Below are 57671 nucleotides of genomic sequence, written 5' to 3'. Positions count from 1 at the left end.
GCTGCCAGGCGTGGCGTCAGGCCGATGCCGGTGTTGGTTGGCGACGTTGGAACAAGACCGTGATGCGGCAGCAGGCCGGCGCTGCCCTGTCCTGGCGTCATTGGCGGGCGATGCCGATTCCGCATCAGGCCGCCGTCAGCTTGCGGGCGAAGCGTGTGTCGACCAGCTCCGCGATCGCCCGGTTCACGTCCGTCCCTGGCCTGACGAGGTTCTCGGCCACCAGGATCGGCGCGGCCTGGCGCAGCGCGTTGATATGTTCCGCGTCCGGCTGCGGATGCGAGAAGTCGCTGCGCAGCTTGACCTGCAGGATCGCGACCTGCAGCGACACCTTCGCTTCTTCCGCCAGGATCTTCGCGGCTTCCGTCGGATTCGCCTGGATCCAGCGGCGCGCCCGTTCATACGCCGCCAGCACGCGCGCCGTCTCTTCCGGCCGCTGCGCGAGGAATTCCTCGCGCACGTTCAGGAAGCCGTAGGTGTTGAACGCCACGTTCCGGTACAGCAGCCGCGATCCTCCCTCCAGTTCGCTCGCCGCCATGTGCGGATCGAGGCCGGCCCACGCATCCACGCGGCCCTGTTCCAGCGCCACGCGGCCATCGGCATGCTGCAGCGCCACGTGTTCGATGTCGCCCCGCTTCAGTCCCGCCTGTTGCAGCGCGCGTAGCAGGAACAGGTACGGGTCGGTGCCCTTGGTCGCGGCGACTTTTTTGCCCTTCAGATCTTTCACCGAGCGGATCGGCGAATCCTTGCGCACCACCAGCGCCGTCCATTCCGGCCGCGAAAAGATGTAGGGCGCGCGGATCGGATTGCCGTTCGCCCGCGCCAGCAGCGCCGCCAGGCCGGCGGACGAGCCGATGTCGATGCTGTTCCCGTTCAGGTATTCCAGCGCGCGGTTGCTGCCGGCCGACAGCACCCATTTGACCTCCGTCCCCGACGGCCTGAACGCTTCCTCCAGCCAGCCGAAACGCCTCAGCACCAGGCTGCCCGGCGAGTAGTACGCGTAATCGAGCCGCAGCTCCTTCAGCGGCCCCGCCGTCCGCGCGATCGACGGCGCGGCAACGGCCGCGAAACTGGCGGCGGTGTACTTCAGGACGGTACGGCGTTTCATTTTTTCTTCTCCATTTTTATTGTTGAGCTCGTGTCACACCATGGGGTCAGGCGTAGTGACACGAACTGTGCAGTAGCGCGCAACGCACTGATTTCGCAAGCATTTGCACCGCACGGATGAGCTTGTGTCACTACGCCTGACCCCAGCATGTGACACGACCTCGACTGTAAGGAATCAGGAATACGGGGTCGGGTCGGGCAGCGTGCCGGACAGCGCGTAGCGGCCCAGGTCGCGGTATTTGTAGTCGACCGGGTCGTGCAGCGTGTGGACGCGGGCGTTGCGCCAGAAGCGGTCGAGGCCCAGCTTGCCGGAGGTGGCGCGCGCGCCCGTCAGTTCGAACAGCTGGCTGCCGATCTCCAGGCTGGCGCGGTGCGACAGCACCTTCGCTTCGGCCACGGCCACCGCCAGCTCGCCCCGTTCCTGCGCGGTGACGTCGTCGGCGCGGCGGAACAGCCGTTCCAGCTCGCGGCCCGCCACGTCGGCCAGCACGATGGCGGGGCGCAGCAATGTCCACAGTTCGCCGTAGCGGTGCTGCACGAACGGATCGTCGACGGCCCTGGCGACGCCGGAAGCGAACCACGGCCGTGCCTCGCTCGCCGTGTACTCGCGCGCCGCATCGAACGCGCCTTCGGCCAGGCCCAGGTACAGGTTCGCCATGATCAGCTGCGCCACCTGCGGGCGCAGCGTGGATTTCGGCGTCGCTGCCTGCCCGGGCTGCTGCAGTACCAGGCCTTCCGGCAGGGGCGTGCCCTGGAAGCGCACGTTGCCGCTGTCCGTCTGCTTCTGCCCGAACGCATCCCAGTCCGCCTCCACATGCACGCCGGCCGCGCCGGTGGGCAGCACGCCGATCAGCGCGGATGCCGTGGGTTCGTGCCAGGCCGAGACGGTCAGCCAGTCCGAGCCCACCGAGCCGGACGAAAAACTTTTGATCCCGTCGAGCACGAAGCCGCCCTTGGCATTCGTGGCGACGGTGCGCTTGTCGAGGGGATTGAGCGCATTCCCCCAGAACAGCCCATCGTCGACGGTGGCATGCAGCAGGTGGCGCTGCTGCTGCGCGCTGCCATACAGCTGCACGCCGGCCAGCTGCAGGTGGTGGAACGCGAACACGTGGGCCAGTGCACTGTCGGCGCGCGCCAGGATGCGCACGGCCTGCATCGTCGTGTCCCAGCCGGCGCCCTGGCCGCCGAAGTCCTGCGGGATCGACAGCGTGAGCAGGCCCGATGCGCGGATCAGCTGGCGTTCGTGCCGCGCATGGCCACCGGCCGCATCGCGCGCCACGGCGGTGCTGGCCAGTGCCGCGGCCAGCGCGGTGGCAACGGCAAGCGGGTCGGACTGCTGCTGGGGAAGCGGTGCATTCATGGGCGGGACGCGTCTCTATGAAAAGGGGCGGCGCCAGTATTGCGCCGCGGTCCGCGCACCGTCCACGAAGAAAAGCGCGCTTCCTTATGCGTGCAGCTCATGTAGAAAAAATCACATATCGAAGTGCGAAAGCATTCGTTCTGATTCACCGCCCCCTGCATTAGCCTTGCAGCATTGGTCATAACAACCCGCCAGACCCACTACCCACTGCAAAGCGATCTCCATGAGCATCCTCCTGATTTCCGGCAGCCCCGCGGTGCCATCCTCTTCAAGCCGCCTGCTGCACCATATCGGCGACAAGCTGGCCATCCACGGCCACCGCATCGTGCACCTGAACGTGCGCGACCTGCCGGCCCAGGCCCTGCTGGCAGCGGACGGCAGCCATCCCGCCATCCGCGCCGCGGCCGAAGCGGTTGCCGACGCGCAGGCCGTGATCGTCGCGACGCCCGTCTACAAGGCGTCCTTTGCCGGCGTGCTGAAAGCCTTCCTGGACCTGCTGCCGCAGAACGGCCTGGCCGGCAAGGTGGTGCTGCCGGTGGCGACGGGCGGCAGCCAGTCGCACCTGCTGGCGCTGGACTATGCGCTGCGCCCCGTGCTGCATGCGCTGGAAGCGGACCAGGTCCTCACCAGCATCTTCGCCACCTCGGCGCAGGTGCAGTGGCACGAGGGGGACGGCGTGCTGCTGGCACCGGAGATCGCCACGCGCGTGACGGCCGGCGTGGCCGCGCTGTCGCACGCGCTGCATGCACAGGCCGCGCGCCAGGGCGGGCCCGCCGTGCGTCCGCCGGTCCAGAAGCTGCAGGCCGCATAACTCCACATTGAGAGAACCCATGACGCATCCACTCGATAACATCACGCGCCGCCGCACGCTGGCCCTGCTGGTCGGCACAGCACTGGCCGGCGCCTTTCCGGCGGCCTTCGCCCAAAACGGCAGGGTGGTCCGCATCGGCTACCAGAAATACGGCACGCTGACCCTGCTGAAGGGCCGTGGCACGCTCGAGAAGCGCCTGGCAGCGCAGGGCGTGACGGTGCAGTGGACCGAGTTCCCGGCCGGTCCGCAACTGCTGGAAGGCCTGAACGTGGGCAGCATCGACTACGGCACCGTGGGCGAGGCGCCGCCGATCTTCGCGCAGGCCGCCGGCGCGCCGCTGGTCTACGTGGGCCACGAGCCGCCGTCGCCCGAGAGCGAGGCGATCGTCGTGCCGAAGGACTCGAAGCTGGCCAGCGTGGCCCAGCTGAAAGGCAAGCGCGTGGCGCTCAACAAGGGCTCGAACGTGCACTTCCTGCTGCTGCGCGCGCTGGAAAAAGCCGGCGTGGCGTGGCAGGATATCCAGCCCGTCTACCTGCCGCCGGCCGATGCGCGCGCCGCGTTCGAGCGCGGCGCCGTGGATGCGTGGGCGATCTGGGATCCGTTCCTCGCCGCCGCGCAGAAACAGCTGGGCGTGCGCATCCTGGCCGATGGCAAGGGCATCGTCGCCAACCACCAGTTCTACCTGGCCTCGCGGACCTGGGCCGAGAAGAATCCGGCACTGAACAACATCCTGCTGGAAGAAATCGCCAAGGTGGACGACTGGGGCCGCCAGCATCCGAAGGAGGTGGCGGCCATCCTGGCCGCGCAGACGGGTCTGGACGTGGCCATCGTCGACCTGGCCGCCTCGCGCTACAGCTACGGCGTGAAGCCCGTCTCCGCCGCAGTACTGAAAGAACAGCAGAAGATCGCCGACGCGTTCGCCGGCCTGAAGCTGATCCCGAAACCCATCGCCATCCAGGATGCCGTGCTGGCATCGGCACTCTGATCAGGAACGTCCATGTCGCTCAATCTGTTCTGGTTCATCCCCACCCACGGCGACAGCCGTTACCTGGGCACCTCGAAAGGCGCCCGCGCCGTCGATGCCGACTACCTGCGGCAGGTGGCCGTCGCGGCCGACACGCTGGGCTACGACGGTGTGCTGCTGCCCACCGGCCGCTCCTGCGAGGATGCCTGGGTGGTCGCCTCCTCGCTGATCCACGCCACGAAGAACCTGAAGTTCCTGGTGGCCGTGCGCCCCGGCCTGTCCACGCCCGGCCTGGCCGTGCGCATGGCGGCCACCTTCGACCGCCTGTCCGGCGGGCGCCTCCTGATCAACGTGGTGACCGGTGGCGACCCGACCGAACTGGCCGCCGACGGCCTGACCGCCGACCACGCGGAGCGCTACGAGATCTCCGATGAATTCATCCGCATCTGGCGCGGCGCGCTGGCCGGCGAGGGCGGCGATGCCGGCTTCGATTTCGACGGCAAGCACCTGAAGGTGAAGGGCGCCAAGACGCTGTACCCGCCGGTGCAGAAACCATATCCGCCGCTGTACTTCGGCGGCTCCTCGGAACCGGCGCACGCGCTGGCGGCCGAGCAGATGGACGTCTATCTCACCTGGGGCGAGCCGCCGGCGGCCGTCGCGGAAAAGATCGCCGACATCCGCGCCCGCGCCGCGCAGCATGGCCGCACCGTGAAGTTCGGCATCCGCCTGCACGTGATCGTGCGCGAAACGAACGAGGATGCATGGCGCGCCGCGAATGCGCTGATCTCCCACCTGGACGACGACGTGATCGCCAAGGCCCAGGCCTCGTTCGCGCGCATGGATTCGGAAGGCCAGCGCCGCATGGCCGCGCTGCATGGCGGCAACCGCGACAAGCTGGAAGTCTCGCCCAATCTGTGGGCCGGCGTGGGCCTGGTGCGGGGCGGTGCCGGCACGGCGCTGGTGGGCGACGCGGAAACGGTGGCCGAACGCATCCGCGAATACCAGGCGCTGGGCATCGAGACGTTCATCTTCTCGGGCTATCCGCACCTGGAGGAATCGTACCGCTTCGCCGAGCTGGTGTTCCCGCTGCTCGGCAAAGGAAAAGAACTGGGCGAGCAGTCGATCACCGGACCGTTCGGCGAAGTGATGGCGACCGATATCGTGCCGAAGAAGGCCGCGTGATGGGGGCCCGCGCATGAAGACCGCCGCCCTGAACGTGCCTGCTGCGGTGGACGCACCCCACGTACCCCACGCATCGCGCGTTCCCGTCTGGCCGCGCCTCGGCGCCGCGCTGGCACCGTGGCTGCTGCCGATCGCGCTGCTGCTGGCGTGGGAGCTGTCGGCACGCATGGGCTGGCTGTCGAGCCGCATCCTGCCCGAGCCGCTGTCCGTCGCGAAAGCTTTCTGGACACTGGCCGAATCGGGCGAGCTGTGGACGCACCTGAAGACGAGCCTGTGGCGCGCGCTGTCCGGCTTCGCCGTCGGCGCCGGCGCCGGCCTGGCCCTGGGCCTGCTGACGGGCAGCTTCCGCCGCGCCGAAACGCTGCTCGACACCACCCTGCAGATGGTGCGCAACATCCCGGCATTGGCCCTCATCCCGCTGGTGATCCTGTGGTTCGGCATCGACGAATCGGCCAAGCTGTTCCTGCTGGCGGTCGGCGTGTTCTTCCCGGTCTACCTGAACACCTTCCACGGCATCCGCTCTACCGATGCGGCGCTGATCGAGATGGCGCGCAGCTACGGCCTGCGCGGCTGGCCCCTGTACCGCGACGTGATCCTGCCCGGCGCGCTGCCGTCGATCCTGGTGGGCGTGCGGTTCTCGCTGGGCCTCGTGTGGGTGCTGCTGATCGTGGCCGAGACCATCTCCGCGCAGGCCGGCATCGGCTACATGACGATGAATGCCCGCGAGTTCCTGCAGACGGACGTGGTGCTGGTGGGGATCCTGCTGTACGCGATCCTCGGCAAGCTGGCCGACCTCGTCGCGCGCGGGCTGGAAAAGCGGCTGCTGCGCTGGAACCCCGCGTACCACTGAAACCCGATCAGCGCTCATCCAGAACAAGGAACCCCATGCTGCAAGCCACTTTCCCCCTCGCGGACGACGTGTTCGCGTTCGCCCGCGCCCCGGCCGATCCGCCGGCGCGCGCCCAGCCGCTGCCGAAGGCGCGGCACGGCGTCGATGTCACGCTGCAGGCGCTGACCAAATCGTTCAGCGGCCGCCGCGTGCTCGATGGCGTGGGCCTGGAGCTGAAGGCGGGCGAATTCGTCGCCATCGTCGGCCGCAGCGGTTGCGGCAAGAGCACGCTGCTGCGCGCCATCGCGGGCCTGGACGGCATCGATGGCGGCAAGGTCACCATCGGCACAGTCGATGCCGCTGCCAATACTCCCGTCCCGCTGCGGATGATGTTCCAGGATGCCCGCCTGCTGCCGTGGAAGACGGTACTGCAGAACGTTGCGCTCGGCCTGAAGGACGGGCGCCAGGCGGCCGCCAATGCGCTGGCGGCCGTGGGGCTGGCGGACCGCGCCGATGCCTGGCCCGCGCAGCTCTCCGGTGGCCAGCGGCAGCGCGTGGCCCTGGCGCGCGCACTGGTGCACGAGCCGTCGCTGCTGCTGCTGGACGAACCGCTGGGTGCGCTCGACGCCCTGACGCGCATCGAGATGCAGCAGCTCATTGAATCGCTGTGGCGCCAGCGCGGCTTCACGGCCGTGCTGGTGACGCACGACGTGCAGGAGGCGGTGGCGCTGGCCGACCGCGTGCTGCTCATCGAGGAAGGCCGCATCACGCTGGACCTGGCGATCGACCTGCCGCGCCCGAGGACGCGGGGCAATCCGATGTTCGCGGCGCTCGAGGAACAACTACTGAATCGCCTGCTCAATCCCGTCCCCGCGTCCCGCACGCGCTAGATATCTCGTCTGCCGGGCCGCCCCGCGTTCACGACGCCGGGCGGCTTTTTTGCGTCTTCCAGCGCCTACCCAGGACCGGTGCCCGCCAACCGCTTCCTTTGGCAGATGGCCTGGCACCGCTCGGCCGGCTAACATGCGTGCATCAGCCGTTTGCTCGACCTGGTGCTCTGTGATTTACTATCGACATTATCGATAGTAAGACGGTAAATTTTTCGTTTTACTTCTCCGCCCGGCCACGGACATAATGCGCCATTCACAAACTGATGGAGAGTACCCGATGAAAAAACTGATCACCCTGGCCCTGGCCGCCGGCCTGTCCCTGTCCGCTGCCGCCGCTTTCGCCGCACCGGAAACCTATGTGCTGGACGATTCGCACACGTTCTCCCGCTTTGCCTACAGCCACCTGGGCTTCTCGACGCAGGAAAGCCGCTTCGACAGCACCAAGGGCAAGATCACGATCGACCGCGCCGCCAAGACCGGCTCCACGGAAATCACCATCGACACCAAGTCCGTCAACACGGGCAGCACCATCTTCAACAGCCATATCCAGGGCGAGGACTTCCTCGACACGGCCAAGTACCCGACCATCACGTTCAAGTCGACCCGGTTCACGTTCAGCGGCGACACGCTGGCCTCCGTCGACGGCAACCTGACGATCAAGGGCGTGACGAAGCCGGTCACCCTGAAGGTCACGTCGTTCAAGTGCGCACCGCACCCGATGGCCAAGAAGGATGCCTGCGGCGCCAATGCCACCACCGTCATCAAGCGCACCGAATTCAACGCCGGCAAGTACGCCCCGAGCGTGAGCGATGAAGTGACGCTGACGTTCGCCGTCGAAGCCGTCAAGGAATAAGCGGCCGACGCGCGGGCGCCACGCGCCCGCCCGCATCGGCCGGCCAGTTTTTTAGTCACACAAGGAAGAAAAACATGAACCGACCGATGCGCGCCAGCCTTCTGGCGGCAGGCCTTCACACGGCCATTGCCATCACCGCCATCCCGCATGCGCGGGCCACCGACCTGATCGTCACCAACGCGAAAATCGCGACGATGGTGAAGGACGGCCAGTTCGTGCAGGCCGTCGCCGTCGATGGCGGCAGGATCACGGCCACCGGCAGCAATGCCGCGATCCTCAAGCGCAAGACCGCGCACACGCAGGTCATCAATGCTGGCGGCCGCACGGTCATCCCCGGCCTGAACGACTCCCACCTGCACATCATCCGCCAGGGCCTGAACTACAACGCCGAGCTGCGCTGGGATGGCGTCACGTCCCTCAAGCGCGCGCTGCAGATGCTCAAGGAGCAGGCCGCGCGCACGCCGGACGGGCAGTGGGTGAAGGTCGTGGGCGGCTGGAACGAATACCAGTTCGAGGAAAAGCGCCTGCCCACGCTGGCCGAGATCAACGAGGCCGTGCCGGACAAGCCCGTGTTCATCCTCTACCTGTACGGCCTGGGCTACCTGAATAAAAAGGCCATCGAGGTGCTGGGCTATGACGGCGCCACGCAGTACAAGGAAGGCCACGTGGAACTGGGCAGCGACGGCAAACCCACCGGGCTGCTGGTGGCGAAGCCGAATGCGCTGATCCTGTATTCCACGCTGGCGAAGACCGGCACGCTGCCGCGCGACCAGCAGCTGAACTCCACGCTGCAGTACTACCGCGAACTGAACCGCCTGGGCCTGACGAGCGCCATCGATGCGGGCGGCGGCGGGCAGGCCTATCCGGACGACTACGCCGTCAGCCTCGAACTGGCAAAAGACGGCAAGCTGTCCGTGCGCACCTCCTACTACCTGTTCGCGCAGAAGCCGGGCAAGGAGCTGGAGGATTACCAGCGCTGGCTGACGCTCACCAAGCCCGACAAGAACGACCACCTGTTCTACGCCAACGGCTACAACACGGAAGGGGGCGGCGAGAACCTGGTGTGGAGCGCGGCCGACTTCGAGAACTTCCTGGAGCCCCGGCCCGACATGCCGGCGCACATGGAAGGCGAACTGGCGGCCGTGCTGCGCCTGCTGGTGAAGAACCGCTGGCCGTTCCGCATCCATGCCACGTATGGCGAATCCATCGAGCGCGACCTCGCCGTCATCGAGCAGGTGGACAAGGAAATCGGCCTGAAGGGCCTGCGCTGGTTCTTCGACCATGCCGAGACGATCACGGATGCGCAGCTGCAGCGGGTGAAGAAGCTCGGTGGCGGCATCGCCGTGCAGGACCGCATGTACTTCCAGGGCGAGGCCTACTGGAAGCGCTACGGCGAACAGACGCGCCAGATGCCGCCGATCCGCACGATGCTCAAGCTGGGCATCCCGGTCGGCCTGGGGACCGATGGCACGCGCGTGTCGAGCTACGGACCGTGGCCGTCGATCTACTGGGCGGTCACGGGCAGGACGGCGGGCGGGCTGCAGCTCTGGCAGGAGAGCGACCGGCTGTCGCGCTTCGAGGCGCTGCGGCTGATGACGCGGGGCAGTGCCTGGATGAGCGGCGAGGAGAAGGTGAAGGGCACCATCGCGCCGGGCCAGTACGCGGACCTGGTGATCCTGCCGCAGGATTACTTCACGATGCCGGAAGCGGACATCCGCAACCTGGAAAGCGCGCTCACGATCGTCAACGGCAAGGTGGTGTATGCCGCCGACGCCTTCGGCCAGTACGCCGTGCCGGCACCCGCCGTGCTGCCCGACTGGAGTCCCGTCAAAGCCTACGGCGGCTACCAGAACCGGTGAGCGCCGCCATGACGACGCGCCTGCTCAAGACGCTGGTCGGCCCGGGTGCGCCCGACGCCGGCCTGCTGTACGCCCGGCTGGCCGGTGCCGCGCTGCTGCTGTGGGTGCACGGGCTGCCGAAGCTGCTGCACTGGCAGCACGAACTCGCCCATATCGACGACCCTCTGCACCTGGGCCGCGGCGTCACGCTGCTGTGCGCGCTGTTTGCCGAAGTAGTGTGCGCGGTCCTGATCGCGCTGGGGCTGTTCACGCGCCTGGCGACGCTGCCCGTACTGTTCCTGCTGCTGGTCTCGATGGTGGTGGTGCATGCCGACTGGACGATCGAGCAGGGCCAGTTCGGCTGGCTGCTGCTGATCGTGTTCGGCACGCTGGCGCTGGCCGGCGGCGGCCGCTACTCGCTGGACGCGCGGCTGGTCCGGCGGCCCTGACTGCCCGGCCCGTGTCCCGCCTGGTGCCTGACTCCGAACGTGCTGCTCAGCTCGTGTCCCGCCTGGTGCCTGACCCCAGATGAGACAAACGAGACACGAGCTCGACAATTACCAACGCCGGGCTCGTGTCACCGTGCCTGGCCCCCCGGTGACACCGATCCCATTTACACGAGCTCAGCCGCCGCCGATGGCTTCCTGGATCACGCCGCTACCGCCGCAGTTGGTGCAGGACTGACCGCCGGTCTTGCCGCTGCCGTGGCAGACGGGACAGACGTCCTCGCCGCTGCCGGGGGTGCCCGGTGCGACTTCATCACCGGGGTTCAAGGGTTCGTTCATCGTGGTCTCCTGAGGGTGGTGGGGCGCGCCGGCCCCAGATCGTGCCTCAGGGTAGCCCGTGGCGCCGGGGCGCACTGCGCGCCACCTAACACTCGCCTTGCGGAAGCGCCAATTGCAGGCTTGACTTTGAAAAAAGGTAGCCGATACTCTTTTGGGAGGCACACGTATTGCGTTACCTCATACATACCAAATGATCATAAGCCGCACCGCGTGGACCAGCGCGGGCCGGCACAACCGAAGGATCGCCATGTCCGCTTCCAGCCGCTTGCCGTTATCGCGCCAACCAGTGCCCGACCTGTTGCCGTCCGAAGGAGGGAGCAGCAGCGGGCGGGTCGACATCGAACAGGGTGCCATCGTCGAGGAAGGCATTGCGCTGCAGGGGGCGACCGGTTCGGTCTGCGCCCTCGAGTACCTGAAATCGCGCGGCGTGGGGCCGGCCGTCATCGAGCGGGTGCTGCTGCATCCGGGCTTGCGGCGGCGGCCCGCTACGGTAGCGGTTATGCACAAAAATTAGCAATAAGAAAAGATGGGCAGTATTTTTCGGGACTTTGATCCTGATCACGGCTGTGCTCGTAAGTACTTGATTTCATTATGTCCGTCACCTGCTTTTTTTGCAGGCAGTTTAATGAAAAGGCCGTCATTACGGGCTGTATACGTTGTCAAGCCCGGCTTATCAACAAAGTTATCCCCAAGCTGTGTGGATATTCCGGAAAACGCTTGGAAATCCGGTACTTAGCGCAATTTTCGGAGAGTGGGAGAGACTGGACAGGAAACGGCGCAGCAGCGCGGGCCCTGTGTGCCTATACAGCCTTTTCCGTCAGGCGCGCCGTCCCGGTCAGGGAGAACACATCCGGTTCCGCGCCGGGCCGCAGCTGCACCTGGATGGCCTGCGGCGGCTCGCCCAGTGCGACTTCGCCGGACCAGGACTGGCCGGCCAGCAGGGCCTCCAGAGCCCGCTGGGCGCCGCCGCGCACCTCCTGCAACGCCGATTCGGCCCGCTCGACCCGCTGGCGGGCTTCATGCAGGCTGTGGTAGCTGCGCAGCGAGGCGATGACGGTCGTGAACAGCTTGCGCGTGGTGAGATCGGTCTTGCACCAGAAATCGTTGATGTCGTAATCGAGGATGATGCTGTGCTCCAGCGCCTGGCCGGGCTGCCCGGTGCGCAGCACGACGCGCACCAGGTCGTTTGCCAGCTCCTCGCGGATGCGCGTGGCCACTTTCAGGCCCGCATCGGCGGTTTCCATGATCACATCGAGCAGCACAAGGGCGATGTCGTCCTGGCTGCGCAGGACCGCCACCGCCTCGTCGCCGCTGTAGGCGTGCAGGAAGCACAGCCGGCGGCCCATGAAGCAGGCATTGCTGAGGGAAAACTTGGTGACGACATGCACATCGACATCGTCATCGACGATCAGCACCTTCCAGGGAGCCGGCGCAGCCGCCGCCGCATCGTCCGGGACGGGCGCATCGTCGTCCAGCATCCAGCCTTCGTTGGCGTTTTCGGGCTCTTCCATGTCTCGCTCGCTGCCTGGGAGTGATGACACTATTCCTCAACGACACGGTTGTCAAAGCTTATGCACGACTGATGATGCAAAGCGGCACTAAAATATTTTGCAGCCCACCGCCGAGCCCGCCCATGAACGCCGTTTTCAGCCGTAAGTGCTTGATTCTACAGGTGGATGAAATTGCCTGCGGAACGGGCATTTTGTTGAAACCCGCGCCAGTGCTGGCTCTGCGGCTTGTCAAGCCCCGCTTGTCCACATCGTTATCCACAACGTAAGTGGATAAGTCAAAAATACGCTTTAAAAACGGTGTCTTAGCGCAACTCCATGCAAGCGGAAGGGGTCATCCTGCCGCAGCTGCCGCCTTCAGCCGCCCCAGTTCGGCCAGGAAGCGCTCGCACGCCAGCCGCGGTTCCCACGGCTCCCAGGCCAGTCCGCCATAGATGGCCAGCAGTGGATCCTCCGCCAGCGGCGCGATGCGGATCTTGAGCGTGCGGCGCACTTCCTCGCCGGACCAGCCGACGGCGTGCACGGCCTCGCTGGCGGCCGCCAGGCGGTCGGCACGCTTGTGCGCCAGGTACTCCCGCGGCGTCCACGCCGGCAGGCCATAGCGCAGGAAGACCGCGCGCTCGAGGCGCTGCGTGAGCTCCCGGAACGCTTCGCCCATGAACGGCTTGAGCACGGAGATGCAGTCGAAGCCCAGCAGGCCTTCCTCGGCGTCGTGCAGCAGTTCGCGCAGTGCCGTCACCGGATCGAGCGGGTGGGCGGCGCGCTGGCGGCGCAGCTGCAGCACCGTCAGCGAATGCTGCGCCACGGACAGGGGCAGGGGCCAGGCCGAGTGGCCGCCCCAGCGGTAGGTGCGCGCCAGGCCGAGGGCCAGGTCGCTATCGTCCCAGTCGAAGGGCGTGGGGTCGAGCAGATCCAGGCGCTTGCCCGACGGCATGCGCACCCAGGCGCGCGTGGCGCCGTGCTGTGCAGGTTTCATGCCGCTATCGTACCGCGGCGGGCGCACCGCTGCTGCCGGGGGCCGTCACGGGGATCACGAAGCGGATTTCCATGTCGTCCTGCACGGCCATCGCGCCGCCCAGCACCGAAAACGGCGTGATGCCGAAATCGGTCTGCTTCAGCACCAGGGTGCCGCGCGCCACCAGGCCGGCTGGCGCGGTGGCGAGCACGGAGGGGACCAGGTAGCGCCGCGTGACGCCGTGCAGCGTGATGTCCGTCTGCAGATGGGCAGTGTCACCGGCAAGCCGCTGCGCGCGGATCTCGACGAACGGGAAGCGCGCGGCATCGAGCACCTTCGTCAGCATGTTCTCGCGCGTGCCGGCGATGGCGTCGGCGGAAGGCTGCTTGGCCAGGCCCGCTTCCTGGCGCAATCCCGCTTCGTCGACCGTCATCTCGTCGAGCCGGAAGCGCAGCACGGCGCGGCCCTGGCGCGGATCGGCGTAGCCCGCGATGCGCCGCGCCGCCACCACGTGGTCATGGCCCAGCCGCGCCAGCGCGCCGCCGCGGCGCACCGTCACGGCCACCAGCGCATCGTCGCCAACGGGCAGTGCGCCCGCGAGGCGGCCGGCGAACAGTTCGGCGAATGGATCGGCCGGCAAGGGCGCAGGAGCAGGAGCAGGAGCAGGAGCAGGAGCAGAAGTAGAAGCCGGGACAGAGGAAGAAGGGGGCGACGGCGGTGCCGCGCAGCCGGCCAGCAGCACGGTCATGAGCACAGGGCACCGCAGCGCCCTGACGAAGACAGGGCACCACGGCGCCGGCAGGACGGCGGCAAGGCCGCGTCGACCTTGCCGCCGCAACGGGGCGCGTGCGGTGCCCGTCATGCTCAGTGGTGGCTCAGCAGCTGCCGGCCTTTGGCACCGGCGTGCTTGCCCTGCGCAGTGCCGGCGGCCTCCGTTTCGCCGAGGCGGAACTGGCGCACCACCTGGGCCAGGCCGGATGCCTCGTCCTGCATCGACGCGGCGGCGGCCGCCGCTTCCTCCACCAGTGCCGCGTTCTGCTGCGTCACCTGGTCCATGTGCGTGATGGCCGTGTTGACCTGCTCGATGCCGGCCGTCTGTTCGTCGCTGGCGACGCGGATCTCGGCCATGATGGCCGTCACGCGGCGCACGCTGTCGACCACTTCCTGCATCGTCGCGCCGGCCTGTTCGACGAGGCGGCTGCCCGCTTCGACCTGGCTGACGGAATTGCCGATCAGTTCCTTGATCTCGCGCGCGGCGGCCGCGCTGCGCTGGGCCAGCGTGCGTACTTCGCCCGCCACCACGGCAAAGCCGCGCCCCTGTTCGCCCGCCCGGGCCGCCTCCACGGCGGCATTGAGCGCCAGGATATTGGTCTGGAAGGCGATGCCGTCGATGACGGCGATGATGTCGACGATCTTCTGGGCCGACGTATTGATCGAGCCCATCGTGTCGACCACCTGCGCCACGACGGCGCCGCCCCGTTCAGCCACGCCGGACGCGCCCTGCGCCAGTTCGTTGGCCTGGCGGGCATTGTCCGCGTTGCGGCGCACGGTGGCCGTCAGTTCTTCCATCGAGCTGGCGGTTTCCTCCAGGTTGCCGGCCTGCGCCTCGGTGCGCGCGGACAGGTCCTGGTTGCCGGTGGCGATCTCGGTCGAGGCCGAAGCGATGTGCTCGGCGCCGCTGCGCACCTGGCCGACGACGGCCGACAGGTTGTCGCTGATGCCGTTCATGGCCAGCTTCAGGCGGGTGATCTCGTCATTGCCCGCCGCATCGAGGTGCACCGTCAGGTCGCCCGAGGCGATCTGCGCGGCGGCGCTTTCCACTTCGGCGAGCGGGCGCGTGACGTAGCGCCGCACGCCCCAGAACAGCAGCGCGGAGAACAGCGCCAGGGCCAGGAAGCCGGCCACGATGTAGCGGTTGCGCAGGCTGTTGGCTTCCTCCGTGATCTCTTCGCGGTTGGCACCGCCGGCGATCACCCAGTTCCAGTCCTTGAAATAGGAGTAGGCCACCACGCGGTGCACTTCCTTGTCGTCGCCCGGGTTCATCCAGGGATAGTGGATCACGCCTTCCTTCTTTTCCAGGATCTCGCGCACGTACTCGTGGCCGTCGCGGTCCTTCGCATCGGCGATCAGCTCGCCTTCCCGTTTCGGGTGCACGACGAGGCGGCCGTAGTTGGCGCCCGGCGCCGCGTTGAGCACATAGAAGTAGCCCGTCTTGCCCACCTTGATCGACTTGATGCGCTCCTTCAGCGTGCCGATCTCCTTCGTGACATCGACGCCCACGTAGAGGATGCCGATCACCTTGCCGGCCGCATCGCGGATCGGGTCGTAGCGGGTGATGAACTGCTTGCCGAACAGCGTGGCGAGGCCCGTGTAGCTCTGGCCGGCGCGCAGCAGCGGATAGCCGGGGTGCGTGCGGTCCAGCGTGGTGCCGATGGCGCGGCTGCCGTCTTCCTTCTTCACCGAGGTGGAGACGCGCACGAAGTCTTCGCCGCTGGCGGCGAAGATGGTGGCGGTGCCGCCGGTGCGGGCCGTGAAGTGGTCGGGGATCGCGAAGTCGTTGTTCAGCGTGCGGCCGCCGATGAGCAAGGCCGGCGTGCTCTTGCCGCCCACGTCGACCGGTGCGGCGGGGTCGAGCGTGAAGCCGCCTTCGAACTCGGCATTGAAAATCTTGGCAAAGCTGTTGGCCTCGCTCGTGACGGCGGTATTGAACAGTTCCACCATGTTCTTCACGCCGGTCAGTTCCTGCTGCACGCCTTCCATCGAGCGTTCTTCGAGCATGCGGCCGGTGCTCGTGCTGATCCACAGGATGAGGGCGGCGAGAATCGCCGAGAGCAGTGCGAACGACAGCACGGTGATGCGTGTGCCGACATTCCAGTTGCCAGGTTTGAGTGTGTTGGATGTCATTTTCAGGCCAGTCTAATTATTTAACCGCGAATCATAACAAACAATACCGAGCAGAAACTTAAGTGAAAATACGGACTCTCTGACGCGCTGTGACTGATGGTTGCATAAAATCGGGGAAAATATTTCTTTAATGAAGTTCTAAGCCTGTCAAAAGCTTATGCTGGCAAAGTGTACCTGTACCGCGCAATACCTGTTGCGCGGCAGGTTGCCGGATTCCTCAATCCGGCACGGTTCTACAGTTGCATTGCTTTCTCCTTGTGAAATCCCCGCGCTCTCGACAGACAGCGTTTCGACCGGCTCCCTCCTCAGATTGCGGCCGGTCTTTTTTTGTCCCGGATTTCACGAGTGCCGTTTTCTTTACCAGGAAGGCAATGCCTTGCATGCAAGTTCTCGGGAAAGCTGGTCAAACAGATTTTCCGGGGATGTTTCGTTTACCCAACGATTTTGCCGGATTTGCGGTTTGTGCGGGATCTGGCGGGCGGCTTGCGCCCATCATGCACCCCCCCCCGTAAACACGATCCCGGGCTTGAGCTGGTTGCTCAACTCACCCGCTTGTACCAGCTCAGCCCCGGCAGCAGCGTCACGTAGTGGCCCGCCATGCGGGCCTGCCTGTCCAGCGGCCGGTCGATGCCCAGTGCACCGAACACGGCCAGGCTGCCATCGAACAGGTCCAGCACGCGCTGGCGCAGCAGCGGACCGAAGTCGGGCAGGGCGCGCCGGCACACGATCAGCTGGAATTCGTTGAAGGAAGCATCCGTGACGAGGTTGTACTGCGCCCACGTGATGCGGTTGCGCAGCTGCGGCACCGGCACCAGCCGGCCGCCGTGTGCCTCGAAGTAGTCGGCCAGCCGGCCCGTGCCGCCCGCCTCCTCGTAGCGGCGCTGGTAAAGGGGCAGTGCGTCGGCGGGAATCGACGCGGCGACCGCTTCGTCGAGCTGCGCATCGGTGGTGACCGTGGCATGGATCTCGGTGCCCCACAACAGCTGCCGTTCGGCCAGCAGCACGGCCACCGTCCACGCCTGCTCGGCGCCGGCGCAGTCGGCCAGCCAGACTTTCGGCAGCGGCGCGCCCGGCAGGCACTGCTCCGCCACCGCCAGCAGCTGTACCGCCTCCTGCACGTCGTCGAACATCGTGGCCGGCGGTACGCCCAGCGCGCGCAGCAGGGCGCTCGACGCGTCGACGTCGTGCAGCACGCGGTCCTGCAGCTGCGACAGCGTGTGCAGGGCGCGCCGCTCCATCAGCGCCGCCAGCTTGCGGCGGATGGCGGCGCGGTCATGGCTGCGGAAATCGAAGCCGAAGCGGCGCGCTACCGCTTCGAGCAGCAGCTCCAGCTCCAGCGCCTCCAGCTCGGGATCGACGGCCCGGCGCCGACCCTCTGGCGCATCGTCCGCCGTCACCATCTGTGCATTCGGGGCCGCCACCTAGTGCAACCACACCCGCATCAGCGACAGCAGCTGCGCCACGTCCACCGGCTTGGTGATGTAGTCCGAAGCGCCGGCCGCGATGCACTTGTCGCGGTCGCCCTTCATGGCCTTGGCGGTCAGCGTGATGATCGGCAGCGACTTGAATTTCGGGATGCGACGGATCGCCCGCATCGTGTCGTAGCCGTCCATCTCCGGCATCATGATGTCCATCAGGACGATCTCGATGCCGGGATCCCGTTCCAGCACCTCGATGCCGTCGCGGCCGTTCTCGGCGAACGACACCTGCATCTGCTCCCGTTCCAGCAGGGAGGACAGGGCGAAGATGTTGCGCAGGTCATCGTCGACGATCAGCACCTTGCGGCCGGCCAGGCCGGCATCGGCCGCGTGCACCTGCTGCAGCATGCGGCGCTGCGGCTCCGGCAGGCTGGCCTGCGAGCGGTGCAGGAACAGCGCCGTTTCGTCCAGCAGGCGTTCCGGCGAACGGGCATCCTTGATGACGATTGTCTTGGCGTAGCGTTTCAGCTTGGCCACCTCGCGGCGATCGAGTTCCTTGGCCGTGTTGATCACCACCGGCAGGTCGCGCAGCTTGATGTCCTTGCCGATCGTGTCCAGCAGGTCGAAGCCGGAGATGTCGGGCAGGGTCAGGTCCAGCACCATGCAGTCGAAGTGGCTGGTGCGCAGCGCGGCGAGGGCTTCCTCGCCCGTGCCCACCGCCGTGATCTCCACGTCCGTCGCTTCGATCAGGGCCACGATGGATTCGCGCTGGCCTTCCTCGTCATCGACGACGAGCAGGCTGCGTTTGCCGCCCAGCAGGAACTTCTGGATGCGCGTGAACTGCTCCTGCAGCGCCTCCTTGCTGACGGGCTTGTTCATGAACGAGATCGCGCCGCTGCGCAGCGCCGGCTCCCGTTCGCGCGAGGCCGACATCACGTGTACCGGAATGTGGCGGGTGCTCGGGTCGCGCTTCAGGCGGTCCAGCACCGTGAAGCCGTCGATGTCCGGCAGGTCCAGGTCCAGCAGGATGGCCGACGGCAGGTAGTCGCGCGCCAGCGACAGCGCCGAATCGCCCTGGTAGGTGACGATGCCCTTGAAGTTCTTCTCGCGCGCGAAGTCCAGCACGATCTTGGCGAAGCGCTCGTCGTCCTCGATGATCAGCACGGACGGATCGCCCGGCACCGTCAGGTTGCGGTCGTCCGAGGTGGCGTACAGGTCGTCGCCATCCACGTCGGCCGGCAGCACCGCGCCGGCGTCGGCCATCGGTGCCGAGTAGACGATCGTCGGCATCACCGGCGCGGCGCGCTGCACGGCCGGGCGCGGCTGGTCGTAGTTGACGAAGCCAGAGCGGTTATACGGGAGATACAGCGTGAAGGTGGAGCCGCTGCCGACCGTCGATTCGACGCGGATCTCGCCCCCCAGCAGGCGCGCCAGTTCGCGCGAAATGGACAGGCCCAGGCCCGTGCCGCCGTACTTGCGGGCGGTCGAGCCGTCGGCCTGCTGGAACGCCTCGAAGATCAGCTGCAGCTTGTCGGCCGCGATGCCGACGCCCGTATCGCTGACGGAGAACGCCAGCACCGCATCGGCATTGCCCAGGTTCGGATTGTCCGTGCTCCAGCCGCCGTCGACGAGGCCGATCTCCAGCGCGACCTGGCCGTGCGAGGTGAACTTGAACGCGTTGGACAGCAGGTTCTTCAGCACCTGCTGCAGGCGCGTGGTGTCCGTCATCAGGGACGCGGGCAGGTTCGGCGCCAGGGCGACCGAGAAGCCCAGGTGCTTCGCCTCGGCCATGTGGCGGAACGTGCGGTCCACGTAGTTGCGCAGGTTCGGGAAGCGGTACTCCGACACATCCAGCGTGACGGTGCCGGACTCGATCTTCGACAGGTCGAGAATGTCGTTGATGAGCGTGAGCAGGTCGGAGCCGGAGCCGTGGATGGTCTTGGCGAATTCCACCTGGCGGCCCGACAGGTTGCCTTCCAGGTTGTCGGACAGCTGCTGCGCCAGGATCAGCAGGGAGTTCAGCGGCGTGCGCAGCTCGTGCGACATATTGGCCAGGAACTCGGACTTGTACTTCGACGACAGCGCCAGCTGCGTGGCCTTTTCCTCCAGTGCCAGCTTGGCCTGCTCCACCTCGCGGTTCTTGCGTTCCACCTCGATGTTCTGCTCCGACAGCAGCCGCGCCTTTTCGGCCAGCTCCTGGTTGGTCTGCTGCAGTTCCTGCGCCAGCGACTGCGACTGCGTCAGCAGCGATTCGGTGCGGCTGTTCGCCTCGATCGTGTTCAGCACCACGCCGATCGATTCCATCAGCTGGTCGAGGAAGGACAGGTGGGTCTCGGTGAAGCGGTCCAGCGAGGCGATCTCGATGACGGCCTTCACCTGCTGCTCGAACAGGATCGGCAGCACGACGATATTGGTGGGCGGCGCGGAACCGAGGCCACTGGAGACGACGATGTAGTCGCGCGGCACATCGGTCAGCCAGATGCGGACTTTTTCAAGCGCGCACTGGCCCACCAGGCCTTCGCCCGGCAGGAAGGAGGTCGGCAGCTTGCGGCTGGAGCGGTAGCCGTAGCTGGCGATCATGCGCAGGCGGGCATCGTCCATCTGCGAGTCCATCATGTAGAACACGCCGTGGTGGGCCGACACGAGCGGCGCCAGCTCGGACAGGATCAGCTTCGTCACGGCCTGCAGGTCGCGCTGGCCCTGCAGCAGGCGGGTGAAGCGCGCCAGGTTGGTCTTGAGCCAGTCCTGCTGGGCGTTCTTCTGCGTGGTTTCCTTCAGGTTGCGGATCATCTCGTTGATGTTGTCCTTCAGGTAGGACACCTCGCCGCGCGCTTCCACCTGGATGGAGCGCGACAGGTCGCCCCGCGTCACGGCCGTCGCCACTTCGCCGATCGCGCGCATCTGGTTGGTCAGGTTGGCCGCCAGCTGGTTGACGTTCTCCGTCAGGTCCTTCCAGGTACCGGCCACGCCGGGCACGTTGGCCTGGCCGCCCAATTTACCCTCGGTCCCCACCTCGCGGGCCACGCGGGTCACTTCCGAGGCGAAGGAGGACAGCTGGTCCACCATCACGTTGATGGTGTCCTTCAGTTCCAGGATCTCGCCCTTCACGTCCACCGTGATCTTCTTCGACAGGTCGCCGCGCGCCACGGCGGTGGTCACGGCGGCGATGTTGCGCACCTGGCCCGTCAGGTTCGACGCCATGAAGTTCACGTTGTCGGTCAGGTCCTTCCAGGTACCGCCCACGCCCGGCACGTAGGCCTGGCCGCCCAGCTTGCCCTCGGTACCGACCTCGCGGGCCACGCGCGTCACTTCCGAGGCGAACGAGGACAGCTGGTCCACCATCACGTTGATGGTGTTCTTCAGTTCCAGGATCTCGCCCTTCACGTCCACCGTGATCTTCTTGGACAGGTCGCCGTTCGCCACCGCGGTGGTCACCTCGGCGATGTTGCGCACCTGGCCCGTCAGGTTGCCGGCCAGCTGGTTGACGTTCTCCGTCAGATCCTTCCAGGTACCCGCGACACCCGGCACGTTCGCTTGCCCGCCCAGCTTGCCCTCGGTACCCACCTCGCGGGCCACGCGCGTCACTTCGGACGCGAAGGAGTTCAGCTGGTCGACCATCACGTTGATGGTGTTCTTCAGTTCGAGGATCTCGCCCTTCACGTCCACCGTGATCTTCTTCGACAGGTCGCCGTTCGCCACGGCCGTCGTCACGTCGGCGATGTTGCGCACCTGGCCCGTCAGGTTGCCCGCCATCGAGTTCACCGAGTCGGTCAGGTCCTTCCAGGTGCCGGCCACGCCCTTCACCTGCGCCTGGCCGCCCAGCTTCCCTTCGGTACCCACCTCCCGCGCCACGCGCGTCACTTCCGAAGCGAAGGAGGACAGCTGGTCCACCATTACGTTGATGGTGTTCTTCAGTTCCAGGATCTCGCCCTTCACATCCACCGTGATCTTCTTCGACAGGTCGCCGTTCGCCACGGCGGTCGTCACCGCGGCGATGTTCCTCACCTGGCCCGTCAGGTTCGACGCCATGAAGTTCACGTTGTCCGTCAAGTCCTTCCACGTGCCGCCCACGCCCGGCACGTAGGCCTGGCCACCCAGCTTGCCTTCGGTGCCCACCTCGCGCGCCACGCGCGTGACCTCGGAGGCGAAGGAGCGCAGCTGGTCCACCATCACGTTGATGGTGTCCTTGAGCTGCAGGATCTCGCCGCGCACGTCCACCGTGATCTTCTTGGACAGGTCGCCGTTGGCCACGGCGGTGGTCACCTCGGCGATGTTGCGCACCTGGGAGGTCAGGTTGCCCGCCATCGAGTTTACCGAGTCGGTCAAGTCCTTCCACGTGCCGGCCACGCCCTTCACCTGCGCCTGGCCGCCCAATTTACCCTCGGTGCCGACCTCGCGCGCCACGCGCGTGACTTCCGAGGAGAACGACAGCAGCTGTTCCACCATCGTGTTCGCGGTGGTGGCCGCGCGCAGGTACTGGCCCTTCAGCGGATGGCCGTCGACTTCCAGCGCCATGGTCTGCGACAGGTCGCCCTTCGCCACGGCGCCGATCACGCGCGCCATCTCGGTGGTCGGGCGCACCAGGTCGTCGATCAGCGTGTTGACGGCGCTGATGATCGTGGCCCAGCCGCCGGACACGTTGGTCACGGGCGCGCGCTGCGTCAGCCGGCCTTCGCGGCCCACCACGCGCGAGGTTTCCGTCACCGATTTGACGATGCGCTCGTTGGTTTCGATGATGTCGTTCAGCACGTCGGCGATCTTGCCGGAGACGCCGGTCCAGTCGGACGGCATGCGTGCCGAGAAATCGCCCTTCTTCAGGGCCATCAGGGTCTGCAGGATCAGCTTCAGGTCCAGCTCTTCCGGCAGTTCGGTCATGTCGTTCATCGACGGGTCCTCGTTGGGTAGGGTTTGGTGCGGGGGTGGCAAGGGGGCGCGCAGACTTCGTTTCGCGTGGACGCGACAATACCCGCCGGTGCGCCAGGGCGGCGCGGCGGGTCGATGGCCGGCAGGGAGATCGGACTAAGCACGTTCAGCAGGTGGTAACGCCATGGTGTCGCGGCTTATTGTCGCGGGTAATTGCCGTAAAAGATACGCCTGTGCGGGCCCCAGTCAAGCAGAAATCGGTTTTCGCAGGACTGGAAATATAGCAAAAAACTAATGAAGAATGGAAACAAAATACTGAGCGGGAAACAAAATGCTGGACGTAATGCCGCGGACGGTTCCAGGTGCGCCCGGTCGCGCGGTGCGGACCGACGCCCGCGGTTCAGAAGTAGACGGTGTCGCCGTTGCGCAGGGCGGATGTGGTCGCAGGTTGCGCCGTGATCGAGGCGACCGGCACACTGGCCGGCTGGCTCGTCGCGTCGTGGATGATGCGGTAGGGCGTGCCGGCGGTGCAGGCCAGCGCCGTCCCGGCCTGTGGATCGATCACGCAGGCCGCGGTGACCGTGAAGGTGACGTCGAAGGTGGCGCGCCGCTGGTGGCCGGCGGCGCTGGCACCCTGCGTGGCCGCCGCCAGCATCATCGCTAATAACACTGCTGAAACCTGCTTCATCGGATTGCCTTTCGAGTTGATGAAGCGATCATACCGGTAGGGGCGTATTTATTCCATTTGTGAATTACTATGCGACAAATAGCATTTAGCGGAAGACAACGGCGCTGTCAGCGTTAAGTGGGGGAACTTGCTGTCCAGTTTGCTGTCCGACGCATTGGTTGAGCCAACTCATGCGATGGGGAGCCGGCAATGGACACTGCATCGTTTCAGGAAACATTTCATGCCCTCATCGGGGGCGATCTGATCGGTGCGCAGCGGATGACGCTGCGCACCTGGCTTGACGCGCAGACGTCGGCAGTGGATTGCATCGCGTTGATCGAGGGGGCTGGCGCGGGGCGGCCGTGTCCGCGCTGCCAAGGCTGTCGCAGCCACCGTTGCGGACAGGCCAACGGCCTGCAACGTTTCCGCTGCCTGGCCTGTGGCCGGACCTATAACGCCCTGACCGGCACACCCCTGGCGCGCCTGCGCCTGAAGGGCAAGTGGCTGGCGTATCTGCAATGTCTGCTGGACGCCTGCCCGGTCCGCAAGGCGGCGGAGCAGGTCGCGGTCGCGCGCTCGACCAGTTTTCGCTGGCGCCACCGTTTCATCGCCGGTGTGCGGCGCGAGCAACCGGGCCTCTTGGGCAGCGTGGTGGAGGCCGACGAAACCTATTTGCTCGAATCGCAGAAGGGTTCGCGCACACTGGACCGTCCGGCGCGGCGGCGCGGCGGCAAGGCGACGCGCCGGGGCATCGGCCGCGAGCATGACTGCATCCTGGTCGCGTGCGACCGGGGCACGACAACACATGAGTTCGTCACTGGTCGCGGCCAGGTCACCACCGAGCTGCTGATGGTCCATCTGCTGCCCGTGCTGGTGCCGGATGTCATCTTGATTAGCGATTCGGCCAAGGCTTACCAGGCGTTCGCGCAACGTGCGGGCCTGACCCACGAAACCATCAACCTGCGCGCCGGCGTTCGCGCACGCGGCGCGTTCCACTTGCAGCACGTGAACGGCTGGCACAGCCGCTTCAAGACCTGGCTGCGGCGCTTTAACGGGGTAGCCAGCCGCTATCTGGCCAATTACACAGGCTGGCGGCGCGTGCTCGATACGGCCGCGCTGGTGACGCCTGCCGCCTGGCTGCGCGTGGGCGTGGCGGGGCGCAGCGCTGACCAGTAGGGCGCGGAAAAGTTCCCGACATGATCGGCATGTCTACTTAACGCGAACAGCGCCAAGACAACTGTTTGGATGCGCTATCTCAGCTGTTGCAGCAGGAAGGTATAGGTCAGCGCCCACATCTGCGCCTGCTGGTCGTTATTGGCCGCGCCGGCATGGCCGCCCTCCGTGTTTTCCCAATACAGCACGTCGTGGCCCTGCTGCTGCATCTTCGCCACCATCTTGCGCGCGTGGCCGGGGTGCACGCGGTCGTCGCGCGTGGAGGTGGTGAACAGCACCCGTGGGTAATGCTTGTCCGGGAAGACGTTGTGGTACGGCGAATACTCGGCGATATAGCGCCACTGGTCCGGATCGTCCGGATCGCCGTACTCGCCCATCCACGACGCGCCGGCCAGCAGCTTGCTGTAGCGCTGCATGTCCAGCAGGGGCACCTGGCAGACGACGGCATTGAACAGGTCCGGCCGCTGCGTGAGCGCGGCGCCCACCAGCAGGCCGCCATTGCTGCCGCCCATGATGCCCAGGTGGCGCGGGCTGGTGATCCGGCGCCTGACGAGGTCCTGGGCCACGCCGAGGAAATCGTCGAAGGCGCGCTGCCGATGCTCCTTCAGCGCGGCCTGGTGCCAGCGGGGCCCGAACTCGCCGCCGCCGCGGATATTGGCCAGCACGTACACGCCGCCCTGCGCCAGCCATGCGGCACCCGTCACGCCGCTGTAGAACGGTTTCAACGACACCTCGAATCCGCCATAGCCGTACAGCACGGTCGGGTTGCTGCCATCGAGCTTCGCATCGCGCGCCATGATGACGAAGTAGGGCACCAGCGTGCCGTCCTTCGACGGCGCCTGCAGCTGCTGCACCGTGTACGGGCTGGCGTCGAAGAAGCCGGGCAGCGCCTTGACGGGCGTGCGGTCGTCGCTGCCGGCCCGCGCCAGGTACATCGACGTGGGCGTGAGGAAGTCGGTCACGGTGAGGAAGTACTCGTCCGAGGCGATGGCATCGAGCGGCGCCACTTCCAGCGTGCCGAAGGCGGGCGCAGCGACGTCGCGGCGCTGCCACGTGCCGTCCACGTGCCGCAGTTCGACCAGGCGGTTCTTCACGTTGTCGAGGATGTTCAGCAGCAGGGCCGAGCGGGTCTGCGCCACGCCATCGAGCGAGGTGGTGGACGTGGGCGCGAACAGCACGTCGAACCGGCGTTCGCCCGCCAGGAAGCGGCGGAACCCGGTCGCCAGCAGGGCGCCCTGTGGATAGGTGGTGCCGCCGGTCGTCCAGTCGGAGCGCAGTTCGATGACCAGCTGGTCGCGCACCGTGTAGGCGCTGGCGTCCTGCGGCTTGTCCACCTTCGTGAGCGTGCCGCCTTCGCGCAGGAACAGTTCGCTGCTGTAGAAGCCGATCTGGCGCGAGATGAACTGGTGGCTGTAGTCCGACGTGAAGTCGCGATAGGCGCCCACCCCCAGGTCGTCCGGCTGCGCCTCGTAGACGGTGATGGCCTCTCCCAGCGGCGTGCCGCGCCGCCATTCCTTGACGATGCGCGCATAGCCGGAGGTGGTCATCGAGCCGGGGCCGAAGTCGGTGGCGACGAACAGCGTGTCCGCGTCGATCCATGCCACGTCCGTCTTGGCTTCCGGCAGGTTGAAGCCGTCGGCCACGAAGCGGCGCGAGGGCATGTCGAATTCGCGCACCACCACCGCATCGCCGCCACCGCGCGACAGCGACAGCAAAAACCGTTCGCCGCGCGGATACAGCGAGGAAACGCCATGCCACACCCAGTTCTCGCCTTCGTCGGCAGCCAGGCGGTCGATATCGAGCACCGTTTCCCATGCCGGTTCCGCCGCGCGGTAGCCGGCCAGCGTGGTGCGGCGCCAGATGCCGCGCACGTGCTGCGCATCGCGCCAGAAGTTGTAGACGTGCTCGCCGTGCTGGCGCACGAAGGGGATGCGTTCCTTCGCGTTCAGGATCGTCTTGAGCTGGTCGACCATGGCGGGATACCCGGGGCGTCCCTGCAACTCGCCCAGCGCCACGTCGTTCTGGCGCTTCACCCAGTCGAGCTGCTGCTCGCCGCCCACGTCCTCCAGCCACTCATGCGGATCTGCCCCGATCGAACTCATTCCACCTCCTGTTTTGCGATGGCGTACTGTAGCATCCGCGCCGGCAGCGCGTGGCCGGCGGCACGATTGGTGTGGCGGAGGACCGGCCGTTGCTGTCACAATCACAAGACCAACACGGATGGAGTCACGGATGCGCATTGCCACCTTCAATATCAACGGGATCGGTGCCCGCCTGCCGGCGCTGCTGGAATGGCTGGAAGAAAAACAGCCGGATGTCGCCTGCCTGCAGGAGCTGAAGGCGCCACAGGAAAAGTTCCCGGAGGCGGCGATCGCGGCGGCCGGCTATGGCGCCATCTGGCACGGCCAGAAAAGCTGGAACGGCGTGGCGATCCTGGCGCGCGGCAGCCAGCCCGTCGAAGTGGGGCGCGGCCTGGCGGGCGATCCGGAGGACGAGCAGAGCCGCTATATCGAGGCGGTCGTCAATGACATCGTCATCGCCGGCCTGTATCTGCCGAACGGCAACCCGGCGCCGGGACCGAAGTTCGACTACAAGCTGCGCTGGATGGAGCGGCTGATCCTGCGCGGCGAGCAGCTGCTGTCGACCGGGGCGCCGGTCGTCATGCTGGGCGACTTCAATATCATTCCGACGGATCTGGATGTCTACAAGCCGGAGCGGTGGGTGGACGATGCGCTGTTCCGCCCCGAGTCCCGCGCGCTGTTCGAACAGCTGATGGCGCAGGGCTGGACCGATTCGCTGCGCACCATGCATCCGGGCGAAAAGATCTACACGTTCTGGGATTATTTCCGCAATGCCTATGGCCGCGACGCCGGCATCCGCATCGACCACCTGCTGCTCAGCCCGCAGCTGAAGGCCGCGCTGAAGGCGGCCGGCGTGGACCGCGACATCCGCGGCCGCGAAAAGCCCAGCGACCACGCGCCCACCTGGATCGAGCTGGACATGAGGAAGGTGGCCAAGGCCGGCAAGGTCAAGCCGAAGGACGTGCCGTGACAGGACGGTCAGGCGGGAAGTCCAGCCGGAAGATGGCGGTCCGGCACTGATCCGTTCGTGTCCACGTCGGGGTCTGACCCCACGGTGGACACGAACCCGGCTGTTGGGAGCGATATCAGCCGTCGTTCGCGCTGTCGAACAGTGCCTCGCCCTGCCAGCGGGGCAGGTCGGGCCGGCCTTTCAGGGGCGCTGCACGTTCATCGAGACCGAGCGTGCGCGCCAGCCTGGGGAAGGTGCGGCAATACACGGCCTGCACGCCGGCCAGCCGGGCCAGCTGCCGGTACTCGACCACGCGGCCCGCCGGCACCCGCGCCAGGATGGCGGCAACCCGTTCGCGCCAGTCATCCGACCATTTCTCGCGCTTCCCCGGCAGGACGACCACCGGATCGCCCACGCGGATGGGCCCGCCTTGCACCACCCGCGCCAGTACGCCGCGGTCCCGGCCGATGCGGCGCGCGATGCCGGGCTGGCGCACATCCAGATAGGTGCACGCTTCACACTGGAACGTCAGCCACAGCACCGCTTCGGCGCCGACCCGCAGCAGCGTGCCGGAGGGCAGGTGCGCCGTGTCCACGTCGAGCAGCAGGTTTTCACGCAGTGCCCCGGGCGGCAGGCCGAAGCGCCCATAGGCCGGCGTGCCGGCCAGCAGCAGCTGGCGGGGCGACAGGGCATCGGCGTGCGCATCGCCGGCCAGGCCGACACCCGCTGCGGCGCATGCCGTGTCCACCGGCACGGGCGGCCTGGCGAGGGCCGTGCGCAGCGCAAGCGCGCGGACGGTGCCGATCGGCGCACCGGTGCGTTCAGCCGTTGGATCGGGCAGGGGGCTCGTGGTCGGGAATGGCTCGGTGGCGGTACGCAAGGCGGATTCTTCAGTCACGTGGGCCTCCAGTCTAGCAAAGCGGGATACGGCAGCGGGGCGGATCGAACCGGGAGCCGTGCGGCGCTCAGGGCTGGTCCGGATCGCTGGGCGGTTCGGCGGCCCCCGCTTCCTGGGCCACCCACAGCGGCGCCGACCACAGCACCTTGCCATCCTCCTGCGTCAGCCGCGCATAGTAGTAATGCTCGCCCGGCTCCGGTCGCAGGGTCACCTCGGTGGCGGCCAGCGTGACCTGCGCAGGTTTGCCATTGCGCCCCGGCACGCCGGAGACGAGCACGAGCTCGCCCGGCGCCGTGCCGGCCGCGTGGCGATAGCGCACCGACAAGGCCAGGTCGCCCTGGTTGACGAACCGTTCGCCCATCATGTGACCGTTGGCGGTGAGGACCAGCGATGCGGCCTTGTCCATGGTGGCGAATACGCGCCGTGCGGCAATCGCCTCCAGCAGGCTGGCCGCCGTCAGTGGCGTTCCCGCCGGCAGCAGGACGCCGGTGCGGTTCGGCGCCGAGGCGCCCCAGTTGGCGCAGTGGTTGTCCTGGTTCGAGCTGAAGGCCACGTGGTAGCCCGCTTCCAGCGCGCGCTGGCAGGTGGTCTCGTAATGGGTGAAGCGGGGTTCGCCTTCGTCCGTGCGGGCCGAGAAGGCGTTGCTGTTGCTGACCTCGCACAGGACCATGGCCGCGTCGCCATCGGCCGTGTAGCCCAGCGGCTTGCCGGCGGCGCGGAACTGGCTGGCGTTCGGATGGTTGAACTGGCCGAGCCAGCCCCGCTCGCGGAGCAGCGTGTACAGCCCGGCGTAATCGGTCCTGGGGGTTGCGGTATCGGCCAGCAGCTCGCCGGCGGCGTTGCGTTCCCAGCCCAGCAGCTCGGTGCCGTTCAGGATATTCAGGTGCCCGTGCTCGGCCACGCCCCATTCCAGGCCGTACAGGGCCACGAAACCGGGGTGCGCGGCGGTGAAGTCTGCCGCCTCGGCCAGTCCGGCGCGGAACAGGGCCTGCGCGCGCGCCGGGTCGGCCTGCCGGGCGGTATCGGCCGAGCCGTCGTACATATGGTTGTGTTCGGAGGCCAGCAGGAAGTCGAGGCCATGTTCGCGGGCGTAGGCGAAGGCTGCGGCGGGCCCGGCCGCGGCGCTCTGCGGCGGCTGTGCGTGGTCACAGGTGTCCAGCGCGCCGCCGCCATCGCTGTGGCCCGTCTGGCTGTGGAGGTTGCCCAGGTAGATGTCCCAGGGCAGCATGTCCAGTGCGAACGTGGCGGATGCGCGGAACGCGCCGAGCCGACGCGGGTCGGCCATTGTGCCGCCGGCGACCCGGCGCTCCTGCTCGACGGCGCCGCCATGGCCGGCCGGCGGCACGGCCCGCATGCGCACGCGCCATGCGCCGCCGGGCGGCACCGCGGCCGGTGCCTGCCAGCGCACCGCACCTTCTCCCACGCCGTTCGCCAGCAGGGTGGTGCCGCGCCAGCGCCGCACCACGCGGCCGGCGGCATCGCGCAGCTCCAGCTGCCACCCCACCCGGGCGCCCGGGGCGGCGCGCGGATCGCGGAACCGCATCACGAAGCGGCGTGCGGACGCTGCCGCCGCCGCCCGCCAGGGCGCCTCCAGCCAGGCCTCGAATTCATCGTGGTCGCGCAGTTCCACGGCCGAGGCCGGCTGCCGCGCGCCGGCCGGGACGCCGTAACCGATGCCCAGCACGCAGGCCGCCAGGCCGGCCAGCCAGGGGTGACGGCAGCGCTGGCAGCGCGCATCGCCACATGCGGCCGAAGGCTGCGCCGGCCACGCGGACCGGCAATCGTCCGGCTTCGCGCGCGAGACCACGAGGGCGGGGCCCCGCACGGGAGGCGGGCAGGCGCACGCAGCCATGCCGCGGGCACAGACACGGGCACAGACACGGGCACAGACACGGGCGCAAACACGGGCACAGAAACGGGCACAGACACGGGCACAGACACAGGCACAAACACAAGCGCAATCACGCGCACAATCACGGACGAAATCACAGACGAAATCACGGACGCCATGGCAGGTGCCATGGGAGACGGTCGCGTTCATGGTCACCTCCAGCTCTACCATTGGAACGCGCCGCCGCCGTCCCGGTTCCTGTCGCAGCCGCGCGACCTTTGCGTCCGCTTAAAGGGCGGGGCGATGGCGTCCCCGGTGACCGCGCCAGGCCTTTCAGGTATGCTGCTGCAATGCAAGAGTCCAACCAGTTTCCATGCGCGTCCCTGGCACATCCGCGATGGCCCCGGCACTGACACGCCTGCTGCAGTGGGGCGTCGGGCTGTCGCTGGCCATTGCCGTCGGGCTGACGTTCTATGCGGCGACGGCCAACTCGGTGGAGGCCGATGCGCGCCTGCGTTTCGACAGCGCCACCCGCGCCACCCAGTTCAGCATCGGCACCAGCGTGAAGGCCTATTCGGACGTGCTGCGCGGCCTGGTGGCCATGTTCCACAGCTCGGACCAGGTGTCGCGCCTGCAATTTCGCCAATACGTGGACAACCTCGACGTGCCGCGCCACTTCCCGGCCATCGAGTCGATCAATTTCGCCCCCGAAGTGAGCGATACCGAGCGCGAAGCTTTCGTGGCCCGCGTGCGTGCCGACCGTAGCGCCGACACGGCGGGCTATCCCGATTTCGAGATCCGTCCGGGCGGGCGCCGGCCCCGTTACGCGCCGCTGACCTGGCTGGAGCCGGCCGCCATCCTGAAGGACAAGCTGGGGGTGGACATCATCGCCAACCCGGCGGTGGCGAAGGCGATGGCGCTGTCGCGCGACACGGGCCAGATCAGCGCTTCCGGCCAGCCCGTCAAGGTGCAGAAGCCGGTGCCGCACATCGGCCTGGGCGTGCGCCTGCCGGTCTACCGGCGTGGCCTGCCGCTGACGGATACGGCCACGCGCCGCGAAGCCTATCTCGGTTCGGTGGGCATCGGCTTTTCCGTCTCGGCGCTGGTGCAGGCGGCGATCGACGAGATGGCCGACCGCAAGGTGCACCTGGTGCTGTACGCGGAAGCAAACAACGATCCGAACCAGCGCAACCTGCGCATCGACGACGACGACCGCCTGCTGTACAACGACAACGGTTCGCTGGAAACGCCGCCGCAGCTGGCGCCGGACATGGCCGACCATTTCGTGACGGTGCTGCCGATCGACTTCAACGGCGTGCTGTGGAAGGCCCAGTTCAGCGCCCGCAAGGCGGACATGATGGGCGGCTTCGACCGCCAGCTGCCGTGGATCGCGCTGCTCACGGGCTTTGCCGGCACGATGCTGATCTACAGCTATGTGTTCATGCTCACCTCGCAGCGCCGCAACGCCCAGGAGCAGCGGCACCTGCTCGACAGCGTGCTGGACAACGTCGACGCGCACGTCTATCTGAAGGACGCGGAACGCCGCTACATCTATGTCAACGCGCGCATGGCGCAGGTGATGGGCCGGCCCGCCGAGCAGATCGTCGGCCGGACGGACCGCGAGCTGCTGCCCGGGCACGAGGCGGCGCTGGCCTGGGCCGAGGACCGGCAGGTGCTGGCCGACGGCATCAAGCGCACCAGCGAGGGCGAGTTCGTCGATGCCGACGGCAACCTGCGCCACCTGTGGACCGTCAAGGCGCCCGTGCAGCTGGAGCAGGGCGCCGCCGTGATCTCGCTATCCACCGATGTCAGCGAGCTGCATGCGCTGAAGGAGGCTGCGCAGGCGGCCAGCCTGGCCAAGAGCGACTTCCTGTCGAACATGAGCCACGAGATCCGCACGCCGATGAACAGCGTGATCGGCATGGCGCACCTGGCGCTGCGCGGCGTGACGGACCCGAAACAGCGCGACTACCTGCAGAAGATCTACCACTCCGGCCAGCACCTGCTGGGCATCATCAACCACATCCTCGACTTTTCCAAGATCGAGGCGGGCCGCATGGACCTGGAAATGCTGGACTTCGACCTGGCCGCGCTGTTCGACAACGTGGGCAAGCAGCTGGGCGAAGCGGCGGCGCGGCGCGGCCTGGAGCTGGTGTTCGAGACCTGGCCCGGCGTGCCGGCGCAGCTGCGCGGCGATCCGCTGCGGCTCGAGCAGGTGCTGCTGAACTTCACGGGCAACGCCATCAAGTTTTCCGAGAACGGCCGCATCCACATCCGCGTCAGCATCGTCGAGGAACGCGACACCTGGCTGATGGTGCGCTTCGAGGTGCAGGACGGCGGCATCGGCATGACGCCGGCCCAGGTGGACAAGCTGTTCCAGTCCTTCCACCAGGCCGACACGTCGACCACCCGCAAGTACGGCGGCACGGGCCTGGGCCTGGTGATCAGCAAGCAGCTGGCCGAGCTGATGGGCGGCGCGGTGGGCGTGGACAGCAGCCCGGGCGTGGGCAGCACGTTCTGGTTCACCGCGCAGCTGGCGCGCGGCGTGGAACTGGCGCCGCAGGAACCGGCCGCCGCGCTGGACGGCGACCTGCTCGCCCCGATCCGCGGCGCCACGATCCTGCTGGTGGAAGACAATGTGTTCAGCCAGCAGGTGGGGCAGGAGCTGCTGGAGGATGCCGGCGCCGTCGTCGTCATCGCCAACAATGGCCAGGAGGCCCTTGACCTGCTGCAGAAAGGACATTTCGACTGCGTGCTGATGGACGTGCAGATGCCCGTGATGGATGGGTTCGAGGCCACGCGGCAGATCCGCGCCCACCCGCAGCTGTCCGGCACGCTGGTGATCGCGATGACGGCCAACGCCGGCCGCGACGACCACGCGCGCTGCATGGAGGCGGGCATGGACGATTTCCTCACCAAGCCGGTGGCGCCGAACCTGCTGTTTGCCGTGCTGTCGAAGTGGCTGAGCCAGCGCGCCGTCGAGGGCCGTGCCGCGCAGGTACGCAGCACGCTGGCCGCCCACGCCGCCACGGCGTGGGAGCCGCGCAGCGCGCCGCTGGCGCCTGCGACCGCGATGCTGGAGGCTGCGCACAGCGACGTTCCCGCTCCTGCTTCCGCTGCTGCTCCCGCTCCCCCTTCCGATGCCGCGCCGGCGCTGCACGCGCCGCCCCCGGCGGATGCAGCGCCCGAGCCGGCGCTGTTCGACGTCTCCGCGCTGGCGCTCACCTTCGGCAACCGGCCGGACAAGATGCGCAAGTACGCGGTGATGTTCCTGGCCTCGGCACGCGAGGGGCTGGTGGAAGTGGACGCGGCGCTGGCTGCGGGGGACCTGCACCGCCTCGGCGAACTGGGACACCGCATCAAGTCGTCCGCGCGGGCCGTCGGGGCGCACAGCTTCGCCGAACTGTGCCTGGCCCTGGAACGGGTGGGCCACGTGCCCGCCGACGACCTGTCGGCGCGCACGGGCGAGCTGGCCATGGCCGCCGCGCTCGTCGCCCGCATGCACGCGCTGCTGGCCCGCATCGATGTCTTCGTGACCGGGGAACTGGAAGCACAGCTGCCCGGCGAGCTGCCTGCGCAGCCGCGCTGACCGGTCCGGCGGGCCGTCGCGCCGGCGTGGCCGATGGGCGATGGACGGGCGATGGATGGAAGAATAATGGGCGATAATAGCGGGATCGTCTCCACTCTCACATCATGGCAACAGGCATCGCTCCCGGACTTCTGATCCTGCACGGCAACCAGCTCGAACAGCTGCGCGGCGCCGTGTTCCAGTGGCTGCAGGCCCACCCGCTGGCGCCGCTGGAGACGGACATCCTGCTGGTGCAGTCGAACGGCGTGGCCGAATGGCTCAAGATCGCGCTGGCCGAGGAGGCGGGCGTGTGCGCCGCCACCCGCGTGGCGCTGCCGGCGCGCTTCCTGTGGGAGGCCTACCGCAACATGCTGGGGCGCGACCGCGTGCCACGCATCTCCGCCTTCGACAAGGGCCCGCTTACCTGGCGCCTGATGCGGCTCCTGCCGGCGCTGCTGGAGCAGGATGCCTTCGAGCCCCTGCGCCACTTCCTCAAGGGCGGCTGCCCGGAACGGCGGCTGCAGCTGGCCGAGCGCCTGTCCGACCTGTTCGACCAGTACCAGGTGTACCGCGCCGACTGGCTGGCCGACTGGGCGGCCGGGCGCGACCGGATGTGCTGCCCGCGCGGCGTGCATTACCCGCTGCCGGAGGGCCAGCGCTGGCAGGCCGCCCTGTGGCGCGCCGTGATCGCCAGCGTGCCGCAGGAAGAGCGGGCGCTGGGCCGCGCCAGCGTGCACACGGAATTCATCGCCGCCGTGGCCGGCGGTGCGGACCCGGTGGTGCCGCTGCCACGGCGCGTGGTGCTGTTCGGTGTCTCCGCTTTGCCATACCAGACCCTGCAGGCGCTGGCCGCGCTGGCCCGCTTCACGCAGGTGATCGTGGCCGTGCCGAATCCCTGCCGCTTCTACTGGGGCGACATCATCGACGGCCGCGACCTGCTGCGCGCCGCGCGCCGCCGCCAGCCGCAGCGCAAGGGCATCGACCTGGCGCAGGTGCCGCTCGAGGCGCTGCACGCGCACAGCCACCCGCTGCTGGCCAGCTGGGGGCGGCAGGGGCGCGACTACATCCGCATGCTGGACGAATTCGACGAGGCGGCCGGGGAAGAGGGGGAGCACCTCCGCGTGGACCTGTTCAGCGACGACGAAGGCGGGACGCTGCTGCAGCAGCTGCAGGGCGCCGTGCGCGACATGCTGCCGCTGTCCGAACACGCCTTCCCCGTGCCGGAGGCGGACGACCGCTCGATCGTGTTCCATATCGCCCACAGCGTGCAGCGCGAAGTGGAGGTGCTGCACGACCAGCTGCTGGCACGGTTCGCGCAGGATCCCGCGCTGCGCCCGCGCGACATCGTCGTCATGGTGCCGGACATCGACGTGTTCACGGCCGCCATCCACGCCGTGTTCGGCCAGTACCGCCGGGGCGACCCGCGCATGATCCCGTTCGAGATCGGCGACGTGAACGACCGCAGCGTCAATCCGCTGCTGGTGGCGCTGGAATGGCTGCTGCGCCTGCCCCAGCAGCGCTGCCGGCAGAGCGAGGTGCGCGACCTGCTGGACGTGCCGGCCGTGGCCACCCGCTTCGGGCTCGTGGAGGACGATCTCGCCATCCTGGGCCGCTGGATCGAAGGCGCCGGCGTGCGCTGGGGCCTGGACCGCGAACACCGCGCCGGCCTGGGCCTGGCGCCGGCCGGCGAGCAGAACGCCTGGATCTTCGGCATCCGCCGCATGCTGCTCGGCTACGCCAGTGGTGATGGTGGCACATCCGGCGCCTCGTTCGGGGACATCGAGCCGTATGCGGAAGTGGGCGGCCTGGATGCCGCGCTGGCCGGCTCGCTGGCACAGCTGGTGGAAGCGCTGCTGGCCTGGCGCGAACGCCTGGCGCAGCCGCGCACGCCGTTCGAATGGGGCGAACAGGCGCGCGCGCTGCTGGCGACCTTCTTCGACGCGCGCGAGGAAAACGACCGCCTCACGCTGAACCAGCTGAACGACACCCTGAACGCCTGGCTGGAGACCTGCGACGGCGCCGGCTTCGACGAGGCGGTGCCCCTGTCCGTGCTGCGCGAGGCGTGGCTGGGCGCGCTGGACGAGCCGTCGCTGGAGCACCAGTTCGTCTCCGGCGGCGTGACATTCTGCACCTTGATGCCGATGCGCGCCGTGCCGTTCCGCATGGTGTGCCTGCTGGGCGTGAACGACGGCGACTTCCCGCGCCGCGCCAGCCGCGCCGACTTCGACCTGCTGGCGCTGCCCGGCATGGCGCGTCCCGGCGACCGTTCGCGCCGCGACGACGACCGCTACCTGATGCTGGAAGCCGTGCTGGCCGCGCGCGACGTGCTGTACGTGAGCTGGTGCGGCCGCAACGCGCGCGACAACAGCGAGCAGCCGCCCTCCGTGCTGGTCGCGCAGCTGCTCGACTACCTGAAGGCGGGCTGGCACCTGGACCTGCATGAACGCACCACCGAACACGCGCTGCAGCCGTTCTCGCGCCGCTATTTCGAACAGGGCGGATTGCTGACCTACGCCGGCGAATGGCGCTCGGCGCACGCGCAGATGGACGGCGCAGCAGGCGCACTGGCATTGCCGCCCTACGAGGTGGACGAGCGCTTCCGCCTGAAGCTGGCCGGCCTGGCGGCGTTCCTGCGCCAGCCCGTCAAGTATTTTTTCCAGCAGCGCCTGAACGTGCGCTTTGCCCCGTCGGCGCTGGTGGGCGAGGACGAGGAGCCGTTCTCGCTCGATGCGCTGGAGCGCTACTTCCTGGAAGACGAACTGCTCAAGGACGATGGCGCGCTGGAGGAAGACGATGTGCGCGCCAGCCTGATGGAACGGGCCGCGCGGCTGCAGCGCGAAGGCGTGCTGCCGATCGGCCTGATCGGCGACCGCGTGCGCCAGCAGCTGATCGAGGCGCTGCTGCCGGTGCGGCGCGCCTGGCTGGCGCTGCGCGGTGCCTATCCGGAAGCGGCACCGAAGCTGCCGGTCGACCTGCTGCTGGCCGGCATCCGGCTGGAGGACTGGATCGACCAGCTGCGTGCGGACGGCAATGCGAAGGTGTGGCTGGCGCAGATGTCGTCCAAGGTGCTCGACAAGGCCGGCGTGCCGCGCGGGGACAAGCTGATTGATGCCTGGCTGCGGCAGCTGGCGGCGGCCGCGCAGGGCGTACCCGTCACCGGGCTGCTGGTGGCGCGCGATGCCGTCGTGTCGATGCCGCCGCTGGACCGGCAGGCGGCCCAGGCCACGCTGGAGAACATCGTCGGACTGTGGCGGCGCGGCATGGACGGTCCGCTGCCGGTGGCCTGCAAGACGGCGCTGGCGCTGATCGCCGGCGGCGACCCGCGCGAGACCTACGAGCACGGCTTCGATCGCCGCGGCGAGAAGGACGAGCTGTGCCTCTACCGCCTGTGGCCGGAATTCCGCGACCTGGCCGCGCAGCCGGACTTCGAGGCGACTGCGCGCGCGCTGTACGGACCGCTGGCCGACTGGCTGGGCACCGTGGAAGTGCAGCCGATCGACGGTCCCCCTGGCGCGGAGGGCGACGCATGAGCCGCCTGCTCGACCCGCTGACCTTCCCCCTGCACGGCTCGCGCCTGATCGAGGCCAGCGCCGGCACGGGTAAGACCTGGACCATCGCCGCGCTGTACCTGCGCCTCGTGCTGGGCCATGGCGATGCGGATGCCTACCTGCGGCCCCTGCTGCCGGCCGACATCCTCGTGATGACGTTCACCCGCGCCGCCACGCGCGAGCTGTCGAACCGCATCCGCGAACGCCTCGTTGCCGCCGCCGCCTATTTCCGCGGCGAGACCGATGCTGTCGATGCCTATCTGGACGCGCTGCTGGACAGCTATCCCGACGAAGGCGAGCGCCAGCGCGCCGCGCACCGGCTGCTGCTGGCCGCCGAGACGATGGACGAAGCGGCCATCTTCACCATCGACGCCTGGTGCCAGCGCATGCTGCGCGAGCACGCGTTCGACAGCGGCAGCCTGTTCGACGAGGAACTGATCACGGACGAAGGCGCGCTGTTCGAGGATGCCGCGCACGACTACTGGCGCCAGCAGGTGTATCCGCTGCGCGAGGCGGCGCTGGCCGAACTGCAGGCCTGCTGGCCGGACGTGACGCGCCTGAAGGCCGGCCTGCGCGAACTGGTGAAACGGGCCGACGACAGCTGGACCAGCAGCGAGCCGCTGGGCACCCTGATCGGCCGCTCGCTGCGCGAACGGGAGGCCACGCTGGCGGCGCTGAAGGCCGGCTGGCCGGAGCGCATCGAGCGCATGGAACTGTGGATCGAGCGCCAGCGCGCGGCCAAGACACTGAACGGCCAGAAGATGCAGGCGCGCTTCCTGACCGGCTGGTTCGCCAGCCTGCGCAGCTGGGCACTGGACCCGGCCCGCGTCGATCCCGGCATGTCGGCCTCCGGCTGGAAGCGGCTGGTCCCGGCCGGCATCGCCGAAGCGTGCAGCGAGCCCGCCATCCCCGCAGAATTCGCGGAACTGGAAGCACTGAAAACGGCGCTGGATGCCTGCGAGCCGCTGGCGCACCGCCTGTACCGCCACGCGGCCGGCATCATCGCCGCGCGCATGGCGGAACTGAAGGCGCGCGACCGCCAGTTCGGTTTCGCGGACATGCTGGTGCGCCTGCAGAACGCGCTGGAAGGCGAGAACGGCGCGGCGCTGCGCCAGCGCATCACGGAACAGTATCCGGTGGCGCTGGTGGACGAATTCCAGGACACGGCGCCCAGCCAGTACCGCATCTTCGACCTGCTGTACCGCGTGGGCGAGAACGATCCGGCACTCGGCCTGTTCCTGATCGGCGACCCGAAGCAGTCGATCTACGGCTTCCGCGGCGCGGACATTTACAGCTACCTGGCGGCGCGGCGCGCGACGGAGGGAAGGCACTTCCAGCTCGGCACCAACTACCGCTCGACGCGCGAGGTGGTCGATGCCGTCAACCGCCTGTTCCTGCACGCGGAGAGGGCGGCGGCCGGTACCGGCTTCGCGCGCGGCGCCTTCCGCTTCCGCACGCCTGGAGCCAATCCGCTGCCGTTCGATGCAGTGGATGCGAAGGACCGGGGAGAGCGGCTGGTGGGCGTCGACGGCCAGCTGCAGGCCCTCTCCGTGGCGTGCAGCGACGTGCTCACCCTGAAGGCGGACGAGTACCGCGATTTCTTCGCCCAGCACTGCGCCGAGCACATCGTGCGGCTGCTGAACTCGCCGCAGACGGGCTTTCTCACGCACGGCAGGCTGGAACGCCTGAAGCCGGCCGACATTGCCATCCTGGTGCGCGACCGCAAGGAGGCCACGGCCATCCGCCGCGCCCTGCAGCAGCGGCGCGTGCCCAGCGTCTACCTGTCCGACAAGGATTCGGTGCTGGACAGCGACGAGGCGCGCGACGTGCTGCGCTGGCTGTCCGCGCTGGCCAACCCGCTCGATGGCAGTCTGGCGCGCGCTGCTTTTGCCACCCGCACGGCCAACCTGCCGCTGCACGAACTGGCGCGGCTGTCGTCGGACGAACTGGCGTGGGAGCAGCGCGTCGAGCAGCTGAAGAACCTGCACACCATCTGGCAGCGCCAGGGCGTGCTGGCGATGCTGCGCCGCTTCATCCACGAGCTGGGCCTGCCGGCGGCACTGCTGGCCGAGGGAGGCGGCGAGCGGCGCCTGACGAACCTGCTGCACCTGGCCGAGCTGCTGCAGTCGGCCAGCCGCCAGCTCGATGGCGAGCAGGCGCTGATCCGCTGGATGGCCGAGCAGGTGGAAGGCGAGGGCGCGGCCGGCGACGAGCAGGTGCTGCGGCTGGAGTCGGATGCCGAGCTGGTGAAGGTCGTCACGGTCCACAAGTCGAAAGGGCTGGAATATCCGCTGGTCTATCTACCGTTCGCCGTCACGGCGCGCAAGGTGGACAGGCGCAACCGCAGCTTCTTCGAATACACGGATGGCGAAGGCACGCGCCGCATCGACATGGGCCTGTCCGCCGAGGCGCAGGAAGCGGTCGAGGAAGCGCGCATCGCCGAAGACCTGCGCCTGCTGTACGTGGCCCTGACCCGTGCGCGCCACTTCCTGTGGCTGGGCGTGGCCGCGCTGCCGGGCCGCACGGAGGGCAAGAACCTGCTGCACGAATCGGCACTGGGCTACCTGCTGACGGGCGGCGAACCGCTGCCGGCGGAGGCACTGGGCGAGCGCTGGCAGCAGCTGGCCGGCGACTGCGGCGGCATCGGCGTGGCGGCGGTCTCGCATCCTGAAGGCGTGACGCTGCTTAACCGCGTCGAGGAACGTCCGGCGCTGGTGGACACGCGCCAGTACGATGCCCGTTTCGAACGCGACTGGTCGGTGGGCAGTTTTACCTCGCTGGCGCGGGGCACGCAGGCCGCGCCGCGCGATGCGCTGGAGGAGACGCTGCTGGAAGGCGATGACGATGCGCCGGGCAGAAACATCGAGGAAGGCGCCGATGCGAGCCCGTGGCACCGCTTCCCGCGCGGCTCCGTGCCGGGCAACTTCCTGCACGAACAGCTCGAATGGCTGGCGCAGGAGGGCTTCGACAGCGTGCACCACGCGAACTTCGAGGAACGCATCGGCCGGCGCATCGAGCGGGCTGGCTGGGGGCACCGCGTGGAGGACACGATCACCTGGCTGCGCGCCATCGTGACGACGGCGCTGCCGCCGCTCGGCACGTCGCTGGAGCACGTCGGCGCCATGCTGCCGGAGATGGAGTTCTGGTTCCCCAGCGAGCGGCTGGCCAGCGGCGCCATCGATGCGCTGTGCCGGCGCCATCTGCTCGGTGGCATCCAGCGCCCGCCGCTGCCGCAGCGCGCGCTGCACGGCATGCTGAAGGGCTTCTCGGACCTGGTGTTCGAACAGGGCGGCCGCTACTGGGTGCTGGACTATAAATCGAACACGCTGGGCGGCGGCGATGCGGCCTACCATGCGAAGGCGCTGGCGCAGGGCATGGCCGCGCACCGCTACGACGTGCAGGGCGCGATCTACCTGCTGGCGCTGCACCGCCTGCTGGCCAGCCGGCTGGGCGAGGCCTACGACCCGCAGGAGCACCTGGGCGGCGCGGTGTTCTTCTTCCTGCGCGGGATCGGCAACGCCACCACGCGGGGCTGCCACTTGATCGCCCCCGATCCGCTGCTGCTCGACGAACTGGACGAGCTGCTGCGGCGCGACGGCAGCGCGGAAGGAGCAGCGGATGACTGACCACACCGCGCTGTTCGCAGCGATCGACACGCTGACGGCGGACGGCAAGCTGCGCCGCCTGGCCGGGGCTTTTACGCGCTTCATCGCCACGCTGGGCGACACGCCGGCGCCAGTACTGGTGGCCTGCGTGCTGCTGTCCGAGCTGGAGGGCAGGGGCCACAGCTGCCTGGTGCTGGCCGACCTGGCGGGCGATCCGTCGCCGCAGCTGGGCTGGACGGATGGCGAGTGGAGCCGGCTGCGCAGTGCCGCCGGGCCATTGCCGAAACAGGTGAAAGGCTGGCGCGCCGCGCTGCACGACTGCGAGCAGGCCTGGTCGGTGGGCGACCTGGATTTCAACCAGCCGCTCGTGCTCGATGGCGAACGGCTGTACCTGCGCCGCTACTGGCGCGACGAGGCGACGGTGGCGGCGTCCGTGCGTTCGCGTGCGACGGCATTGCACGACGTCGACACGGCCGAGGTACGGGGCTGGCTCGATCGGCTGTTCGCGCAGGACAAACGTGGCAAGGCGGCGGACGGGGACACCGGCCCGGACTGGCAGAAGATCGCCTGTGCCGCCGCGCTGCGCGGCCAGCTGGCCGTCATCACCGGCGGTCCCGGTACCGGCAAGACGTACACGGTGGCGCGGCTGCTGGCGCTGCTATTCGCGATGGCCGGCAACCAGGCCCACGAGCTGCGCATCGCGCTGGCCGCGCCCACCGGCAAGGCCGCCGCGCGCCTGAAGCAGTCGATCGACACGGCCCTCGATGAACTGGCAGGAAGGCTGGAAGACGCGCTGCCATTGAAGGCGCTGGCCGGCCGCATGGGCGGCGCGCGCACCCTGCACTCGCTGCTGGGCGCCCGGCCCGATACGCGCGCGTTTGCCTACAACGCCGGCAATCCGCTCGATGTGGACGTGCTGATCGTCGACGAAGCGTCGATGGTGCACCTGGAGATGATGGCCGCGCTGCTGGCGGCGCTGCCGCCGCAGGCGCGGCTGATCCTGCTGGGCGACAAGGACCAGCTGGCCTCCGTCGAGGCGGGCGCCGTGCTGGGCGACCTGTGCGCCGGTGCCGAGAGCGGCAACTACGATGCGGCCAGTGCCGAGTATGTGCTGGCGGCGGCCGGCGAAGCGATTCCGGCCGCCTTCCGCGAACGGGATGGCGGCCCACTGGCGCAGAGAACGGTGATGCTGCGCCGCAGCCGGCGCTTCGGTGGGCCGATCGGCGCGCTGGCGTTGGCCGTGAATGCCGGCGATGCGGACGGTGCGCGCGCCGTGCTGCGCGGGGATGCGACGGGCCAGGTGCACTGGATCGAAGGGGCGCGGCCGAACGACGTGCTGGCGCTGGCACTGCGCGGCCGCGAGGGCACGGCCGCCGGCTATCGCGACTACCTGGAGCTGATCCGGCAGGGACCCACCGTGGCGCATGGCGGCGACCACGAGGCCTGGGTGCGCGACGTGCTGCGCAGCTTCGAGCGTTTCCGGCTGCTGTGCGCCGTGCGCGAGGGCGAATGGGGCGTGGCGGGCCTGAACGAGGCCATCGAGCAGAAGCTGGAAGGGGCGGGCCTGCTGCGCCGGCGCGGCGAGTGGTATGTCGGCCGTCCCGTCATGGTCACGCGCAACGACTACGCGACGGGTGTCTACAACGGCGATATCGGCCTGACCTTGCCGGACCCGGCGCGCCCCGGTTCGCTGCGCGTGTGGTTCACGGATGGCGAGGCGGTGCGCAGCGTGCTGGCCACGCGGCTGCGCAATGTGGAGACGGCGTTCGCGATGACCGTCCACAAGTCGCAGGGCTCCGAATTCACGCACACGGTGATGGTGCTGCCGCCGCAGGCGAATGCCGTGCTGGCGCGCGAGCTGGTCTACACGGGGATCACGCGGGCCCGCGAGTTCTTCACGCTGGTGTCGCCGAATGCGGCGGTGCTGGGCGAGGCGATCGCGGAGAAGACGCAGCGCGCCAGCGGCTTGCGCGAGGCGCTGGGCCGCTAGCCCTCAGCCCTCAGCCCTCATCCCTCAGCCCTCAGCCCTGGCTCGGCGCTGCCGCCGAACAGCGCCGCCTCGAAGGCGGGCCGGGCCAGTTGCAGGAATTCGTCGCGCGACAGTTCCGTCAACAGGGGATTGCGCACGATATAGCGCGCCCACGCCAGGCCGATGATGAAGCTGCCCGCCAGCGCGGCCCGCTGCGGGGAGCCATCCCTTGCCACCTGGCGCAATTGCGGCAGCACGCTCTCCATGAAGAACGCCTTCAGCACGGCGGCCGCTTCCTCGCTGCTGGCCGATGCGCGCAGCAGGCCGATGAAGGTCGCGTCTTCCTCCCAGACCTTGAAGAAGTGCTCGAACATCCGCGGCACCACCGCGTCCGGCGCCAGGGCGGCCAGGTCCGGCAGTTTCAGGTCGACGCTGGCGGCTTCCACGAACAAGGCATCCTTGCTGCCGAAGTAGCGGTACACCATCACGGGATCGCAGCCTGCCACTTTCGCCACGCCGCGCAGCGTGGTGCGGTCGAAACCGTGTTCGGCGAACTGGCTGCGGGCGGCGGAGAGGATGGCGGTGCGGGTTTCGGCGGCATTGCGGGAGCGTTTCATGGGAGGCGAGCGTGTAAGTCAACACTTGTTGACATGGTGGTGGATAGACGGCATTATGTCATCAAGCGATGACATACAGGTACCACCAGCGTCGTCGCCCGGCCACCCGGTGGGGCCCCTGCCACCCATGCGACCAGGAGTGCGTGATGCTGAAACATGTCGAACTCGATCCCTCGTTTTCCCTGCGCGAGCAGTATGCCGACACGGCTGGCAAGACCACCGTTCTGCTCAATGTCTTCGATGTCGCCCCGGAGGATGCGGAAGCGTTCAAGCGGGCCTGGCAGCAGGACGCGGAATTCTTCAAGCGCCAGCCCGGCTATATTTCCGCCCAGCTGCACCAGGGCATCGGCAACAGCCGCATGTGGTTCAACTATGCGGTGTTCGAAACCACGGCCGCCTTCGCTGCCACCAACGACCAGCCGGAATTCGGTCCGCTGCGCGCCGTCTACCCCGACAGCGCGACCGCCCACCCCCACTTGTTTCGCCGCGTCGTCATCCCGGGCATCTGCGTCGGCGAGGTGTAGCCGCGGTCGCGACGAACCGTCCCACGCATCGCGCCGCATCCGGCGATAATGGCGGTCTTGACTAGCTATCGACTGGAGACACGCAATGCAGAAACGCCGCTTGGGACAGGATGGATTATCGGTGCCGGAAATCGGGCTTGGCTGCTGGCAGCTGGGCGGCGGCTGGGGCGACCACTGGGACGACGCGGTGGCGCAGCAGACGCTCGCCCAGGCCTACGCATCGGGCGTGCGCTTCTACGACACGGCCGATGTCTACGGCGACGGTGCCAGCGAGCGTTCGATCGGCAGCTTCCTGGAGTCGGCCGGCCATGCCGACATCACGGTAGCCACGAAGCTGGGCCGCGCCGGCATCTACCCGGACGGCTACACCCGCGCCTCCCTGCGCGATGCGACGCTGCGCTCGGTCGAGCGGCTGGGTGTCGAGCGCCTGGACCTGACGCAGCTGCACTGCGTGCCGACGGACGTGCTGCGCCAGGGCGACGTGTTCGAATGGCTGCGCGAGCTGCAGCAGGAAGGGCTGATCGCGCGCTGGGGCGCCAGCGTGGAATCGGTGGAAGAAGGCCTGATCTGCCTGGAGCAGCCGGGCCTGACGTCGCTGCAGGTGATCTTCAATATCTTCCGCCAGAAGCCGGCCGAACGGCTGCTGCCACAGGCGGCCGAACGGAACGTGGGCATCATCGTGCGCCTGCCGCTGGCCAGCGGCCTGCTGGGCGGGAAGATCAACCGCCAGACCACCTTCCGCGCCGACGACCACCGCAACTTCAACCGCGACGGCGCCGCGTTCAATGTCGGCGAGACGTTCGCCGGGCTGGAACTGGAGAAGGGCATCGCCGCGGCCGAGCAGGTGGCCGCGCTGGTGCCGGCCGGCCTGACGATGCCGCAGATGGCGCTGCGCTGGATCCTCGACCATCCGGCCGTCTCGGTGGTCATTCCGGGCGCCAGCTCGCCCGCGCAGATCGCGTCGAACGCCAGCGCCGCGGAACTGGCGCCGCTGCCCGAGGCGCTGCATGCCTCGCTGGCCGAGGTCTATCGCACCTCGGTGCGCGACCACGTGCGCGGGCCTTACTGACGCGGGGCGCCGGCCGCGGCGTCCCGCCGCGCGGGATATTGACACGCCCGGTGACTACCACGCATGATGATCCGCACCGGCCGGAAGGCGTCGGGCCGGCTGCCAACCGTCATGCGAGGAGCTTGAAAACATGGGCTACAGGGACGACTTCTACAAGGTGGAAAACATCATCGGCATCACGGGCGACGTCGACTCGCTGCCGACCGTGTATTTCCAGAATGCCACCGGCGACTTCGGGCACATCACGCAGGTGCATTACTACGACTGGAACCAGGGCCGCAGCGCCGTCGAGACGGATGCCGGCTACCAGATCATCAATCAATGCGGCGGCGGGTGCACCTGCGGCAGCGCCACGGCCCACGAATACAACGGCAACGGTGTCTGCTTCCACCCGAGCCGGTCCGCCTTCGTGCCGCTGGCAAACCTGTCGACTGCCGCCCGGGATGTCGCCGCGCAGGCCATCTGGCGCTGCCCGCTGCTGAAGGCCGACCCGGGTCCCGACGACCCTGCCGGGCGGATGGCCGCAGGCCGGGAGATCGCCCAGCGGTGGCGCGATGCCCATCGTCCCGGGCCGCGCGGCCGGCGCAATGCCGTGAACTACACGGCCCTGGGACTCACCAACCCGCTGTTCAAGATCGCTTATCCGGACCGTGCGCAGTGAAGCGCCGGGCAGCTGCCAGGGCCGAACGTGCGGGCGGGGCTTGTCATGCTGCCCGCTGGCCGCGGTTCGGCATGAGCTGACTGGCGGGCATCGGCAGCCGTTCGGCGCGACCGGAATGCAAAAACCGGCCATCCCCGGCCGGTTTTTCGTCTCCCGAAGGCGAATTACATTGCCGCCTTCCGCTTGCGCGATTTCTTCGTCGGTGCCGCCTTCTTGCGCCCGTTCGACGCCTTCATCAGCTTCGGCTGCGCACGCGGGGCGCGGGCCACGCGCGGTTCGTCGCCGCCCGTGATGAAGCGGCGGATGTTCAGTGCGTCGACGATGCGGGCCGACGAGGCCTTGGCATTGAGCAGCACCATCGTGGCGTTCTTGCCGGCGGCCGTGATGCGCATGATGAGGCAGCGGCCCGCTTCTTCCGTGTAGCCCGTCTTCGACAGGCCGATGTCCCAGCCCTTGGCGCCGACCAGGCGGTTGGTGTTGTGGTATTCGACCTTGCGGCCCTTGATGTCGATGATGTCCTTGGTGTCCGTCGTGATGCGGGCGATTTCCGGATAGCGCGCGGCAGCGGTGGCCATCTTCACCAGGTCGGACGCGGTGGAGGTGTTGTTGGGCGACAGGCCGGTGGGCTCGTCGATATGCGTCTGCGTCATGCCCAGCGCACGGATCTTGTTGTTGACGGCGGCCTTGAAGGCCGTCGGGCCGCCCGGGAAGGTGCGGGCCAGCGAGGCGGCGGCGCGGTTATCGGACGACATCAGGGCCAGCTGCAGCACGTCGCTGCGCGGCATCGTGGCGCCGACCGGCACGCGCGAGGTGCTGTGCTTGAGCATGTCCACGTCCTGCTTGTCGATGCTGATCGGCTCGTTCATGTCGAGCTTCGAGTCCAGCACGACCATCGCGGTCATCAGTTTCGTCAGCGACGCGATCGGCGCGACGACGTTGGCATTTTTTTCCAGCAGGATGTTGCCCGAGTCGTCGATGACGAGCACGGATTGCGAACCCAGCGGCACGGCGAGCGCGGCTGCGGACACGGACATCAGCAGGGCGGCGGCAAGTTTCTTCAGCATGGTCTGTTCGGAGGAAAATCGTGAATTCGGGGAGCGAATAGGGCGCGGTTCTGGCGCGCCTTGGCAAAGCGGTGCTTTAGAGCAATTTCTCTAAAGCAGGACGATAGCATGCTGCATGCGGCCCAGTCCAGCCGATGTCAGCAGTGTGGGACGAAATAACGTCAAAAAGGGACCGTGTTGGTCCCTTTTAACTCATCAGTAAGGAAGTTCGGCGAAAAATCGGTCGGCCCGGCCAGCGCGGGTCTGATCTCTTTTCCGCCCGCAGCATGCACCGGATGCCGCTGCCCTTGTCCGGACGGGTGCCAGACACCTTCTGAAGGGCACAACGGTCCGGTCGTTGACCAGGTTGGAAAGATGCCACGCACCAGATGTCGCACACCAGATGTCAGGCACCAGGCCCGGCCGCGGAGCGGACGCTCAGCCCCGGCCCCCTCTATCACTTGCCGCCGTAGATCCTGTCGAACTCGCCGCCATCGTCGAAGTGGCGTTTCTGCGCCGCGCGCCAGCCGCCGAACACGTCGTCGACGGTGAACAGCTTGATCGGGCGGAACTGCGCCGCGTACTTCTTCGCCACGGCCGGCGAGCGGGGACGCAGGTAGTGCTTCGCGATGATCTCCTGGCCCTGTTCCGTGTACAGGAAGTTCAGGTAGGCGGTGGCTTCCTTGCGCACGCCGCGCTTGTCGACCACCTTGTCCACCACGGCCACCGGCGACTCGGCCAGGATCGAGACCGACGGATAGACGATGTCGAAGTTGTCGCCGAACTCGGCGCGCACCAGGTTCACCTCGTTCTCGAACGTCACCAGCACGTCGCCGATCTGGCGCTGCGTGAAGGTGGTGGTGGCGGCGCGGCCGCCGCCGTCCAGCACGGGCACGTTCCTGAAGATCTTGGTGACCAGGTCGCGCGCCTGCGCATCGTTGCCGCCGGCCTGCGTGACCGAGCCCCAGGCCGCCAGGTAGGTGTAGCGGCCATTGCCGGCCGTCTTCGGATTCGGAATGACCACCTTCACGCCCGGCCTGGCCAGGTCGGCCCAGTCCTTGATGCCTTTCGGATTGCCCTTGCGCACGAGGTAGATCATCGTCGAATAGCTGGGCGCCGCATTGTTCGGGAATTTCTTCGCCCAGTCCGGGGCGACCAGGCCGCGGTCGGCCAGCATGTCGATGTCGTTGGCCTGGTTCATCGTCACCACGGACGCTTCCAGGCCATCGGCCACCGAGCGGGCCTGCTTCGACGAGCCGCCATGCGACTGCTTGATCTCGATGCTCTTGCCGGTCTGCTGCTTGTACTGCGCCTCGAAGACGGGGTTGATGTCCTTGTACAGCTCGCGTGCGACGTCGTAGGACACGTTCAGCAGCGTCACATCGGCGGCCTGCGCTGCGGTGCTGCCGAACGCGGCGGCGGCGAGGGTGGCTGCCAGCAGCAGGCGGCGTCCCTGGAAGGGGGCGCCAAATACGATTTTTTTATTTGCCATGGTGGTCTCGTGTAAGAAAACAGATAAGCAATGGTCCGTAATTCCGTCCGGGAAAGAAACGAATTAATCGTTATAAGCTTAGATGATGACACAGGGACGCTTGCCGACGGCCGTTCCGACTCTGGTGTATAGTCCGGCTCTGTAGCACCCATATCCTTGATCTGCCAGCGTTTTCAACGAGTTCTCAATGCATTTCGATATCCGTCCCGCCACCCCTGCCGATGCTGCTGCCGCCTGCCAGGTGCTGCGCCGGACGATTGCCGAAAGCTGCACGCAGGACCACCAGGACGACCCCGCGATCCTCGACGCCTGGCTGGGCAACAAGCATCCGCCCATGGTGGCCGCGTGGTTCGAGTCGTCGACCAATTACTCGCTGGTGGTGCTGCACGGGGACGCGGTGGTGGGCGTGTCGCTGCTGACGGCCGCCGGCAAGCTGGCGCTGTGCTACGTGCTGCCGGAAGCGCAGCGGCAGGGCGCCGGCCGGGCGCTGCTGCAGCGGGTCGAGGAACACGCGCTGGCCGTCGGCATCCGCACGATCCACCTGCACAGCACCGCGGCGGCGGACCCGTTCTTCGCGGCCCTGGGCTACCGGCGCGATGGCAATGTCCGCTCGCCGTATGGCGTGGACACGATGCTGTTCTGGAAGCCGCTGGTAGCGGGCGCCGAGCCCGATGCCAAGCGCAAGCGCTTCTGCAACTGCAACTCGAACTGATCTCTCAGGCGCCGGCGCGCCACCACACCGCCGACGCGTCGTCCGCCTTCTTCACCGCCTGGCCGGCGTCATTGCCCGCTTCATGGCGGCGCAGCTGCGCCAGCGCGTTATGCAGGTTGCCCCCCGCACACAAGGCAGCGAGCGACGCCTGAGTGTGCAGCCCGTAGCTGTCGACCACCCGGTAAAAGCCGTCCGTCATGCCCAGCAGGAACGCGCCTGCCGGTGCCACGGCTTCGTGGCGGCGTGCCGCGAACGGTCCATCCGGCTTCAGGCACAGCACGGTCGGTCGTGGTGCCATGTTCTGCTCTTCGCGCCGTTTCCGGAGCAGCGGCAGCAGGCGCGCGTGGCGCTCCGCCGGATCGTGCACGCCTTCGGCACGCAGGCGGGCAATCGCGGTCTGCAGCACCGCCTCCTGGGGATTCGTGTACGGGTCGAGGTCGCGCACGCTGCCGTCCGCCAGCGCCAGCAGGCTGATGCAGTCGCCCAGGCAATAGAGCTGCAGCCGGTGCGCCCCGGCTGCCGGCGTGATGCGGATCCAGGTGAGAGCGGCGATCGGCCAGGCATGGACCGGAACGTCGTGGTGCGCCGCGCGTTCCTGGAACGCGGCGCGGACGGTGTCGATGGCGCAGTGCACGGCCTCACGCTGGTCCAGCCCGGCAGCGATGGCCGGTTCGACCGCCGCGCAGAAGCGCCGCACGAACCAGACGACATCGCCATCGATCTCGTCGATGTAGTCGCGCGCCGCAACGGATGTGCCGCCATCGAGCACGAGCAGATCCGTCATGCCCGGACTGTCGAGGATGGCGATGTGGTCTTCGTTATGGGCCGGCGTGGCGCCGACCGACAGGGACAGGCAGGGCATGGACGCTCCGGAATGGCCGCCACCTGGCGGCGCGGCCATGATAGGGTGGTGCCTGGTCGGGATGGGGGCGCGGCCGGGATGCGGTGAAGTCAGGGCGGAAACAGCCTGACCGGGATGGGGTGGGGCCCGGGCGGGAAAGCGGCCAGGCCTCGGATCAGGGATGCAGCAGGCCGCTGCCGAAGGCTTTCAGCTCGCCGGGGGCGAAGGCGACCCAGCCCTCGCGCGCATCGACCGGCTGCGTGGCGATCATCGCGCGGCCGTGGTCGAGGCGGTAATGCAGGTGGGTGGAGCAGTGCGCAAACAGCATCTCGCCGTTCGACAGGATGAAATTGAAGGTACCGTGCGCGGCGATCGTCGCGGCGACCTCGGCCAGTGCGGCGCGCAGTGCCGTCGCGCCGGGCTGGCCGTCCGGGAAGCGCCGCGCCAGGTGGGACAGCAGGTGGCAGAACGCCGCTTCGCTGTCGGTGTCGCCCTGCGGCACGAACGGGCCGGGTGCTGCCGTGAAAGCCTTCAGGTCGCCGTTATGGGCGAAGCACCACGTCTGGCCCCACAGCTGGCGGGCGAACGGGTGCACGTTCTCGATGGCGATGCGGCCCTGCGTCGCCTTGCGGATATGCGCCAGGATATTGCGGGCGCGAAGCGCGCGGTTGCGGATGCGCGTGGCCAGCGGCGAGTCGATCGCGGCGCGGTGGTCGGTGAACAGGCGGCAGTGCTTGCCGCTGTGGAAGGCGATGCCCCAGCCGTCCTTGTGCTCGTCGGTCCGGCCGCCGCGCTCGGCAAACACGTCGAAGAACGGTCCGAGTCCGGCGGGTACGCTGCTGTTCAATCCGAGAAGCTGGCACATGATTGCATGAATTCCGTTGAAGTCAGGTTCAACGATACCGCCACACGCCCGCCGGTAAAACGAATCTTTTTCAATATGCTTATATGGGCGATGCGCATGATAACGAAAATGCATATACGCTGGCCCACCGCCGCGTGCGTGTCCACCCTGGGGTCAGACCCCGACATGGACACGAACTCATCCGTGAGACGGCGGTTCGACTGTCCGGCTGGTGCCCGTGGAAGGTCTGCAAGACCGTCCAGGTGACAGGGCTTTCCAAAACCGGCGGCGTTCCTCCGTCAGGCACGCGCCGAGCGGTTGGGTTCTTTATGCGCGCGACGAATAACAAACGATAAAACGATTCGTTTTGCGAAGTGCGCAGGGCGGCTAGTCTGGCGGCATTTCCATCGAACGAAGCCTGCCATGAGCTATCCCGTCCTCCAGCAATACCTCGCCCGCCTGGCCGATCCCGTCACTGCCGCCGCCTCGCCGGCTTCCCTGTGGCTGGACGGCACGGGCCGCGCCCATGGCCGCTTCTTCCACTGCACGATGACGAGCGTGTTCCATCCCGTGCGGCAGCTGGGCAGCGGGGAAGTGGTCGCGGCCGAAGGGCTGGCGCGCGGCATCTCGGCCGAGGATGAGGGCCTGTCGCTCTGGCGCCTGCTGGAAAATGCCGCCAGCGACGACGAATCCGTCGAACTCGACCGCCTGTGCCGCATGCTCCACGCGATCAATTTCTTCCGGCAGGGTGCCTGCGCCGGCATCGACCTGCACCTGAACGTGCATGGACGGCTGCTGAGTGCCGTCAGCAGCAACCATGGCCACGCGTTCCGCCGCATTCTCGATGCGCTGGCGCTGCCGGTCGAACGCATCGTGCTGCAGCTGCCGGCCACCACGCCGCAACAGAGCTGGCTGCTGGGCTATGTGGCGGACAATTACCGCCGCAACGGTTTCCGCTTCGCCGTGCAGGCAGGCGGCGCCACGGAAGGGCAGGCGCTGCTGGACCGGGTGCGGCCCGACCTCATCCGCATCGATGCGCGCGCTGCCCGCGACCGGGAAGGTTTGTCTCGCCTGGTGGCGGTCGCGGGAGAGCAGGACACGCGGATCGTGTTCCATCATGCCGAAAGCAGTGGCACCCTGGCCACCCTGGCCGACATCGCAACACTGGCGGGCATCGCACCGCTGGCGCAAGGTTACGCGCTGGACCAGCCCCGTGCCGCCTTGCCCGTCGCCGACGTGCCAGTTGCCGCATGAGTCGCGCTGGCTTAAGCACGTCTTAAAGCCGGTCTGCCAGTGGTGCAATTTACGCCACACAGTTAAAGCGCTTTCTCAACTTCCGGGGGCGATGGGCTATAGTAACGGCCGTATCCGCTTCGGTTCAATGGGTTAGCTATGGCAACGCGCAGACAATTTCTTCACAACACGGCCGGCCTTGCCGCCGCCAGTTTCATCGGTGCGCCGCTCGTCGGGCTGAGCCCGGCCCATGCGGCCCAGGACGGCCTGCAGCCGCCGCCCGACATCTTCGACGCCCAGGCCCTCGACCTGGAATTCTGGATCAAGCCCCGCACCATCACCGTGACCCGCCCGCAAAGCAACGAGAAGGCGACCGTGCTGTACTGGCGCGACGGCGAAATCATCCAGTCCGCCTACGAGCAGCTGTGCCACCTACTGCGCGACGTCAACGGCAAGGAGACCATCGCCATCGATCCGAAGCTGCTGGAAACCCTGTGGGGCACGCAGGCCTTCGTGGCGCGCTACGGCATCGGTAGCCCGGTGGAGATCCTGTCCGGCTACCGCACGCCCGCCTCGAACAACCGCTTGCGCGAGCAGGGCATTCCCGCCGCCCGTCAGTCGCTGCACATGGACGGCAAGGCGGCCGACATCCGCATCGCCAACCTGAATGCCGAGGTGCTGGGCGGCCTGGTGAAGAGCTTCGGCCAGGGCGGCGTGGGCTTCTATTACCGCGAGGGCCCGCGCGGCGGCTGGATCCATGCCGACACGGGCCTGAAGCGCACCTGGAAGGGTTGAGCGACGAAGACAGCGGACCCGCGGGTCCGTTGTCGTTTCAGCCGCGGGTTTCAGCCGCGGGGTTCAGCCGGAAGGACCAGCTGCAGGTTTCAGCCGCGAATTGTCAGCCGCGAATTTCAGCTGCAGGTTTCAGCTGTAATAGTAAGGCTTCGTGGCCACGGTATCGCGCTTCTGCCGGTCCGCCGCATCCAGGTCCAGCCGGTGGTCCCACCAGATCTGCCAGCCGCGGCGCTGCTCGTCCTCCATGCCGGGATGGTCATCCCGGTAGCGGTTCAGGAATTCCTCGAATTCCGATACATAGCGTGTCAGCTTCATCGATGCTCCTTTCTTCGGTTACACTGCCTTCCCCATTTCACCACCCATCACGATGCAGCTCGATAATGACGACGGAGCGCCGCCGCGCTTCCGCCCGGTGCCCTGGACGGCGCTGGAAACGCCCGCGGACGCGGAACTGTGGATCGCCGAGCACAACCTGGCGCTGCAGGAACACGTGGGCCGGGACGAAACCGGCTACGGCGTGCGCTTCACGCTGGCGGCCGGCGGCGACATCTTCCTGCAGACCACCGACGACGCCGTGATCCTCGATGTTACGCCCGACGCCGAATGGGCGGCGCCCCTGATCACGGCGGTGGCCCAGGCCGAGCCGCCGAAGGGCTCGATGTGGGTCCTGCCGGACGACAAGCTGGTGCAGCTGATCCTCGGCCTGTCCAGCCTCGTCGAGAGCACGCTGCTGGTGGTAGGCCACAATTTCGGCCGGCGCCACCGCTACTGACCGGTGCCATGCCGGCGGCCCTGCGCACACGGTGCGGGCGCCGCTCGACTTCATGATTCGTTGATGCTAGGCTGATTCGGCGTTCTCGACAGCCATCGCCGTTTCAGCCGGGGAATCATGGACAACCACTCTGCCGCCGCTTCCACCGCGCCGTTCGCCAGCGCCGCATCCCCCGGCACGCTGCCGTTGCCCGTCCTCGCCACGCCGGGTCTGCCGGGCACCCTGCCGGCGCTGGCCCAGGAGACGCTGCTGGCCGCGCTGGGCGGCGACGCCCCCATCGCGCCTGGCGACGTAGCGGAACGCGCCCTGTTCGACGAGCTCTACCTGCTGGCACCGGTCGGCTGTTTCCTGCTGGGCCCCGATGGCAGCATCGAACGGGCCAACCTGGTGGGAGCGGACCTGCTCGACATCGACCGCGCCCAGCCCGGCCGGGCGCGCCTGCGCAGCTTCGTGGCCGCCCGGTTCCTGCCCGATTTCGACCTCTTCCTGGCTGCGGCGCGGCGCAGCACGGCACCGGTCCATTGCGCCTTGCAGCTGCAGCGCGGCCGCGGCGACCGGGGCCTGCCCGTCACGCTGCATGGCTGCCTCGTGCAGGGCGCGCTGCGCGTGACGGTGGAGCCGGCAGAAGGGCGCCTGCCGGCGCTGGAGAAAAGCGAGGAGCGCTTCCGCCGCATCGTGCAGACGGCGCGCGAAGGCATCTGGGAATTCGACGATGCGGCGCACACCACCTTCGTCAATCCGCGCATGGCCGAGATGCTGGGCTACGACATCGACGAGATGCCGGGCCTGTCGCTCGTGAGCTTCATGGATGGCGAAGGGCGCGCGCTGCTGGAACGGAACGTGGCGCGCGGCCAGCAGGGCATGCCGGGCCGCCGCGAGTTCAAGCTGGTCCGCAAGGACGGCGCCGCGCTGTGGGTGCACCTGGCCGTCAATCCGCTGCATGACGAGGACGGCGCCTACCTGGGCGCGCTGGCGCTGGTGTCCGACATCACGGAGCAGCGTACCGCCCACCGCGAATCGGCCGACCTGGCCTGGCAGCAGGCCAATTTCGACGTGCTCACCGGCCTGCCGAACCGCAACCTGTTCCAGGAACGGCTGCGCCACGAAATGAAGAAGGCGCAACGGGGCCGCGCCTTCCTGGCGCTGCTGTTCATCGACCTGGACCGGTTCAAGCAGGTGAACGACCGCTACGGCCACCAGCAGGGCGACGCGCTGCTGGTCCAGGTCGCCCAGCGGCTGGGCGCGTGCATGCGCGCGACGGACACGCTGGCGCGCATCGGCGGTGACGAGTTCGTGGCCATCCTGCCCGAGCTGGGCCATGTGGGCGATGCCGAACGGGTGGCGCGGGACGTGATCGCCGTGCTGCAGCGGCCGTTCGAGCTGGCCGGCGGCAACCAGGGCCATATTTCCGGCAGCGTGGGCATCGCGCTGTATCCGTCCGATGCGGCCGATGCCGAGGAGCTGTTGCGCAATGCCGACCAGGCGATGTACGCGGCCAAGAACGGCGGGCGCAACCGCTTCACCTATTTCACCGAGGACATGCAGGCCGCCGCGCAGGGCCGCCTGCAGCTGGCCGACGAGCTGCGCCGCGCCGCCGCGGAGCACGAGTTCACGCTGCACTACCAGCCGATCGTGCACCTGCAGACGGGCGCCATCGAGCGGGCCGAGGCGCTGCTGCGCTGGCACCATCCGCAGCGGGGCGTGCTCAATCCCGCCGACTTCATCGCCGGCGCCGAATCGACCGGGCTGCTGCTGGAGATCGGCGACCGCGCCTTCCGCCAGGCGGCCGACCAGGTGCTGGCCTGGCAGGCGGCGCTGGGGCGGCCGTTCCAGGTCAGCATCAATGTCTCGTCGGCCCAGCTGCGCGACGAGTCGCACGGCTGGCTGCGCTACGTGGAGTCCTTGCACCTGCCGCCGAAAAGCCTGGTGGCGGACGTGCCGGAAGACCTGCTCGCCGAACCGGCCGCGCACGTGCTGGAGCGGCTGCGCCGGCTGCACTCGCTGGGCGTGCAGGTGGCGCTGGACGATTTCGGCACCGGCCACTCGGCACTGGCGCAGCTCCAGCAGTTCGACATCGACTACCTGAAGATCGACAGCAGTTTCGTGGCCGGGCTGGAGGCGGCGGGCGCCGCGGGTGCGGACGGCAGCGACCTGGCGATGTGCGAGGCCATCATCGTGCTGGCCCACAAGCTGGGCCTGGAGGTGGTGGCCGAAGGGGTGGAAACGCCGGCCCAGCTGGCGCTGCTGCGGCAGGCCGGCTGCGACTACGCGCAGGGGTATGTGTTTGCCCGGCCGGTGCCGGCGGACCAGCTGCTGGCGCTGGCGCGGGAAGGCGGGGAAGGAACCCTGCTCGGCGCGGGCCGGACCCTGCTCAGCGCAGGCCCAGCAGCGACACCACCCGTTCCCGGTTGATGCCCACCAGCGCCGAGGTCAGCGCCAGCAAGGACTGGTAGCCCGGCTCCTGGGCGATGCCGGCGAAGCGGTCGGCCAGGTCTTCCACGCCGGCCGTTTCCAGCTGCGGCATGGCGCTGTCGGCGCGCTGCGCGGCACTGGCCAGTTCCAGGCGCACCTTGGCCAGCGCGGCCTCCACGTGCGCCAGCGCCTGCGTGACCTGCTGCAGCGTGGCGCGCATGCCTTCGATATCGGCGGTGCCCCAGCCTTCCGGCATCACCACGGGCGCTTCGGCCTCCGTCTTGAGCCGGTTCAGCTGGCCGGTGGGGAAGCGCACGCCGCTGCCCTGCACGGCAAACACGTCGCGCACGGCGGGCCAGCTGTCTTCCGACGTGGAGAACACCAGCTCGCCATCCTGGCCGGCCGCCACGCGCACGCCGGCCGGTGCCAGCGCGCTGTCGAAGCGGCCGACGATCTCCTCGTCCGACAGGCCGGGCGACAGGTGCACCGAGCGCAGGCCCTGCGCGCCGCTGCCCACGGCGACGGCCAGCGTTTCGCGCGCGCCGTTGCGCAGGTTCTGCAGGGTCATGCCGCGCACCGAGAAGCGCTGGCTGGACGGCTCGCCGCTGGCGAAATTCAAACGCGCATCGAGCGTGCCGCCGGAAGCCTCGCGGCGGGTGCGCCAGGTATCCGCGAACTGCCGCACGCGCTGTTCGGCCTGGCCGTCGCGCAGCTGGCGCGCCGCCAGCTTGGCCGACAGGTCGGTCTTCAGCGCGCGCAGCTGGGCGGCGCTCTGTTCCAGGAAATCGACGGCCTGCTGGGCGCCGGAAATATCGTTCTGCAGCGGCTGGTCCCAGTTGGACAGGCCGCGGCGCAGCGGGGCGGACGGTGCCGCACCGGTTGCCGCAGCGGCGCCGTCGGCCGCACCCGCCACGCCGCTGCCATCCAGCGGATTTGCCGAAGCGGACGAATCCGTGGCAAGGCCCGTGGTGGCGGTGGCGGGACGCTGGACGATTTGCATGGTACGGATCTACTGGAATAAGCGCGGCGGGTTACAGGACGTTGAACAGCGACAGGTTGCTGACCTTCGAATAGGACTGGTACGTGGCCTGCAATGCCATATTGTAGCCTGCCAGTTCGCTGGAGGCGACGCCGTAGTCGAGTGCGGACAGGTCGCGCATCGCCGTCTGGTTCGACAGGCTGACATTGGCATGGTTGTTGTCCAGCGTGGTGAGCACGTTCTGCGCGCCGCCCAGCGTGGCGACCTTGGCCGCCAGCGCGTTCTGCGTGCTGTCCACCATGTCCATCGTGCTGGCGATCGTGGCGTGCAGCGTGGGATCGGACGAGCCGGTGGTCGCGTTGCGCAGGGCCTCGATGACCGTGTTCAGCTGGTTCAGCAGCGCGGGCATGCCGGCCAGGTTGACGTTGACGGCCTGCGAGATGCCATTGCCGACCACGACTTTCTGCTCCTTCTCGTTGCCGTCATAGACATAGCTGGCGCCATCCAGGCGGACCGGCGCCGTATTGGTCTGCGTGCCGGAGAACAGGTAATTGCCTTCCTGGTCGCGCGTGTTGGACGTGTACAGCAGGCTGTCGCGCAGCGATTCCAGGCTGTTCACCATGGCCTTCAGGTCGTCCGGCGTATTGCCGCCGTCGGCTGCCCACACCATCAGGTCGTGCGCCTCGCCCAGGTCGCCCACCATGCCGGACAGGTAGCCTTCGTTCTTGGACAGGCGGATCTTCACCGCGGCGATGTTTTCGCGGTACTGGCCGATGATGGCTTCCTCGCGTGTCAGGCGCGACACGCGCACGTTGGCGACGGGATCGTCGGAAGGCAGCATCTGCGCCTTGCCGCTGGCCATCTGCTGGGTCAGGCGCGAAACCATCGTCTGGTTCAGTTCCAGCGAGCGGCTCAGGGTGGCCTGGTATTGGGTGGTGGCGATACGCATCTGCTGCTCCTTAGCCGAACATTGCCAGCGTGGATTCGAACAGCGTGTTCGCCACGGCGATGACTTTCATGTTGGCCTGGTACATGTTCTGGAATTCGACGATGTTGATGGCTTCCTCGTCCTTGTTGACGCCGGACGTTGCCGCCCAGTCGTCTTCCGCCTGCCGGCGGATCGT

The 57671-nt window shown here is 67.9% G+C and carries 45 protein-coding genes (1 of these 45 only partly in view); 23 read left to right on the top strand and 22 right to left on the bottom strand.

Annotated features, from left to right (window positions below; all coding sequences use genetic code 11):
• Positions 1-124: 124 nt before the first annotated feature.
• A complete protein-coding gene (locus IP91_RS08915) occupies positions 125-1105 on the bottom strand; it encodes an aliphatic sulfonate ABC transporter substrate-binding protein (protein ID WP_145648580.1) in 981 nt (326 codons plus the stop codon).
• Between the two features lie 174 nt (positions 1106-1279).
• Positions 1280-2464 (bottom strand): acyl-CoA dehydrogenase family protein, encoded by a 1185-nt coding sequence (locus IP91_RS08910; protein ID WP_145648579.1) that lies wholly within the window; start codon positions 2462-2464, stop codon positions 1280-1282.
• Between the two features lie 223 nt (positions 2465-2687).
• On the opposite strand from IP91_RS08910, the gene ssuE reads away from it, so the two are divergent.
• The 8 genes from ssuE to IP91_RS08870 all read left to right on the top strand — a co-directional run bounded on the left by ssuE (position 2688) and on the right by IP91_RS08870 (position 10280).
• On the top strand, positions 2688-3275 hold the full coding sequence (ssuE, locus tag IP91_RS08905; RefSeq protein WP_145648578.1) for an NADPH-dependent FMN reductase: 588 nt from the start codon (positions 2688-2690) through the stop codon (positions 3273-3275).
• 19 nt (positions 3276-3294) lie between these two features.
• Positions 3295-4260, top strand: a complete 966-nt coding sequence (locus IP91_RS08900) for a sulfonate ABC transporter substrate-binding protein (protein WP_145648577.1) — start codon at positions 3295-3297, stop codon at positions 4258-4260.
• A gap of 12 nt (positions 4261-4272) precedes the next feature.
• Entirely contained in the window at positions 4273-5421 is a 1149-nt protein-coding gene (gene ssuD, locus IP91_RS08895) for an FMNH2-dependent alkanesulfonate monooxygenase (RefSeq protein ID WP_145648576.1), read from the top strand.
• A gap of 13 nt (positions 5422-5434) precedes the next feature.
• Positions 5435-6271 carry an aliphatic sulfonate ABC transporter permease SsuC gene (gene ssuC, locus IP91_RS08890; protein WP_145648575.1) on the top strand — a complete coding sequence of 279 codons (837 nt, stop codon included), beginning with the start codon at positions 5435-5437 and terminating at the stop codon, positions 6269-6271.
• A 35-nt stretch (positions 6272-6306) separates the two neighbouring features.
• Positions 6307-7140, top strand: coding sequence for an ATP-binding cassette domain-containing protein (locus IP91_RS08885; RefSeq protein ID WP_145648574.1), 834 nt, complete (start codon positions 6307-6309; stop codon positions 7138-7140).
• Between the two features lie 277 nt (positions 7141-7417).
• Positions 7418-7993 carry a YceI family protein gene (locus IP91_RS08880; protein WP_145648573.1) on the top strand — a complete coding sequence of 192 codons (576 nt, stop codon included), beginning with the start codon at positions 7418-7420 and terminating at the stop codon, positions 7991-7993.
• Between the two features lie 74 nt (positions 7994-8067).
• Entirely contained in the window at positions 8068-9852 is a 1785-nt protein-coding gene (locus IP91_RS08875; RefSeq protein ID WP_229474162.1) for an amidohydrolase, read from the top strand.
• An 8-nt stretch (positions 9853-9860) separates the two neighbouring features.
• Complete coding sequence (locus IP91_RS08870; RefSeq protein WP_145648572.1) at positions 9861-10280, top strand: DoxX family protein; 420 nt, start codon at positions 9861-9863, stop codon at positions 10278-10280.
• 174 nt (positions 10281-10454) lie between these two features.
• Here the strand turns inward: IP91_RS08870 and IP91_RS26205 are convergent, their stop codons facing one another.
• Positions 10455-10616, bottom strand: a complete 162-nt coding sequence (locus tag IP91_RS26205; protein ID WP_199754545.1) for a hypothetical protein — start codon at positions 10614-10616, stop codon at positions 10455-10457.
• Between the two features lie 247 nt (positions 10617-10863).
• On the opposite strand from IP91_RS26205, the gene IP91_RS08865 reads away from it, so the two are divergent.
• Complete coding sequence (locus IP91_RS08865) at positions 10864-11130, top strand: hypothetical protein (RefSeq protein ID WP_145648571.1); 267 nt, start codon at positions 10864-10866, stop codon at positions 11128-11130.
• Between the two features lie 286 nt (positions 11131-11416).
• On the opposite strand, the gene IP91_RS08860 is transcribed toward IP91_RS08865, so the two are convergent.
• The 7 genes from IP91_RS08860 to IP91_RS08830 form a co-directional block, all read right to left on the bottom strand.
• A complete protein-coding gene (locus IP91_RS08860) occupies positions 11417-12127 on the bottom strand; it encodes a response regulator (protein WP_229474160.1) in 711 nt (236 codons plus the stop codon).
• A 331-nt stretch (positions 12128-12458) separates the two neighbouring features.
• Positions 12459-13100: a phosphohydrolase gene (locus tag IP91_RS08855; RefSeq protein ID WP_145648570.1), complete on the bottom strand. Its 642-nt coding sequence runs from the start codon at positions 13098-13100 to the stop codon at positions 12459-12461.
• A gap of 4 nt (positions 13101-13104) precedes the next feature.
• Entirely contained in the window at positions 13105-13827 is a 723-nt protein-coding gene (locus IP91_RS08850) for a YceI family protein (RefSeq protein WP_145648569.1), read from the bottom strand.
• A gap of 116 nt (positions 13828-13943) precedes the next feature.
• Positions 13944-15983 carry a methyl-accepting chemotaxis protein gene (locus IP91_RS08845; RefSeq protein WP_145648568.1) on the bottom strand — a complete coding sequence of 680 codons (2040 nt, stop codon included), beginning with the start codon at positions 15981-15983 and terminating at the stop codon, positions 13944-13946.
• A gap of 539 nt (positions 15984-16522) precedes the next feature.
• Positions 16523-17404, bottom strand: a complete 882-nt coding sequence (locus IP91_RS08840; protein ID WP_229474158.1) for a CheR family methyltransferase — start codon at positions 17402-17404, stop codon at positions 16523-16525.
• A complete protein-coding gene (locus IP91_RS08835) occupies positions 17405-22285 on the bottom strand; it encodes a HAMP domain-containing protein (protein ID WP_145648567.1) in 4881 nt (1626 codons plus the stop codon).
• Positions 22286-22664: 379 nt separating this feature from the next.
• Complete coding sequence (locus tag IP91_RS08830) at positions 22665-22952, bottom strand: hypothetical protein (RefSeq protein WP_145648566.1); 288 nt, start codon at positions 22950-22952, stop codon at positions 22665-22667.
• A 189-nt stretch (positions 22953-23141) separates the two neighbouring features.
• On the opposite strand from IP91_RS08830, the gene IP91_RS08825 reads away from it, so the two are divergent.
• Complete coding sequence (locus tag IP91_RS08825; protein WP_145648565.1) at positions 23142-24107, top strand: IS1595 family transposase; 966 nt, start codon at positions 23142-23144, stop codon at positions 24105-24107.
• A gap of 74 nt (positions 24108-24181) precedes the next feature.
• Here the strand turns inward: IP91_RS08825 and IP91_RS08820 are convergent, their stop codons facing one another.
• Positions 24182-26206 carry a prolyl oligopeptidase family serine peptidase gene (locus tag IP91_RS08820; RefSeq protein WP_145648564.1) on the bottom strand — a complete coding sequence of 675 codons (2025 nt, stop codon included), beginning with the start codon at positions 26204-26206 and terminating at the stop codon, positions 24182-24184.
• Positions 26207-26336: 130 nt separating this feature from the next.
• Between IP91_RS08820 and xth the strand changes: the two genes are divergently transcribed.
• The gene (xth, locus tag IP91_RS08815) at positions 26337-27155 is read left to right on the top strand and encodes an exodeoxyribonuclease III (protein WP_145648563.1); all 819 of its coding nucleotides are present in this window, start codon (positions 26337-26339) and stop codon (positions 27153-27155) included.
• 115 nt (positions 27156-27270) lie between these two features.
• Here xth and IP91_RS08810 read toward each other — a convergent pair whose 3' ends face one another.
• The gene (locus IP91_RS08810) at positions 27271-28032 is read right to left on the bottom strand and encodes an MOSC domain-containing protein (protein WP_229474156.1); all 762 of its coding nucleotides are present in this window, start codon (positions 28030-28032) and stop codon (positions 27271-27273) included.
• 67 nt (positions 28033-28099) lie between these two features.
• Entirely contained in the window at positions 28100-29857 is a 1758-nt protein-coding gene (locus IP91_RS08805; RefSeq protein WP_229474154.1) for a CehA/McbA family metallohydrolase, read from the bottom strand.
• 379 nt (positions 29858-30236) lie between these two features.
• Between IP91_RS08805 and IP91_RS08800 the strand changes: the two genes are divergently transcribed.
• The 4 genes from IP91_RS08800 to recD all read left to right on the top strand — a co-directional run bounded on the left by IP91_RS08800 (position 30237) and on the right by recD (position 42574).
• On the top strand, positions 30237-33452 hold the full coding sequence (locus tag IP91_RS08800; protein ID WP_145648562.1) for a CHASE domain-containing protein: 3216 nt from the start codon (positions 30237-30239) through the stop codon (positions 33450-33452).
• Between the two features lie 104 nt (positions 33453-33556).
• The gene (gene recC / locus IP91_RS08795) at positions 33557-36961 is read left to right on the top strand and encodes an exodeoxyribonuclease V subunit gamma (protein WP_145648561.1); all 3405 of its coding nucleotides are present in this window, start codon (positions 33557-33559) and stop codon (positions 36959-36961) included.
• Entirely contained in the window at positions 36958-40605 is a 3648-nt protein-coding gene (gene recB, locus IP91_RS08790) for an exodeoxyribonuclease V subunit beta (RefSeq protein ID WP_145648560.1), read from the top strand. Before recC ends, recB begins: the two co-directional genes overlap by 4 nt.
• Positions 40598-42574 carry an exodeoxyribonuclease V subunit alpha gene (recD, locus tag IP91_RS08785; protein WP_145648559.1) on the top strand — a complete coding sequence of 659 codons (1977 nt, stop codon included), beginning with the start codon at positions 40598-40600 and terminating at the stop codon, positions 42572-42574. The genes recB and recD overlap by 8 nt, the downstream gene beginning before the upstream one ends.
• 17 nt (positions 42575-42591) lie before the next feature.
• Here the strand turns inward: recD and IP91_RS08780 are convergent, their stop codons facing one another.
• The gene (locus IP91_RS08780; RefSeq protein WP_145648558.1) at positions 42592-43170 is read right to left on the bottom strand and encodes a TetR/AcrR family transcriptional regulator; all 579 of its coding nucleotides are present in this window, start codon (positions 43168-43170) and stop codon (positions 42592-42594) included.
• A gap of 146 nt (positions 43171-43316) precedes the next feature.
• On the opposite strand from IP91_RS08780, the gene IP91_RS08775 reads away from it, so the two are divergent.
• The 3 genes from IP91_RS08775 to IP91_RS08765 all read left to right on the top strand — a co-directional run bounded on the left by IP91_RS08775 (position 43317) and on the right by IP91_RS08765 (position 45424).
• Positions 43317-43694, top strand: a complete 378-nt coding sequence (locus tag IP91_RS08775) for an antibiotic biosynthesis monooxygenase family protein (protein WP_145648557.1) — start codon at positions 43317-43319, stop codon at positions 43692-43694.
• Between the two features lie 85 nt (positions 43695-43779).
• Positions 43780-44763: an aldo/keto reductase gene (locus IP91_RS08770; protein ID WP_145648556.1), complete on the top strand. Its 984-nt coding sequence runs from the start codon at positions 43780-43782 to the stop codon at positions 44761-44763.
• A gap of 130 nt (positions 44764-44893) precedes the next feature.
• Positions 44894-45424 carry a hypothetical protein gene (locus tag IP91_RS08765; protein ID WP_145648555.1) on the top strand — a complete coding sequence of 177 codons (531 nt, stop codon included), beginning with the start codon at positions 44894-44896 and terminating at the stop codon, positions 45422-45424.
• A 164-nt stretch (positions 45425-45588) separates the two neighbouring features.
• Here IP91_RS08765 and IP91_RS08760 read toward each other — a convergent pair whose 3' ends face one another.
• Entirely contained in the window at positions 45589-46488 is a 900-nt protein-coding gene (locus tag IP91_RS08760) for a serine hydrolase (protein WP_145648554.1), read from the bottom strand.
• A gap of 436 nt (positions 46489-46924) precedes the next feature.
• Positions 46925-47959, bottom strand: a complete 1035-nt coding sequence (locus tag IP91_RS08755) for a sulfate ABC transporter substrate-binding protein (RefSeq protein WP_145648553.1) — start codon at positions 47957-47959, stop codon at positions 46925-46927.
• A 187-nt stretch (positions 47960-48146) separates the two neighbouring features.
• Between IP91_RS08755 and IP91_RS08750 the strand changes: the two genes are divergently transcribed.
• On the top strand, positions 48147-48671 hold the full coding sequence (locus tag IP91_RS08750) for a GNAT family N-acetyltransferase (protein ID WP_145648552.1): 525 nt from the start codon (positions 48147-48149) through the stop codon (positions 48669-48671).
• A gap of 4 nt (positions 48672-48675) precedes the next feature.
• On the opposite strand, the gene IP91_RS08745 is transcribed toward IP91_RS08750, so the two are convergent.
• Entirely contained in the window at positions 48676-49533 is an 858-nt protein-coding gene (locus tag IP91_RS08745) for a hypothetical protein (RefSeq protein WP_145648551.1), read from the bottom strand.
• A gap of 154 nt (positions 49534-49687) precedes the next feature.
• Positions 49688-50377, bottom strand: coding sequence for a class II glutamine amidotransferase (locus IP91_RS08740; RefSeq protein WP_145648550.1), 690 nt, complete (start codon positions 50375-50377; stop codon positions 49688-49690).
• Positions 50378-50779: 402 nt separating this feature from the next.
• Here IP91_RS08740 and IP91_RS08735 point away from each other — a divergent pair, with 402 nt between their 5' ends.
• Positions 50780-51610 (top strand): EAL domain-containing protein, encoded by an 831-nt coding sequence (locus tag IP91_RS08735; RefSeq protein WP_145648549.1) that lies wholly within the window; start codon positions 50780-50782, stop codon positions 51608-51610.
• Positions 51611-51748: 138 nt separating this feature from the next.
• Positions 51749-52384, top strand: a complete 636-nt coding sequence (locus tag IP91_RS08730; RefSeq protein WP_145648548.1) for a YcbK family protein — start codon at positions 51749-51751, stop codon at positions 52382-52384.
• Positions 52385-52513: 129 nt separating this feature from the next.
• Here IP91_RS08730 and IP91_RS08725 read toward each other — a convergent pair whose 3' ends face one another.
• Complete coding sequence (locus IP91_RS08725) at positions 52514-52699, bottom strand: DUF3460 family protein (RefSeq protein ID WP_145648547.1); 186 nt, start codon at positions 52697-52699, stop codon at positions 52514-52516.
• A 52-nt stretch (positions 52700-52751) separates the two neighbouring features.
• Between IP91_RS08725 and IP91_RS08720 the strand changes: the two genes are divergently transcribed.
• Together IP91_RS08720 and IP91_RS08715 are read left to right on the top strand one after the other, a co-directional pair.
• Positions 52752-53156 (top strand): hypothetical protein, encoded by a 405-nt coding sequence (locus tag IP91_RS08720; RefSeq protein WP_145648546.1) that lies wholly within the window; start codon positions 52752-52754, stop codon positions 53154-53156.
• A gap of 117 nt (positions 53157-53273) precedes the next feature.
• On the top strand, positions 53274-55568 hold the full coding sequence (locus IP91_RS08715; protein ID WP_145648545.1) for a putative bifunctional diguanylate cyclase/phosphodiesterase: 2295 nt from the start codon (positions 53274-53276) through the stop codon (positions 55566-55568).
• Here the strand turns inward: IP91_RS08715 and IP91_RS08710 are convergent.
• The 3 genes in view from IP91_RS08710 to flgK are tightly spaced (at most 31 nt apart) and all read right to left on the bottom strand, a layout consistent with a single transcriptional unit that may run on beyond the window.
• A complete protein-coding gene (locus IP91_RS08710; RefSeq protein ID WP_229474152.1) occupies positions 55528-56568 on the bottom strand; it encodes a hypothetical protein in 1041 nt (346 codons plus the stop codon). The two genes, IP91_RS08715 and IP91_RS08710, sit on opposite strands and share 41 nt — an antisense overlap.
• A 31-nt stretch (positions 56569-56599) precedes the next feature.
• The gene (flgL, locus tag IP91_RS08705) at positions 56600-57496 is read right to left on the bottom strand and encodes a flagellar hook-associated protein FlgL (RefSeq protein WP_145648544.1); all 897 of its coding nucleotides are present in this window, start codon (positions 57494-57496) and stop codon (positions 56600-56602) included.
• A 10-nt stretch (positions 57497-57506) separates the two neighbouring features.
• Positions 57507-57671 carry the 3' end of a flagellar hook-associated protein FlgK gene (flgK, locus tag IP91_RS08700; protein WP_145648543.1) on the bottom strand. 1197 nt of this gene lie beyond the right edge of the window, so the window shows 165 of its 1362 coding nt (coding positions 1198-1362); its start codon lies beyond the right edge, outside the window — the gene reads right to left on this strand; it ends in the stop codon at positions 57507-57509.

Source organism: Pseudoduganella lurida (assembly GCF_007830455.1).
In the GTDB taxonomy this organism is placed as follows: Bacteria; Pseudomonadota; Gammaproteobacteria; order Burkholderiales; family Burkholderiaceae_D; genus Rugamonas; species Rugamonas lurida.
Note: the sequence above shows the minus strand (reverse complement) of the source record. Positions and strands in the feature narration are given on the sequence as shown.

What these genes read in the sequence shown, in the direction of transcription:
- IP91_RS08760 (WP_145648554.1), bottom strand. Translation starts at nt 46,488, where the DNA reads ATGCTGAAGAAACTTGCCGCCGCCCTGCTGATGTCCGTGTCCGCAGCC.
- recD (WP_145648559.1), top strand. Translation starts at nt 40,598, where the DNA reads ATGACTGACCACACCGCGCTGTTCGCAGCGATCGACACGCTGACGGCG.
- IP91_RS26205 (WP_199754545.1), bottom strand. Translation starts at nt 10,616, where the DNA reads ATGAACGAACCCTTGAACCCCGGTGATGAAGTCGCACCGGGCACCCCC.
- IP91_RS08855 (WP_145648570.1), bottom strand. Translation starts at nt 13,100, where the DNA reads ATGAAACCTGCACAGCACGGCGCCACGCGCGCCTGGGTGCGCATGCCG.
- IP91_RS08900 (WP_145648577.1), top strand. Translation starts at nt 3,295, where the DNA reads ATGACGCATCCACTCGATAACATCACGCGCCGCCGCACGCTGGCCCTG.
- IP91_RS08865 (WP_145648571.1), top strand. Translation starts at nt 10,864, where the DNA reads ATGTCCGCTTCCAGCCGCTTGCCGTTATCGCGCCAACCAGTGCCCGAC.
- IP91_RS08820 (WP_145648564.1), bottom strand. Translation starts at nt 26,206, where the DNA reads ATGAGTTCGATCGGGGCAGATCCGCATGAGTGGCTGGAGGACGTGGGC.
- IP91_RS08750 (WP_145648552.1), top strand. Translation starts at nt 48,147, where the DNA reads ATGCATTTCGATATCCGTCCCGCCACCCCTGCCGATGCTGCTGCCGCC.
- xth (WP_145648563.1), top strand. Translation starts at nt 26,337, where the DNA reads ATGCGCATTGCCACCTTCAATATCAACGGGATCGGTGCCCGCCTGCCG.
- flgL (WP_145648544.1), bottom strand. Translation starts at nt 57,496, where the DNA reads ATGCGTATCGCCACCACCCAATACCAGGCCACCCTGAGCCGCTCGCTG.
- IP91_RS08880 (WP_145648573.1), top strand. Translation starts at nt 7,418, where the DNA reads ATGAAAAAACTGATCACCCTGGCCCTGGCCGCCGGCCTGTCCCTGTCC.
- IP91_RS08910 (WP_145648579.1), bottom strand. Translation starts at nt 2,464, where the DNA reads ATGAATGCACCGCTTCCCCAGCAGCAGTCCGACCCGCTTGCCGTTGCC.
- IP91_RS08710 (WP_229474152.1), bottom strand. Translation starts at nt 56,568, where the DNA reads ATGCAAATCGTCCAGCGTCCCGCCACCGCCACCACGGGCCTTGCCACG.
- IP91_RS08720 (WP_145648546.1), top strand. Translation starts at nt 52,752, where the DNA reads ATGCAGCTCGATAATGACGACGGAGCGCCGCCGCGCTTCCGCCCGGTG.
- IP91_RS08845 (WP_145648568.1), bottom strand. Translation starts at nt 15,983, where the DNA reads ATGACATCCAACACACTCAAACCTGGCAACTGGAATGTCGGCACACGC.
- recB (WP_145648560.1), top strand. Translation starts at nt 36,958, where the DNA reads ATGAGCCGCCTGCTCGACCCGCTGACCTTCCCCCTGCACGGCTCGCGC.
- IP91_RS08725 (WP_145648547.1), bottom strand. Translation starts at nt 52,699, where the DNA reads ATGAAGCTGACACGCTATGTATCGGAATTCGAGGAATTCCTGAACCGC.
- IP91_RS08755 (WP_145648553.1), bottom strand. Translation starts at nt 47,959, where the DNA reads ATGGCAAATAAAAAAATCGTATTTGGCGCCCCCTTCCAGGGACGCCGC.
- IP91_RS08715 (WP_145648545.1), top strand. Translation starts at nt 53,274, where the DNA reads ATGGACAACCACTCTGCCGCCGCTTCCACCGCGCCGTTCGCCAGCGCC.
- IP91_RS08835 (WP_145648567.1), bottom strand. Translation starts at nt 22,285, where the DNA reads ATGAACGACATGACCGAACTGCCGGAAGAGCTGGACCTGAAGCTGATC.
- IP91_RS08875 (WP_229474162.1), top strand. Translation starts at nt 8,068, where the DNA reads ATGAACCGACCGATGCGCGCCAGCCTTCTGGCGGCAGGCCTTCACACG.
- ssuE (WP_145648578.1), top strand. Translation starts at nt 2,688, where the DNA reads ATGAGCATCCTCCTGATTTCCGGCAGCCCCGCGGTGCCATCCTCTTCA.
- IP91_RS08765 (WP_145648555.1), top strand. Translation starts at nt 44,894, where the DNA reads ATGGGCTACAGGGACGACTTCTACAAGGTGGAAAACATCATCGGCATC.
- IP91_RS08775 (WP_145648557.1), top strand. Translation starts at nt 43,317, where the DNA reads ATGCTGAAACATGTCGAACTCGATCCCTCGTTTTCCCTGCGCGAGCAG.
- recC (WP_145648561.1), top strand. Translation starts at nt 33,557, where the DNA reads ATGGCAACAGGCATCGCTCCCGGACTTCTGATCCTGCACGGCAACCAG.
- IP91_RS08740 (WP_145648550.1), bottom strand. Translation starts at nt 50,377, where the DNA reads ATGTGCCAGCTTCTCGGATTGAACAGCAGCGTACCCGCCGGACTCGGA.
- IP91_RS08800 (WP_145648562.1), top strand. Translation starts at nt 30,237, where the DNA reads ATGCGCGTCCCTGGCACATCCGCGATGGCCCCGGCACTGACACGCCTG.
- IP91_RS08825 (WP_145648565.1), top strand. Translation starts at nt 23,142, where the DNA reads ATGGACACTGCATCGTTTCAGGAAACATTTCATGCCCTCATCGGGGGC.
- IP91_RS08780 (WP_145648558.1), bottom strand. Translation starts at nt 43,170, where the DNA reads ATGAAACGCTCCCGCAATGCCGCCGAAACCCGCACCGCCATCCTCTCC.
- IP91_RS08885 (WP_145648574.1), top strand. Translation starts at nt 6,307, where the DNA reads ATGCTGCAAGCCACTTTCCCCCTCGCGGACGACGTGTTCGCGTTCGCC.
- ssuC (WP_145648575.1), top strand. Translation starts at nt 5,435, where the DNA reads ATGAAGACCGCCGCCCTGAACGTGCCTGCTGCGGTGGACGCACCCCAC.
- IP91_RS08915 (WP_145648580.1), bottom strand. Translation starts at nt 1,105, where the DNA reads ATGAAACGCCGTACCGTCCTGAAGTACACCGCCGCCAGTTTCGCGGCC.
- IP91_RS08735 (WP_145648549.1), top strand. Translation starts at nt 50,780, where the DNA reads ATGAGCTATCCCGTCCTCCAGCAATACCTCGCCCGCCTGGCCGATCCC.
- IP91_RS08870 (WP_145648572.1), top strand. Translation starts at nt 9,861, where the DNA reads ATGACGACGCGCCTGCTCAAGACGCTGGTCGGCCCGGGTGCGCCCGAC.
- IP91_RS08745 (WP_145648551.1), bottom strand. Translation starts at nt 49,533, where the DNA reads ATGCCCTGCCTGTCCCTGTCGGTCGGCGCCACGCCGGCCCATAACGAA.
- IP91_RS08730 (WP_145648548.1), top strand. Translation starts at nt 51,749, where the DNA reads ATGGCAACGCGCAGACAATTTCTTCACAACACGGCCGGCCTTGCCGCC.
- IP91_RS08860 (WP_229474160.1), bottom strand. Translation starts at nt 12,127, where the DNA reads ATGGAAGAGCCCGAAAACGCCAACGAAGGCTGGATGCTGGACGACGAT.
- IP91_RS08830 (WP_145648566.1), bottom strand. Translation starts at nt 22,952, where the DNA reads ATGAAGCAGGTTTCAGCAGTGTTATTAGCGATGATGCTGGCGGCGGCC.
- IP91_RS08850 (WP_145648569.1), bottom strand. Translation starts at nt 13,827, where the DNA reads ATGACCGTGCTGCTGGCCGGCTGCGCGGCACCGCCGTCGCCCCCTTCT.
- IP91_RS08770 (WP_145648556.1), top strand. Translation starts at nt 43,780, where the DNA reads ATGCAGAAACGCCGCTTGGGACAGGATGGATTATCGGTGCCGGAAATC.
- ssuD (WP_145648576.1), top strand. Translation starts at nt 4,273, where the DNA reads ATGTCGCTCAATCTGTTCTGGTTCATCCCCACCCACGGCGACAGCCGT.